Annotated in this window: 54 protein-coding genes, 8 pseudogenes and 1 other annotated feature (2 of these 63 running past the window's edge); of the genes and pseudogenes, 26 read left to right on the plus strand and 36 right to left on the minus strand. The window is 57.8% G+C overall.

Annotation, left to right across the window (positions count from 1 at the left end; genetic code table 11):
• Together E9677_RS17995 and E9677_RS18005 are read right to left on the minus strand one after the other, a co-directional pair.
• Window positions 1–1082, minus strand: the 5' portion of a protein-coding gene (locus E9677_RS17995) for a D-alanyl-D-alanine carboxypeptidase (RefSeq protein ID WP_136559415.1). Its footprint begins 256 nt before the window's first position; the window shows 1082 of its 1338 coding nt (coding positions 1–1082); its start codon is at window positions 1080–1082; the stop codon falls past the left edge of the window.
• Window positions 1083–1750: 668 nt separating this feature from the next.
• On the minus strand, window positions 1751–2473 hold the full coding sequence (locus E9677_RS18005; RefSeq protein ID WP_235883024.1) for a L,D-transpeptidase: 723 nt from the start codon (window positions 2471–2473) through the stop codon (window positions 1751–1753).
• 231 nt (window positions 2474–2704) lie between these two features.
• Between E9677_RS18005 and E9677_RS25625 the strand changes: the two are divergent.
• A pseudogene (locus tag E9677_RS25625) lies at window positions 2705–2874 on the plus strand (sigma-54-dependent Fis family transcriptional regulator); the annotation flags it as partial.
• Between the two features lie 52 nt (window positions 2875–2926).
• On the opposite strand, the gene E9677_RS18015 reads toward E9677_RS25625, so the two are convergent.
• Window positions 2927–3208 (minus strand): hypothetical protein, encoded by a 282-nt coding sequence (locus tag E9677_RS18015; RefSeq protein WP_136559418.1) that lies wholly within the window; start codon window positions 3206–3208, stop codon window positions 2927–2929.
• Window positions 3209–3732: 524 nt separating this feature from the next.
• On the opposite strand from E9677_RS18015, the gene E9677_RS18020 reads away from it, so the two are divergent.
• Complete coding sequence (locus tag E9677_RS18020; protein ID WP_136559419.1) at window positions 3733–4416, plus strand: hypothetical protein; 684 nt, start codon at window positions 3733–3735, stop codon at window positions 4414–4416.
• Between the two features lie 157 nt (window positions 4417–4573).
• Here E9677_RS18020 and E9677_RS18025 read toward each other — a convergent pair.
• A pseudogene (locus tag E9677_RS18025) lies at window positions 4574–4997 on the minus strand (PIN domain-containing protein).
• A gap of 231 nt (window positions 4998–5228) precedes the next feature.
• Here E9677_RS18025 and E9677_RS18030 point away from each other — a divergent pair.
• Entirely contained in the window at window positions 5229–6215 is a 987-nt protein-coding gene (locus E9677_RS18030) for a recombinase family protein (protein ID WP_136559420.1), read from the plus strand.
• On the opposite strand, the gene tnpC is transcribed toward E9677_RS18030, so the two are convergent.
• The 16 genes and pseudogenes from tnpC to E9677_RS18110 form a co-directional block, all read right to left on the minus strand.
• Window positions 6154–7719 carry an IS66 family transposase gene (gene tnpC / locus E9677_RS18035; RefSeq protein WP_136559421.1) on the minus strand — a complete coding sequence of 522 codons (1566 nt, stop codon included), beginning with the start codon at window positions 7717–7719 and terminating at the stop codon, window positions 6154–6156. The genes E9677_RS18030 and tnpC overlap by 62 nt on opposite strands.
• A 69-nt stretch (window positions 7720–7788) precedes the next feature.
• On the minus strand, window positions 7789–8142 hold the full coding sequence (tnpB, locus tag E9677_RS18040; RefSeq protein ID WP_024707692.1) for an IS66 family insertion sequence element accessory protein TnpB: 354 nt from the start codon (window positions 8140–8142) through the stop codon (window positions 7789–7791).
• Complete coding sequence (gene tnpA, locus E9677_RS18045) at window positions 8139–8528, minus strand: IS66-like element accessory protein TnpA (protein ID WP_136559422.1); 390 nt, start codon at window positions 8526–8528, stop codon at window positions 8139–8141. Before tnpA ends, tnpB begins: the two co-directional genes overlap by 4 nt.
• An 83-nt stretch (window positions 8529–8611) precedes the next feature.
• A pseudogene (locus E9677_RS18050) lies at window positions 8612–8752 on the minus strand (type II toxin-antitoxin system prevent-host-death family antitoxin); the annotation flags it as partial.
• A gap of 574 nt (window positions 8753–9326) precedes the next feature.
• A complete protein-coding gene (locus E9677_RS18055; protein ID WP_136559424.1) occupies window positions 9327–10682 on the minus strand; it encodes an amidase in 1356 nt (451 codons plus the stop codon).
• 2 nt (window positions 10683–10684) lie between these two features.
• Complete coding sequence (locus E9677_RS18060; protein ID WP_136559425.1) at window positions 10685–11917, minus strand: ABC transporter substrate-binding protein; 1233 nt, start codon at window positions 11915–11917, stop codon at window positions 10685–10687.
• Window positions 11918–11925: 8 nt separating this feature from the next.
• Window positions 11926–12981 carry a CobW family GTP-binding protein gene (locus E9677_RS18065; RefSeq protein ID WP_136559426.1) on the minus strand — a complete coding sequence of 352 codons (1056 nt, stop codon included), beginning with the start codon at window positions 12979–12981 and terminating at the stop codon, window positions 11926–11928.
• Window positions 12974–13306, minus strand: coding sequence for a hypothetical protein (locus tag E9677_RS18070; protein ID WP_136559427.1), 333 nt, complete (start codon window positions 13304–13306; stop codon window positions 12974–12976). Before E9677_RS18070 ends, E9677_RS18065 begins: the two co-directional genes overlap by 8 nt.
• A gap of 56 nt (window positions 13307–13362) precedes the next feature.
• Window positions 13363–14241 (minus strand): polysaccharide deacetylase family protein, encoded by an 879-nt coding sequence (locus tag E9677_RS18075; RefSeq protein WP_136559428.1) that lies wholly within the window; start codon window positions 14239–14241, stop codon window positions 13363–13365.
• Between the two features lie 36 nt (window positions 14242–14277).
• Entirely contained in the window at window positions 14278–15375 is a 1098-nt protein-coding gene (locus E9677_RS18080) for an ABC transporter ATP-binding protein (RefSeq protein WP_136559429.1), read from the minus strand.
• 63 nt (window positions 15376–15438) lie between these two features.
• Window positions 15439–16671, minus strand: coding sequence for an ABC transporter substrate-binding protein (locus E9677_RS18085; protein WP_136559430.1), 1233 nt, complete (start codon window positions 16669–16671; stop codon window positions 15439–15441).
• A 74-nt stretch (window positions 16672–16745) separates the two neighbouring features.
• Window positions 16746–17513 (minus strand): SDR family NAD(P)-dependent oxidoreductase, encoded by a 768-nt coding sequence (locus tag E9677_RS18090; RefSeq protein WP_136559431.1) that lies wholly within the window; start codon window positions 17511–17513, stop codon window positions 16746–16748.
• 14 nt (window positions 17514–17527) lie between these two features.
• Window positions 17528–18262: an SDR family NAD(P)-dependent oxidoreductase gene (locus E9677_RS18095; RefSeq protein ID WP_136559432.1), complete on the minus strand. Its 735-nt coding sequence runs from the start codon at window positions 18260–18262 to the stop codon at window positions 17528–17530.
• Entirely contained in the window at window positions 18262–19107 is an 846-nt protein-coding gene (locus tag E9677_RS18100) for an ABC transporter permease (protein WP_136559433.1), read from the minus strand. The genes E9677_RS18095 and E9677_RS18100 overlap by 1 nt, the downstream gene beginning before the upstream one ends.
• A 3-nt stretch (window positions 19108–19110) precedes the next feature.
• The gene (locus E9677_RS18105; RefSeq protein ID WP_136559434.1) at window positions 19111–20016 is read right to left on the minus strand and encodes an ABC transporter permease; all 906 of its coding nucleotides are present in this window, start codon (window positions 20014–20016) and stop codon (window positions 19111–19113) included.
• A 60-nt stretch (window positions 20017–20076) separates the two neighbouring features.
• Window positions 20077–21150 (minus strand): ABC transporter ATP-binding protein, encoded by a 1074-nt coding sequence (locus E9677_RS18110; protein ID WP_136559435.1) that lies wholly within the window; start codon window positions 21148–21150, stop codon window positions 20077–20079.
• 542 nt (window positions 21151–21692) lie between these two features.
• Between E9677_RS18110 and E9677_RS18115 the strand changes: the two genes are divergently transcribed.
• Window positions 21693–22703 (plus strand): GntR family transcriptional regulator, encoded by a 1011-nt coding sequence (locus E9677_RS18115; RefSeq protein WP_136559436.1) that lies wholly within the window; start codon window positions 21693–21695, stop codon window positions 22701–22703.
• Window positions 22704–22760: 57 nt separating this feature from the next.
• On the opposite strand, the gene E9677_RS18120 is transcribed toward E9677_RS18115, so the two are convergent.
• The 5 genes from E9677_RS18120 to E9677_RS18140 are packed head-to-tail and all read right to left on the minus strand — an operon-like array spanning window position 22761 to window position 27007.
• Window positions 22761–23732, minus strand: coding sequence for a 5-oxoprolinase subunit C family protein (locus E9677_RS18120; RefSeq protein WP_136559437.1), 972 nt, complete (start codon window positions 23730–23732; stop codon window positions 22761–22763).
• On the minus strand, window positions 23722–24597 hold the full coding sequence (locus tag E9677_RS18125; RefSeq protein ID WP_136559438.1) for a 5-oxoprolinase subunit B family protein: 876 nt from the start codon (window positions 24595–24597) through the stop codon (window positions 23722–23724). The genes E9677_RS18120 and E9677_RS18125 overlap by 11 nt, the downstream gene beginning before the upstream one ends.
• Window positions 24597–25979, minus strand: coding sequence for an acetyl-CoA carboxylase biotin carboxylase subunit (locus E9677_RS18130; protein WP_136559439.1), 1383 nt, complete (start codon window positions 25977–25979; stop codon window positions 24597–24599). Before E9677_RS18130 ends, E9677_RS18125 begins: the two co-directional genes overlap by 1 nt.
• The gene (locus E9677_RS18135) at window positions 25976–26218 is read right to left on the minus strand and encodes an acetyl-CoA carboxylase (protein WP_136559440.1); all 243 of its coding nucleotides are present in this window, start codon (window positions 26216–26218) and stop codon (window positions 25976–25978) included. The genes E9677_RS18130 and E9677_RS18135 overlap by 4 nt, the downstream gene beginning before the upstream one ends.
• 12 nt (window positions 26219–26230) lie before the next feature.
• Window positions 26231–27007, minus strand: coding sequence for a 5-oxoprolinase subunit PxpA (locus E9677_RS18140; protein ID WP_136559441.1), 777 nt, complete (start codon window positions 27005–27007; stop codon window positions 26231–26233).
• 281 nt (window positions 27008–27288) lie between these two features.
• On the opposite strand from E9677_RS18140, the gene E9677_RS18145 reads away from it, so the two are divergent.
• A complete protein-coding gene (locus E9677_RS18145) occupies window positions 27289–28188 on the plus strand; it encodes a LysR family transcriptional regulator (RefSeq protein ID WP_136559442.1) in 900 nt (299 codons plus the stop codon).
• A 111-nt stretch (window positions 28189–28299) separates the two neighbouring features.
• On the opposite strand, the pseudogene E9677_RS18150 reads toward E9677_RS18145, so the two are convergent.
• Window positions 28300–28512 (minus strand): annotated as a pseudogene (locus E9677_RS18150) (helix-turn-helix domain-containing protein); the annotation flags it as partial.
• Between the two features lie 440 nt (window positions 28513–28952).
• On the minus strand, window positions 28953–29882 hold the full coding sequence (locus E9677_RS18155; protein WP_136559443.1) for a LysR family transcriptional regulator: 930 nt from the start codon (window positions 29880–29882) through the stop codon (window positions 28953–28955).
• Window positions 29883–30054: 172 nt separating this feature from the next.
• Here E9677_RS18155 and E9677_RS18160 point away from each other — a divergent pair, with 172 nt between their 5' ends.
• The 11 genes and pseudogenes from E9677_RS18160 to E9677_RS18205 all read left to right on the plus strand — a co-directional run bounded on the left by E9677_RS18160 (window position 30055) and on the right by E9677_RS18205 (window position 39976).
• Window positions 30055–31116 carry a C4-dicarboxylate TRAP transporter substrate-binding protein gene (locus E9677_RS18160; RefSeq protein WP_136559444.1) on the plus strand — a complete coding sequence of 354 codons (1062 nt, stop codon included), beginning with the start codon at window positions 30055–30057 and terminating at the stop codon, window positions 31114–31116.
• Window positions 31117–31153: 37 nt separating this feature from the next.
• Window positions 31154–31684, plus strand: a complete 531-nt coding sequence (locus tag E9677_RS18165; protein WP_136559445.1) for a TRAP transporter small permease — start codon at window positions 31154–31156, stop codon at window positions 31682–31684.
• Between the two features lie 49 nt (window positions 31685–31733).
• The gene (locus tag E9677_RS18170; protein WP_136559446.1) at window positions 31734–33065 is read left to right on the plus strand and encodes a TRAP transporter large permease; all 1332 of its coding nucleotides are present in this window, start codon (window positions 31734–31736) and stop codon (window positions 33063–33065) included.
• A gap of 26 nt (window positions 33066–33091) precedes the next feature.
• Window positions 33092–33796, plus strand: a complete 705-nt coding sequence (locus tag E9677_RS18175) for a cyclase family protein (protein WP_136559447.1) — start codon at window positions 33092–33094, stop codon at window positions 33794–33796.
• 53 nt (window positions 33797–33849) lie between these two features.
• Window positions 33850–35244 (plus strand): amidase, encoded by a 1395-nt coding sequence (locus tag E9677_RS18180; protein WP_136559448.1) that lies wholly within the window; start codon window positions 33850–33852, stop codon window positions 35242–35244.
• Between the two features lie 189 nt (window positions 35245–35433).
• A pseudogene (locus tag E9677_RS25925) lies at window positions 35434–35604 on the plus strand (LysR family transcriptional regulator); the annotation flags it as partial.
• Between the two features lie 18 nt (window positions 35605–35622).
• Window positions 35623–36360 (plus strand): LysR substrate-binding domain-containing protein, encoded by a 738-nt coding sequence (locus tag E9677_RS18185; protein WP_235883025.1) that lies wholly within the window; start codon window positions 35623–35625, stop codon window positions 36358–36360.
• Window positions 36361–36515: 155 nt separating this feature from the next.
• Entirely contained in the window at window positions 36516–37505 is a 990-nt protein-coding gene (locus E9677_RS18190) for a TRAP transporter substrate-binding protein (RefSeq protein ID WP_168801264.1), read from the plus strand.
• 19 nt (window positions 37506–37524) lie between these two features.
• Window positions 37525–38064 carry a TRAP transporter small permease gene (locus E9677_RS18195; RefSeq protein WP_168801265.1) on the plus strand — a complete coding sequence of 180 codons (540 nt, stop codon included), beginning with the start codon at window positions 37525–37527 and terminating at the stop codon, window positions 38062–38064.
• 10 nt (window positions 38065–38074) lie between these two features.
• Window positions 38075–39358: a TRAP transporter large permease gene (locus E9677_RS18200; protein WP_136559452.1), complete on the plus strand. Its 1284-nt coding sequence runs from the start codon at window positions 38075–38077 to the stop codon at window positions 39356–39358.
• Between the two features lie 27 nt (window positions 39359–39385).
• Complete coding sequence (locus E9677_RS18205; protein WP_136559453.1) at window positions 39386–39976, plus strand: GAF domain-containing protein; 591 nt, start codon at window positions 39386–39388, stop codon at window positions 39974–39976.
• Window positions 39977–40294: 318 nt separating this feature from the next.
• Here E9677_RS18205 and E9677_RS18210 read toward each other — a convergent pair.
• Together E9677_RS18210 and E9677_RS18215 are read right to left on the minus strand one after the other, a co-directional pair.
• Window positions 40295–40411, minus strand: a pseudogene (locus E9677_RS18210) (helix-turn-helix domain-containing protein); the annotation flags it as partial.
• A 43-nt stretch (window positions 40412–40454) separates the two neighbouring features.
• Complete coding sequence (locus E9677_RS18215) at window positions 40455–41345, minus strand: LysR family transcriptional regulator (protein WP_136559455.1); 891 nt, start codon at window positions 41343–41345, stop codon at window positions 40455–40457.
• 77 nt (window positions 41346–41422) lie between these two features.
• Between E9677_RS18215 and E9677_RS18220 the strand changes: the two genes are divergently transcribed.
• Window positions 41423–41761, plus strand: coding sequence for a helix-turn-helix domain-containing protein (locus E9677_RS18220; protein WP_136559456.1), 339 nt, complete (start codon window positions 41423–41425; stop codon window positions 41759–41761).
• Between the two features lie 230 nt (window positions 41762–41991).
• Here E9677_RS18220 and E9677_RS25930 read toward each other — a convergent pair whose 3' ends face one another.
• Window positions 41992–42288: a GNAT family N-acetyltransferase gene (locus tag E9677_RS25930; RefSeq protein ID WP_136559635.1), complete on the minus strand. Its 297-nt coding sequence runs from the start codon at window positions 42286–42288 to the stop codon at window positions 41992–41994.
• A 370-nt stretch (window positions 42289–42658) separates the two neighbouring features.
• Window positions 42659–42754: pseudogene (locus E9677_RS18230) on the minus strand (basic amino acid ABC transporter substrate-binding protein); the annotation flags it as partial.
• Window positions 42755–43351: 597 nt separating this feature from the next.
• On the opposite strand from E9677_RS18230, the gene E9677_RS18235 reads away from it, so the two are divergent.
• On the plus strand, window positions 43352–44110 hold the full coding sequence (locus E9677_RS18235) for an isochorismatase family protein (protein WP_136559457.1): 759 nt from the start codon (window positions 43352–43354) through the stop codon (window positions 44108–44110).
• A 166-nt stretch (window positions 44111–44276) separates the two neighbouring features.
• Here E9677_RS18235 and E9677_RS18240 read toward each other — a convergent pair whose 3' ends face one another.
• From E9677_RS18240 to E9677_RS18250, 3 genes and pseudogenes are all read right to left on the minus strand, one after another.
• Window positions 44277–44561: a hypothetical protein gene (locus E9677_RS18240; protein ID WP_136559458.1), complete on the minus strand. Its 285-nt coding sequence runs from the start codon at window positions 44559–44561 to the stop codon at window positions 44277–44279.
• A 231-nt stretch (window positions 44562–44792) separates the two neighbouring features.
• Window positions 44793–45249: pseudogene (locus E9677_RS25635) on the minus strand (IS66 family transposase); the annotation flags it as partial.
• A 56-nt stretch (window positions 45250–45305) separates the two neighbouring features.
• A protein-coding gene (locus E9677_RS18250; protein ID WP_136559459.1) for an IS3 family transposase occupies window positions 45306–46534 on the minus strand; the annotation gives its coding sequence in 2 pieces (ribosomal slippage) (window positions 45306–46240 and window positions 46240–46534; 1230 coding nt in all).
• Window positions 46137–46253 (minus strand) — a sequence feature (AL1L pseudoknot). Its footprint overlaps the gene before it by 117 nt.
• Window positions 46535–48482: 1948 nt before the next feature.
• On the opposite strand from E9677_RS18250, the gene E9677_RS18255 reads away from it, so the two are divergent.
• The 8 genes from E9677_RS18255 to E9677_RS18290 all read left to right on the plus strand — a co-directional run bounded on the left by E9677_RS18255 (window position 48483) and on the right by E9677_RS18290 (window position 55053).
• Window positions 48483–49049 carry a helix-turn-helix domain-containing protein gene (locus E9677_RS18255; RefSeq protein ID WP_136559460.1) on the plus strand — a complete coding sequence of 189 codons (567 nt, stop codon included), beginning with the start codon at window positions 48483–48485 and terminating at the stop codon, window positions 49047–49049.
• 326 nt (window positions 49050–49375) lie between these two features.
• Complete coding sequence (locus E9677_RS18260) at window positions 49376–49597, plus strand: hypothetical protein (RefSeq protein ID WP_136559461.1); 222 nt, start codon at window positions 49376–49378, stop codon at window positions 49595–49597.
• 873 nt (window positions 49598–50470) lie between these two features.
• Complete coding sequence (locus tag E9677_RS18265; RefSeq protein ID WP_235883026.1) at window positions 50471–51610, plus strand: hypothetical protein; 1140 nt, start codon at window positions 50471–50473, stop codon at window positions 51608–51610.
• 39 nt (window positions 51611–51649) lie between these two features.
• A complete protein-coding gene (locus tag E9677_RS18270) occupies window positions 51650–52309 on the plus strand; it encodes a MarR family winged helix-turn-helix transcriptional regulator (RefSeq protein WP_235883027.1) in 660 nt (219 codons plus the stop codon).
• 43 nt (window positions 52310–52352) lie between these two features.
• Window positions 52353–53069 carry a hypothetical protein gene (locus E9677_RS18275; protein WP_136559462.1) on the plus strand — a complete coding sequence of 239 codons (717 nt, stop codon included), beginning with the start codon at window positions 52353–52355 and terminating at the stop codon, window positions 53067–53069.
• Window positions 53070–53147: 78 nt separating this feature from the next.
• The gene (locus E9677_RS18280) at window positions 53148–53699 is read left to right on the plus strand and encodes a carboxymuconolactone decarboxylase family protein (protein WP_136559463.1); all 552 of its coding nucleotides are present in this window, start codon (window positions 53148–53150) and stop codon (window positions 53697–53699) included.
• A 60-nt stretch (window positions 53700–53759) separates the two neighbouring features.
• Window positions 53760–54323, plus strand: coding sequence for a TlpA disulfide reductase family protein (locus tag E9677_RS18285; protein ID WP_136559464.1), 564 nt, complete (start codon window positions 53760–53762; stop codon window positions 54321–54323).
• Window positions 54324–54330: 7 nt separating this feature from the next.
• Window positions 54331–55053 carry a glutamine amidotransferase gene (locus tag E9677_RS18290; protein WP_136559465.1) on the plus strand — a complete coding sequence of 241 codons (723 nt, stop codon included), beginning with the start codon at window positions 54331–54333 and terminating at the stop codon, window positions 55051–55053.
• Window positions 55054–55539: 486 nt separating this feature from the next.
• Here the strand turns inward: E9677_RS18290 and E9677_RS18295 are convergent, their stop codons facing one another.
• Window positions 55540–56229 carry an MOSC domain-containing protein gene (locus E9677_RS18295; protein WP_136559466.1) on the minus strand — a complete coding sequence of 230 codons (690 nt, stop codon included), beginning with the start codon at window positions 56227–56229 and terminating at the stop codon, window positions 55540–55542.
• Between the two features lie 83 nt (window positions 56230–56312).
• On the minus strand, window positions 56313–57344 hold the 3' portion of the coding sequence (locus tag E9677_RS18300) for a catalase (RefSeq protein WP_136559467.1). 429 nt of this gene lie beyond the right edge of the window; only the last 1032 of its 1461 coding nucleotides appear in the window; its start codon lies beyond the right edge, outside the window — the gene reads right to left on this strand; it ends in the stop codon at window positions 56313–56315.

The raw sequence follows: 57344 nt of genomic DNA on the forward strand, positions 1-57344 counted from the left end.
CACTGGCTCTCGACTGAACCGGTTGACAGGCGGTCAATCCCAGGCTTCTTCCCTTCGTTGGCAGAGGCGGGACCAGAGGATGTGAGCTCGACCCTGGTTGCTCCAACCAACGGCTTATCGCTGTTGGCGGCAAGCACGCGATTTGGACGTGGCTCTGGCACCGGTGCATCGCCCAAGGTCTTTAATCTTCCGGCAACCAGCAGGTCAGAACCGGGTTTTGAGATTTCAAACTGGTCCGGTCCCGTGGACGCTTTCTGCAAAAAACGGTCAATCAGGTTCATCATATGGGCGTTTCTGCTGCGTCCGCTTCGTCCACCCATAACGACTGCTACGATGCTGCGCCCTTCGCTTTCCAACGAGGTCACGAGATTAAAGCCCGACGCTCGGATGAAGCCCGTCTTGATACCGTCGACGCCTTTCACCTTCCCAAGAAGTCGATTGTGGTTCCGGTAAGTCCGACCATTGTAAGTAAAAGAGCGGGTTCGGAAATAATCATAGTACTCCGGAAAATGATCTCTAAGCGCCATACCCAGCCGTGCCATATCGCGCGCTGTGGTACGTTGCCTCGAATTGGGTAGCCCATGAGCGTTCTTGAAGGTGGTTGATTTCATTCCAAGGCTGCGCGCAGTCGACGTCATCTTGGCAGCGAACGCGGCTTCCGACCCCTCAAGGAACTCACCCAAAACAGTTGCAGCGTCGTTCGCCGAACGGGTCACCAGACCCAGAATTGCCTGCTCCACCGTGATCCTTTGGCCGGCTCTTAATCCGAGTTTGGTGGCCACCTCTGCGGCCGCATTGTGTGAGACGGGCATGCGTGTCCGCTTGGAAATCTGACCGCGCTGGAGCGCATCGAACGTCAGATACAATGTCATCATTTTGGTCAACGAAGCGGGGAACCGTGGCGCATCAGCCTGGTCGGCATAGAGCGTTCTGCCCGTCTTTGCGTCAATCACTATCCCGGCATATTTGACGTTGGCATGCGAATGAACTGGTGTCAGGCCTGTGCTGATGACGCCTGCCATCGCGAGAAACAAGCCGCGACGGGCAACACCACGCCACCGACTCAGGATTTCCGCTATCATGTCGTGCCTCCTGTTTTGAGATCCAAAGCCGCATCTGTGCGGCGTGTCTACGGCCAGGAAGCTATGCGTCGCTGAGTTACGAAATGGTTTACGAATTGTGAATTTTCCGGATCCGCTTGCTTGTACCAAAATGCGGAAATGGCGCCTTGAATCACGTCGCTTCCAGATGCAACGGAGGAGATACTCGTTCATGCCTTCACATCGTCAAACATATCCCCGGTCAAAATTCGCGCGAGAATTGACGAGCTCCGGAGTTCAATCGGTGTGAACGGCGCCACTCAAGGGCGTGTGTGCATCGCTTGTGGTTCTCCCGGGAAAGACAAGCCGCTTCTCTGGATCAGGAAAAAAACGTGGGCCGACTAGCCGGATCCGCCGACCTCGAAGGTCTGTTATAAAGCGATGCTCACGCGTGGACACATGCGGGTCACTTGGTCTCTTCACGTTGATGGATTTTGTCCCGAGGCTCGGGGTTTGGCCCCGGGCGGGGGCATCGATGGCCGCCATTGCAACCACAAAGGGGATCAAGATTCGATAATCGATCATCATGCTCTGGGCTGCCCCATGTTGTGCAAATTGATGTCTAACCGCTCGACCGTAACTTCATACCGGCCGCGTTTAAAGGGTTCTTGATTGGTTACTACACACTGAAATTTGCAGCCGTGATCAGATCAGACCGTGCGGGTCGACGAGTAAGTCCCGGGATCGTTTGATAGTCCACGAACCATGATCGGCGCACCTGACGGAACTCGATTATAGAGGTCGATGATATCCTGGTTCATCATGCGGACACAGCCCGAGGAAACAGATTTACCGATCGTCCACCACTCGGGGGAACCGTGGACGCGGTAAAGGGTATCGCGCCCACCACGGAAGATATATAGCGCCCTTGCCCCGAGCGGATTTTTCAGCCCCGGCGGCATACCTCCATTGCTTGCGCTGTAAGGTTCAAGTTCAGGCTGCCGCATGATCATCTCCTGGGGAGGCGTCCATGTTGGCCATTCGCGCTTATACTGGATCACGCCGTCGCCTGCCCATTCGAAACCGGCGCGCCCTAATCCGACACCGTATCGAATGGCTTTGCCGCCCTCATATACCAGGTAAAGAAAATGTTGGTTGGTGTCGACGACAAGCGTTCCTGGTCGCTCGCCGGTTGGATCGTCAACCAACTGGCGGAGGTATCTGGAGTCAATTCGCTGATAGGGTATCGCAGGCAGCGGAAATGCCTCATCAGGGACAGCTGCGTACATAGTGTCATAGATATTTGGCGGCCTCACCGGCACCGTGGCTCGGCGTGAGGTTGAAACGGTGGTTGAGCAGCCAGTTGCAGCACTCGCGGCAATCACCGCCCCCCCGAGGACGACGAATCTTCTCTTTAGAACTGTTTCAGACAAAGCTTCCATCCTTCCGTGACGCCCCGGATGCCAGATTGGCGCCACAAAAGAAACACTGTGAGGTTCACGTAAACGTCATCGCGCTCCTGGAAGCAGAAGCGTTGAACAAGGCAGCGGAATGAGTTCAGGACAGGTCTTTCTCGTCGATGACGAGGAGGAGTCGCGCTTCGCCACCAGTCAGGCACACTAACTGCATGGCCTGCAAAAAAAGGCCATACGAGGCTGCATATCGACTTTGTCGAAGCCGTTTGCCAGCCTAGCCTTGCCAACGTTGTCCGCCACGCGCTGGATCGGCGGTCGCTCGCGCCCGAGAACCCGCGTCTAAAGCGGTCGCCGGCAAGCGCGATGATATCGAGTCACGGTTTATCGGACGAACGCCTGTAATGGTCGACCTGCACTATTGGGTTACATGGGCCGTCAGTCCGGCAGTCTGTCTAGGCTATGACGCGGCGCTTATCCCAGAATCTGCGCCAGCTTGATCACTCCACTCAGCGGAGTACCGGCTTTAAAGGCTATATTCGCGACAAGCGACATAGCGGCATAGGCCTTCCATATTCCACCCCACTTAGTCAGGGCATAGATGGCGCAAAAGGCATGGACGCTCCAAGCGTAGAAGCTTACCACATCCAGAGCTTCGCCTCCACCTTCGCTATAGGCGCTGACAACATTAGACAAACCAAGAACGCCGACGAACGCCCAGTGGCGAAATCGTGCTTTTGCGAAAGAGGCGGCCATCGATCTCCTCCTGTTGTTGCGTCGCGCTCGTGATGTATGGGCCCCGAAGGGGGCGTTCAAGAGCGCCTTCGGAGGTTGTGGGAGGATCGTTGGCTGATGAGCAGGACTGTGAAAACCATCTAGTCCTCGAGGCGCCATTGACGCGTAGGTAGGGGCTCGTAATCGAGTTCCGCTTCACTGTTCTGACAGGCGGGGAACTGACGTTCGTTGCGTCGAGGACGAATGACCGCAATAGGTCGTTGTATTAGCGGGGGCTTCGTGGGGTGTTATATAAGTCCAGGAAAGCGGGCACATGCTCAATGAACCACGCTGGTCGAGCAAGCCTCTCACTGAATTTTGATGCCTAAGTAAGGTACTTTCTGGGCAGTCTCCGTCCTTTCGGTTATCATGTACCCGCCAGTACAATGCTCGTTGGCGCTGCATACCGGTCGTTGGTTCGGATGATTTTTGGCGAACCCGAATGATGATGTCGCCCTGCCGGCAACAGTGGACGATTGAGCCACTGCAAACGGAGAAATATCGAAATGATCAAATCAGTCTCGTGTTGGGTCGCATTGGCTGCGGCTTTGTTGCTGACGAGCGCACCAAATGCAACACTTGCCCAAGTTGCGCAGAGCGAACAGCCCTCGGAGGCTCTGCTCACGATCTCAGGTCAGGTCGTAGATGCATATGAAGATTACTACGTCATAAGGTCGGATGGTGGGCGGGTGAACATCCGGTTTAACGGATGGCCCGAAAGTCTCCCGGGCAAACGTCCGGTGCTGGGGATCGGGGATAACATCAGAGCGGTCGGCTCGGTTGGTCCGAATGCGCTAAACGCCGATGGTACTATGGATGTCGTAGCCGTGTACGTAGAGGATCGAAACGCCTACTTCGCTCTCAGCGGCTCTGCAGTCAGCTCATCAGAGATCGGCGCTTTGACATTCCCGCCGCACCTAGGGTTTGGCCCCATCGATGGTCGGGTCAGTCTAACTGGTGTAATCGTCGAAATTGATAAGGGCGTGCTGGTTGTGGGAGCAGGCGGCGTTCGGATGACAGTCGAGACATCGTCGCTCAATTATAACCCCTTCGACACCATCGGCAGTCAGCGCCTGAAGCTCGGTGACAGTGTTACCGTCGGCGGTGTGTTGAAACCGAATGCGGCAGACGAGCCCAGCATTAAGGCAGATAGCATCACCAGCATCTTCATAGTCAGTGCAGCGATATAAGCCGGTTCGTAAGGTCGGAGGCAGTTTGAAAAAATTGCCTTGCCGACGTCTTACGCCTTAATAGGATCTCGATCGCCGACCTACATTTCGAGGTACTCGACTGCGTTTTCCTGCCGAGTTCGCAATGACAATTTCGAGGCACCCTGTGCGCCTTTCCTCAGGCGCCCCATGGATCCACCAGAATAACGCCGGTTCCCTGGAAGGCTTTAATGTTGTGTGTAACGACTACTAGCCCGTGCACGACTGCCGTAGCCGCAATGAGTGCATCAGCTTCATTTCGGCGATCCGGAATATGCAGGTGGGCACATCGCGTCGCAATTGCTTCATCGATAGCGATGATACGTTGAGAGAACGCCGGGCGAACTCGGCTGTCCATCCAGGTTCGCAGGCGAGCGCCCTGCTCAATGTCACGTCGCTGGATGTTGAGTATCCCGAACTCAAGCTCCAGAATTGTTATGGCAGAAATATACAGATCGCGGGAATCCTGCCCCGCTTAACCAAGCCGTCACTTTCAGATCAGCTTTACCGTCACCAACCTTACGAAGCTCTGAGACAACATTCGTATCGAGCAGATATTTCAAGACAGATCAACTTCGCGAGTTGCAATGACCGATCGAGACGGATCGAAATCGATATTCGACAATCCAGGCATTGAAAGCGCATCCACCATATTGTGACGTTCACCTGTCAGACGCTCAAACGTAAGCGCTGTTGTCTCCTCACCTTGACCTCCTTAATGAACTTGTTCTCCGCCGACAACTGAGCGCGCAGGTCGTGATACCTTCTACCTCCATCGTCTTTGGGAGGCCGACATGTGCAAGAGAGTGGTCATCTACGCGCGTTACTCAACAGATCAGCAGAACCCTGCGTCCATTGAAACCCAGATCGATTTGGGAACGTCGTTTGTTTTGGAGCGTGGCTGGACGCTTTGTCAGACATTTGTCGATGCAGGGGTAAGCGGCGCTAGCTTCGATACAAGGCCAGGTCTTCAGGCCGCCTTGAAGGGCGCGCGAGAGGGCGCATTCGACGTCCTTCTCTGCCTGACCCTTGATCGCCTGTCGCGAGACCTTGAGCACAGCGCGAAAGTACTGAAGCTGCTGCACTTTCATGAAATCGAACTCTGGACCGTTCATGGCAGCTCGCAGGTGTCGTCAATGGAGCTTGGCCTTAGGGCCGTCCTCAACAGTGAGATGCTGGAACAGGTCCGATATCGCACGAGAGAAGGAATGAAGACGGTAGCAAAAAAGGGAAGAGTGCCTGGCGGCATTTGCTACGGCTACGCGATCAAAAAGGTCATTGGAGCAGACGGTGAGCCCATCCGAGGCCTGAGGGATATCAATCCCGGCGAAGCCGATGTCATCGTTTGGATATTCGAACAGTATGCAAAGGGCTCTAGTCCGGACGTAATCGCCGACAGGCTTAACAAGAAGGGTATAGTTGGCCCTCGCGGGCAGGCTTGGAGAGGAACGGCGATCCGAGGCCATCGGCGAAGAGGGACCGGAATTCTGAACAACGAGTTGTACATAGGTCGCTTGGTGTTCAATAGGCTCGCATACCGAAAGAACCCGGTGAGCGAACGCCGGGTATCCCGGCTAAACGCGCCAGAGCAGCACATCGTCCAAGAGGTTCCGCAACTGCGTATCATCTCAGATACGTTGTGGAAGAGAGTGAAACGGCGGCAAGCCAGTGGGAAGGGCGCAGACGCCCGTCGGCTTACGGGCAAGTCTAATCAGTCGCCTAAGTCCAAGGCAGGAGGCGCGCGACCTGACGCTGCTTATGACCATTTACAAGCGCGGTGAGCGTGCGGGTAAGGTACGCACTGGGATCGACCGAATTGAGTTTGCACGTCTCGATCAGCGAAGCGATGATTGCCCAGTTCTCTGCTCCGGCATCATGGCCCGCGAAGAGTGCGTTCTTCCGGTTCAGCGCAATCGGCCGGATAGTTCGCTCAACGCTGTTATTGTCGATCTCGACGCGGCCGTCGATCAGGAATAGCTGCAGGCCATCCCAGTATTTGGCAAGGTAGGCCAGTGCCTCGCCGAGCGGCGACTTCGTTGCCACGCGGGCGCGGTGATGGACGAGCCAGCTATGCAGGTTTGCGACCAGTGGCGCTGATCGCTCTTGCCGTCCAGCGAGACGAGCCTCGGGATCAAGGCCGCGCAGTTCGGCTTCAATACGATACAGCTCGCCGATCCGCTTGACGCCATCCTCGGCAATCGGTGCTGACCCGTTGCGGGTGATCTCCACCAGCTTGCGCCGGGCATGCGCCCAGCAATAGGCAAGCTGAATGTCTGGGCCGACACGCTCTGGTGCGATCAGCCTGTTGTATCCCGCATACCCATCCACCTGCAGGACGCCAGAGAAACCCTGCAGTATCCGTTCGGCATGAATGCCTCCCCGACCAGGAGCATAGGTGAAGGCGACACCCGGCGGAGCGCCACCACCCCACGAGCGATCATCCCGCGCCAGCGCCCAGAAGTATCCGGTCTTGGTCTTGCGAGAACCCGGATCCAGGACCGGAGCACGGGTCTCATCCATGAACAGCTTGGTCGAGCGCTTCAGGTCGGCGATCAACGCATCGAAGACGGGCCGCAGTTCATAGGCTGCCCGACCGACCCAATCGGCCAGCGTGGACCGGTCGAGATCGATGCCCTGGCGGCTCATGATCTGCGCCTGCCGACAGAGCGGAAGGTGATCCGCATACTTGGAGACCAGAACATGGGCGATGGTCGCTTCCGTCGGCAGCCCAGCCTGGATCAACCGTGCCGGAGCTGGGGCTTGGACGACCCCGTCGGTGCAGGCACGGCAGGCATACTTAGGGCGGCGGGTGACGATCACGCGGAACTGTGCCGGGATCACGTCCAACCGCTCGGAGACATCCTCGCCAATGCAATGCAGGCAACCGCCGCAGCCACAGATCAGGCTCTCTGGCTCAATAACTTCCTCGATACGCGGGAGATGCTTCGGAAGCGAGCCGCGATTGATCGCACGTGGCTTGCTAATCCTGTTTCCTGCAGCAGTGTCCGCCTCATCCTCGGCATGGATCACGGCCATAGCCGTCTCCAGGTCTTCCAGCGCCAGGTCGAATTGGTCAGGATCGGTCTTCTCGGATTTGCGTCCGAAGGCTGCCTGCTTGAATGCTGCGACCAGCTTCTCAAGCCGCTCGATCCGCTCATCCTTGCGGGCGATGTGCTCATCTTTGCTGGCTATCGCGACGTCCTTGGCCGCCTCGCGTGCCTGTGCCGCAATCAGCATCGCCTTCAGGGCAGCAACATCATCGGGAAGGTCGGCGGCATCAAGCATGGCCGGAAACTACCAAATCCTGAGCTGATTTGCCTCTTGAATTTGCGGTACTGAGTCATCGTGCCGCAGCTATTCGATGGCCTCTGGCGTCCTCGTCTGGACGGCATGAACCCGCCGCCAATCAAGTCCCGCAAACAAGGCTTCGAACTGGGCGTGGGTCAATGTCATCAATCCATCTTTGATGCCGGGCCAAGTGAATGTGTGCTCTTCCAGCCGTTTGTAGGCCATAACGATTCCGGAGCCATCCCAGTAGATCAGCTTCAACCGGTCCGCCTTGCGAGACCGGAACACGAAAACCGTTCCGGTGAACGGGTCCTTGTGCAGTTCGTTCTTCACCAGCGCCGCCAAGCCGTCGTGACCCTTGCGGAAGTCGACGGGTTTGGTCGCCACCATGATCCTGACGCGGTTTGACGGAAAGATCATGTCGCCGCCGCCAGAGCTCGGGCGATGGCAGCAATCCGGGCAGCAGACGCACCTTCCTCAAGACGGATCGTGACGGGACCTACAACAATCTCGGCGCGAGAAGCGACCTTGACGGCCAGCCGCTCCGGCGCTGGAGTATCGACAACGATGGCCGCAAACTCGACCCCGTCTTCGGGCTCTGGCAGCACCAGCTTGCCCTGCCGAGCCAACGTCCGCCACGATGACAGGTGGTTGGCCTTCAGCCCGTAGCGTTCGGCCACTTCATTCACCGTCACGCCTGGTCGCAAGCTCTCCGAAACGATGCGTGCCTTGACCTCGTCAGGCCAATGGCGGTGCGGCTCACGCCTGTCCCGCCGCGTTGTGAGAACCTCCAACGTAGACTCCATGGAGAAACTCCTTGTCGCTCATCCACGGAATGTTCGATCACAGATCAGGCGACGGCGGGCAATGTGGGGGCAGAACACCGGTTACGCTCAAACTCACCGTACGTCATCAACACGTGCGAAGGTCTACCGCGATCAGTGATAACGACAGGTCCAGCCTCAGCAGCTTTTTTTGCTCGGCCGACATCATGATTCAATTCACGGCTGGTCAAGCTGATAGTGGCCACATGCGCCTCCCGTGTAGGAACATACCTACATATGGCGCCTTCAATCTCCCGTTGCAATGCCCTACTGGCACCGCGTAGCTGGCCAGGCTTTAGCCTTGGCGGAGTCGAACCTACGGCTCCGCGAATGTCTCACTTCGATCTCACCCGATGCTACGGAACGTCAGCATCTTGGCTGTCTCAGTCCTAGTCCTCGGTCGCCAGCGCTTTACGAATGACATAGGAGGGCCGTTTCGGGCTGCCGTTAGCTATTGCCCTCGTACATCCTCCTTCGTCTCACAAAAATCTGGATCTACTCCACGGAGGATCATCGAGTCATCGAGTACAAGACAGACAAATCCTACAAACTCTCTGGGGATATTGGATGGAAATGGGTGCAAAATGGAGGTCGATGAACTCCGAGACGACTACCCATAACAGTCAATCGCACTCCAGCGCCCCTCAGAAGAGGCTTGCGAGGTTGCTGTCGGCTACCAGTCGTTACAATTGGCCCCTTAGAGAGAAGCGATCTCATCATGACCGGTTGACAGCGTATTGGAAGCCCGAAGACTTGAGGATTGCCGGGTGCAGTTGGTTATCACGAGCCCAAAAAAACTTGAACTGAATGCGAAACAGCCAGAACGTTTCCGTCACTTCCCCGCGGTCCTGAAATCATCAATCCGGCGGGCATCGCACCAGCTCGAGTACTGCATGGGATGGAGACGCCGCACCAATCAAGAAAATTCCCAATAAGCGTGTTGCGCAGTGTCTTCGCGTTCGTTTGAAAGAAAAGGCCCTCATCGTTGAGCAATGGTTGAAGCGCAGGCGCGACGAGCGGGAGCGTGGGGCTGAGAATGAACGCCCCCGGCTCAAGGCGAGCCTCGAAGCTTGCAATCATCCTCTCGCGTTCGGCCAGCGTCTCCATGTAGTTAGCAAGCGTAATCTTTTCGCCCAATAGCGTTCGCTTGACCACGCGGGGGTCCATATCAGCTGCTGCGGCTCCAAGGATGCGCTCACGATGGAGAATGAAGGCTTCGGCTGTGACCAACGCGCCGTTCTTCGCCATTAGATCGAAGATTGCTGAGAACTCGGGGAACGCTTCGCGGCGGATTTGAGCGCCTGCATTTGCCAAGCCCTCGACTGCCAGCTCGAAGGCCTCGACCACTTCGGATTGCGCGTCATCGAAAAAGACTGTTTCTGGAATGACTAAGGAAAGGTCGCGGATGGCCGGACGCGGCAAGGCCATGCCAGCCGGCATGCCCCGCATGGCAGCATCAACCCACGCGGCGTCGAGCACAGTGCGGCAGAGTGGTCCGAGCGAATCGAGGCTCCGGGCTAGCGGAAAGACACCGTCCATCGAATAGCGGCCACGCGTGGCCTTGTAGCCGACAACACCGTTGAAAGCCGCCGGAATGCGAATAGATCCGCCGGTATCCGTCCCGATAGAGACGGGCACGAGCCCGGCCGCCACCGCCACGCCCGAACCGGATGAAGACCCACCCGGAATGCGGTGCTCGCCCTCTGGCGAGGCCGGGTTGCGCGGCGTGCCGTAATGGGGATTGATGCCGAGGCCGGAAAAGGCGAACTCACTCATGTTGACGCGGCCAACACTGACCATTCCGGCACTGCCAAGCGCGCGCACCACGGAAGCATCCCGGCTTGCTGGCTCGCTGGATTTCAGCACGCAAGAGCCCGCGGTCGTCGGCAAGTTCTCGATGTCGAACAAATCCTTCCAGGCGACCGGAACCCCGTCCAGCGCGCCAAGCGAACGGCCGTCACGAATTCGCCGACGCGAAGCCTCTGCCTCCGAGCGCGCCCGCTCCTTCAAAAGCACCGTGAAAATCGCCTTGTCGGTATGGGCCTCGATCTTTTCGAAGGTTTCCTCGAACAGATCGACCGCGTCGAGGGCTCCGGATTGCAGCAGCGCGGAAAGCTGGGCGATCGAACGTGACATCGTCAAATGTCCTTCTCTGCGCGTCCGACAAGCTGCATCCAGCGGCGGACGAGATAGTTGTGTTCATCCATGGTCGTGTTCCACACGGCGATCCCGTTGGCACGCTGCCAGTAGGAACCGCCACTGCGGACGGAGCCGCGCTTGATACGGATCACGCCGTCAGGTCCTGGAAGGTCCTCCCGGGCAGGAAGGCCTTCATACCAGTAATCCCACTCGGCAGCAGTCATGTAACCGCGCGAGCGTTGAGGGGTGGAAATATAGTAACCCTGGCGGGCGACCACAGCGCCCGGCCAGCCAGAAATCCACCAGTTCAGATAGTCGTAGGCAATGTCGAGCATGCGACCAGAAAGGCTGCGCGAAAGACACAAGCCACCATGCCATGCCCGGTAGCCCTCAACGGGCGCGGCCTGATCCACTGGCAATCCCTTGCTGTTGAGGATACCGATGCCGGTCGACCACATACTCTGGATGTCGGTGTCACCATCGATCATCAGGCGGGCGGCATCCTCGGCGGTACGCCAGAAGCTGCGGAAGAAGCCAGCCTTGCGGCGCGCTTCCAGGATATCCATCAACTGATCGATCTCGGCGACAGTCATGTTGCCAATGTTGCCGAAGTTCATCAAGCCGGCGGCCTGCGCGGCAAGGGCGGCATCGAAAATCCCGATCGCCGGCTCATCAACCAATGCGCATCGCCCCGCCCAGCGCTCGTTTAGGAGTGCAGCCCAACTCGCCACCGACTGCGCCCCATCCACCACATCACTACGATAGGCAAAACTGTCGAAGTTATGCGTCGTTGGCAGCATCGAGATACGGCTCGTCGGCGTGTCACCGAGCGCCAAGTTCGGCTGGACATAGAGCTTGCGGGCCGGCACATCCCCCTGCCCCATGCGTGCGCTCGGGCCAATCTGACCGGTTTTGGTCAGGTCGTTTATCTCGTCCCACAGAGCAATCCGCTCAATCTCGATCGGCTGGACCGCCCGCCAGTACCAGACGATGTCCAGATTATGAAAACACTGGTCATAGATGTCGTAGCTGTCAGGCTCCTGCGCAGCTTTGTGCTGAGTGACCACGAAGTCATTGTTGTCGAAGACGACGTCGATACCGAGATCTGCCTGCGCCTTTACGCGTAGCTCCTCCAGAAGGGATATGGCTGTGCCCAGCACGCGCAACTTCGGCTTGCCAGCCGTATGAACGGCGGGCGCGGCAGCGTTTGGATACGGGGAATGCTTGTTCATCAAGGACTCTAGGCGTTCTGGACCCCAACGGCTGCCTCCTGCGGCAAGCGGCCCTGCGCATTACCCGGCAGGGCGAAGGCAGAGAAGGACCGTTTCAACAGGTTCGTGTCGAGACCGTCAACAATAAAGACGAGGCGCGAGCTTCGATCAGCCGATGGCCAGGCTTCCAGATGCACGGGCGGGTGAACGAGATGCTGCACGCCGTGAACAGCGACCGGGCGCTCTTCCCCTGCAAGATTGAGGATCCCCTTGACCCTGAGGACGCGCTCGCCGTGGCGGTTAAGCAGCATGGTGAGCCAGACCCCGAACCCTGTCCAGTCGATCGGATTATGGACAGTGATCACGAAAGAGGAGATGGCAGTCGCATGCGCAACGCCCTCGGCTGTCTGGAGGGTTGCCGGTGCGTCGCAGTAAAACCCTGAGGCAGACTGCAGCTTCGCGCCGCGATGGTCCTCCGCGAACAAGGTTTCTGCATCCGGTCCCTCATCGCCCGCGATATGCGTGGAGGCATCAGGGTTAAGCTCGGCAAGCCGCGAAAGCAAAGCCGCAGTCGCGGTCCCAGAAAGATCCGTCTTCGTTACAACGATCCGGTCGGCGATGGCCACTTGACGGTTCGATTCCACGTAGGTGTTGAGCTGCCTGAGGCCGTTGACGGCATCGACGGTGGTAACGACGCTCCCGGCGCGAAAATGATGCCGTAGGACCGGATCGGATCTCAGGGTGGACAGAACTGGGAAAGGATCGGCAAGCCCCGTGCTCTCGATCACCACGCGGGTGAAGGGCGGCACCAAGCCACGGTCTCGCTTGGAATGCAGGTCCTTTAGCGCATCGGCAAGCTCGCCGCGAACAGTGCAGCAGACGCAGCCGGATTGCAGCAACACCATTGTGTCATCGATCCGCTCAACAAGATGATGGTCGAGCCCGACCTCGCCAAACTCGTTGATCAATACGGCTGTATCTGCCAGTGCCGGGTCCGCCAGCAGGCGTTTCAGCAGCGTCGTCTTACCAGAGCCGAGAAATCCGGTCAGCAGGTGAACGGGCGTAAACGCAGGAAGATCATCCATGGCGGCCTTCCTCCAGGCGGGCAATCAGAACCGGATCCAGCGGGTCGCAGGCCCGGCCAGACAGCCTTTCCGCGGCAGGCCACAGATGGCCGAGGTCCTCGATGATCTCGTTCTTGCCGGTGCGGGTGGCAAGCAGGAAGGAAGAACCCTGCCAATCGGATAGGCTCATGCCGAAGGCGGACAGGACACGGTTTGCGGCAGACACACGGCGTGCCCGCTCACGCCGACGGTCGAACCTTTCGACATTCCGGGTATAGACGCCCGGCCGTGCCACGGCATCCGTCCAGTGTTCGTTGCCACCAATGACACCACAAAGAGAACACATGGCGTTCCTGCCTCATGTATTGCGAGGGAGCGGGCGACCCCGCTCCCTCTTCGGGTTTATTTGCGTGGGAAACGCTTGGCGAAGTCGTCGGCGATCTCGTTCATCGTGACGAACTTAACACCCGGATGCTTGATCATATAGGCGTAGAGACGTTCCAGCATCATCAGGACCTGGGGGCGGCCGGCAACATCGGGATGGATGGTGATCGGGAAGACGGCATAATCCATCTCGCGATAGACCCAGTCGAACTGGTCACGCCACATCTGCTCGATGTCATGCGGGTTGACGAAGCCATGGCTGTTCGGCGACTTCTTGATGAACATCATCGGCGGCAGGTCATCGAGATACCACGAAGCCGGGATCTCGATGAGATCGGTTTCCTCGCCGCGGGTCAGTGGTACCATCCACTCCGACGGCTTCTTGGAATAGTCGATCTTTGTCCACTTATCACCAACACGCACGCGATAGGGTGTGAAGTCGTTGTGCATCAGCGAGTGATCGTACTTGATGCCACGCTCAAGCAACAACTCGTTTGTGACATTTGAGAATTCCCACCACGGCGCGACATAGCCAGTCGGGCGCTTGCCGGAGAGCTTGGCGACAAGGTCGATGCACTTGTCGAGGACCTCGGTTTCCTGCTCCCGCGTCATGGCGATCGGGTTTTCATGGGTATAGCCATGAATGCCGATTTCATGGCCGGCTTCAGCCACCGCCTTCATCTGCTCCGGGAAGGTCTCGATCGAATGACCCGGGATGAACCAGGTGGTCTTGATGCCGAAACGTTCGAACAGCTTCAGGAGGCGCGGGCTGCCCACTTCGCCAGCAAAAAGGCCACGTGAGATGTCATCCGGCGAATCCTCGCCGCCGTAGGAACCGAGCCAGCCGGCGACCGCATCGACGTCGACGCCGAAGCTGCAAAAAATCTCCTTAGCCATGGGTATTTCTCCTTTTCCTTGAATGTTTTTGGATCGTTATTGAGCCGGGATGACGGTGGCTTCGGCGGGATTCCAGCTCAGGCATACGTCGCTGCCGGCCGGGAATTCCCCCGGACGATATTTGTCGACATGGGCTTCGAGCGAAACGGCCTGGCCATCGCCGAGCCGCGCGATGAGGTGGGCGATATGCCCGACCACCTCTGAACGCTCGATGCGGGCATCGACCAGATTGCGAGTGCCGGCCAGCGCCTCGCGCCGTGTGGCGCAATGCAGCTCGACGGCTTCGGCGGGAATGACGAGGTTGACGCGGCCCTTGCCGGCAATCGTTCCGTTGGCTTGACCCGCCAGGGTGCCGATGCCGGTAGAAACGATGATGTCGTCGCCTTCCTGCCCGGCAACCTCCCCCGACAGGACCGTATTGCGGCCAATGAACTGGGCGACGAAGGAGGTGTTCGGTCGGGTATAGAGCTGGTGCGGCGGGCTCACCTGCTCCACCCGTCCCTGGTTCATCACCACGATGCGGTCGGACAGGGCCAAGGCTTCCGACTGTGCATGGGTTACGAAGATGAAGGTGACACCAAGGCTCTTCTGAAGGAGCTTCAGTTCGTTCTGGATCGCCTTGCGCAGGTTGGCGTCGAGCGCGCCAAGCGGCTCGTCGAGCAACAGGATGTCCGGCTCGACGACGAGACCACGGGCAAGCGCGATACGCTGGCGCTGGCCACCAGAGAGCCGATCGGGCTTGCGCTCGGCAATGTCTTCGAGACCGAGCGTTGCAAGAATGCGGTCGACCTTCGCCTCGCGCTCGGCTTTGGCCATGCCCTTGACCTCCAGCCCGTAGCCGACATTGCGGCGCACGGTCAATTGCGGAAAGAGGGCGTAGTTCTGGAAGATCATAGAGGTCGGGCGGCGCTGTGGCGGCACGTCGTTCATGCGCTCGCCACGGATCATCATATCGCCGGAGGAGATGGTCTCGAAGCCCGCAATCATGCGCAGCGTAGTCGTCTTGCCGCAGCCGGATGGACCGAGGAAGGCGATGAACTCACCCTTGTTCACCGACAGGTTGAAGTCGATGACAGCCGGCGTGCCATTATCATAAACCTTGCCGACTTTGTTGAGTTCCAGGTCGAAAATCATGGGGGTCTCCCGAAGTGAAGGCCAGGGACCGGGGCAACTTGCCCCGGTCCACACGTCTTGGGATTATGCGTTGAGGAATTCGTCCCACTTCTGGATGAGGTGGTCATATTCTTCCGGCCACTGGTGCCAGTAAGCCACGTTTTTCGAACGCTCTTCCAGCGAGCCGCCGTCGCGCAGGTCGCCTTCCTTGATGCCGCGCTCTTCCGCTCCGACCCAGGGCTTGCCTTCGTACCAGAAGGCGTATTTTTCCGGCGCCATCACATCCTTGATGTTGGTGGACGGCGAGTAGTAGCCTTGTTCGGAAACGGTGATGCCCGGTTCGCCCGAGAGCCAGTAGTCGGCATAGGCGATGACGGCTTCCCTGTTGACGGTGCCCGCGATCATCGACGGACCGATGGCCCAGCCACGATAGCCTTCCTTCGGCACGGCATACTTGGCTGGCTTGCCCTGTGCCTTGACGGCCATGACGGCCGGTTGCCAGGCGTCGGAGACGACCATTTCGCCCGAGGCCATAAGGTTGACGAGTTCGCCGAAATCACCCCACAGCGCACGGAACTGGCCATCCTTCTTTTTCGAAATGAGGAAAGCTGCAGCTTCGTCAATTTCGGCTGTGGTCGGATTGCCAGGGTTCTTGACATCGGAAAGGCCAAGCGAATTCATCGCCATGATAGCCTGTCCAAACGCGATGAGCGGGTCAGTGTTGAGGCCCGACTTGCCCTTCCACTTGGGATCGAAGATGCAGGCCCAGGTATTGGCCTCTTCTGCCGAGACAATGTCGGGATTGTAGCCGATCGAGTCATAGTTATAGACGGCCGGAACCATATTGAGCACGGTCTGCGCCTCATCGGCCCAGATCTGGCCGATAATCTGCGCGGAGCGATCCCACTTGTCGCTGGGCGTGGTGAAAGTATCTCGGATGTTGGCCCAGTTCTTGAGCGATGCGGCAGGGATCGGCTCGACATTATCGGTCATGGTGATAGACGGCAGACGCTCAGCGATGATTTCCCAGCAATCGTAATCCTTGGAACCAGAGAGGATCTTGGTCTGCGCGTCTGGGAAAGTCGCGGCGGTGCCGGAGGTCGTGCCGACGCCGGACGCCTTCTTGAATTCTTCGAGAATGCGCTCCTGTACCGTTACCGAAAGGCCGATGGTGCGGAGTTGCTGGCCCGCAAGGTCAGCGGCCTGCGCAAAGGCCATGCGAGAGGACAGGAAGGGCGTACCCGCACCCATGGCGAGTGCCATGGCGCCAGCCGAGCGCTTCAGGAGCGAGCGGCGATTTATTTCCGACTTGAACATGTCTCTTCTCCAGTTTGTTTATCGTTCCCGGGGACGCTCCACGCCCCCCTTATTTGCCCCGAAACCGGAGCCGTTCAGTAACGGCCGACAAGTAGGCCGCCATCCACGACCAGCACCTGGCCAGTCATGTATCTCGCATTGTCAGAAGCCAGGAACGCGACGACATCAGCGATGTCCTCGGGTGTTCCAAGCCGCCCCATCGGAATGAATTCGGCGGCTTTTTCTGCACCAGCCGGGCCGAGCGAGTTCTCTTCCGAAAGCAGCTGGGCGGTGCGGATGTAGCCGGGTGCGATGCCGTTCACCCGTACGCCGTCGCGTGCCATCTCGACCGCGAGGCCCCGCACGAGGCCCACGACGCCGGACTTGGCCGCGGAATAGTGCACATGCTCGTCCCAGCCATAGGCAACGCCCATGATCGAGGAGAGCGCAATGATCGAGCCGGAACGGCGTGCACGCATGCCGGGGGCCGCCGCCCGCACGAGCCGGAAGATGCCCTTGAGGTCGATGTCGAAGGTGAGATCCCACTTCTCATCGGTGAGAGCCGCCAACGGCGTGCGGTGGGCGATACCGGCATTGGCAACAATCACATCGATCCGGCCATGCCGCGCCTCTACATCCGCAACGAGCCTGTCAGTCGCCTCGGTCGAGCGCACATCGTAGAGGTGAAACTCGGCGGAGCCTCCAGCGGCCGTAATCGCTTCTACCGTATCCTGCCCTTGGCTTTCGAGGATATCGGTGACTACGACATGGTCGCCAAGCGCTGCAAACGCCCTGGCGGCAGCGTTGCCGATCCCGATCCCGGCCCCTGTGACGATCACGATGCGATTTTTCTGTTCAGTCATTTCAGTCTCCGAAATCAAAGCATGACGTCGCCGGAATTGGGCCCCAGAGTCTGTCCGACAAACAGGCTGGCCGCCGGCGAGGCGAGAAACGCGACCACCTCGGCCACCTCTTCCGGTTCACCGAACCGACCCAGCGGCAGGCTTGCACGTTTGGCAGCGCGCCATTCTTCCGAGAGCTCCATGACGAGTGGCGTGTTGATCGGTCCGGGTGCAACCGCGTTGACGCGCACGCCGCGGCTCGATACTTCGCGGGCCAGCGCTTTGGTCATGCCGATGATCGCGGCCTTGGCGCTGGAATAGTGGACCAGTTCGATGCCGCCAATCTGGCCGAGCTGGGATGCGATGTTGACGATGACACCCGCGCCGGAGCCCAGCATGCTCGGCAATACGGCTCTGGTCATGAGGAAAGTTCCACGTACGTGAACAGCAAACATCCGGTCGAAATCGGCAACCTCTAGGTGCTCGAACAATGACTGGTGGGCGATGCCGGCATTGTTGACCAGCAGCGTAACCTCGCCATGGCCAGCGATGGCGGCTGCGTGGATCGCCGAGACATCAGCCTCCTTGGAGACATCGCCGGGGACCGCAATCGCTTGTCCGCCTTTCGTCTTGATGTCCGCGGCAACAGCCTCTGCCCGCGAAAGCGAGAGGTCATTGACCGTGACGGCGTAGCCATCGGCTGCGAGCTTGAGGGCTATAGCCCGGCCGATACCGGAACCCGCACCGGTGACGAGTGCGCAATCGGCCATCACACCTCCTCCTGGAGTGCCATGCGACGCGCCCGGCGAACAGAGAGCCCCATCAGCAGGGCATAGGTGCCGAGCAGCGCAAAGGAAAACAGTGTCGTCAGCACGCCGAAGGCAAAGACGTTGGGATGCACTTCCACCGAGAAGGTCCCATAGATCGCCAAGGGCAGCGTCAGATCACGGCCTGAGGCAAAAAGGGTACGCGAGAACTCGTCATAGGAGAGCGTGAAGGCAAACAGCATCGCCGAGAGCACACCAGGAAAGATCAACGGAAAGGTGATCTTCCGGAAGGTGCGCGCCGGAGTGACGCCGAGCGACCAGGCAGCTTCTTCGACACTCGGATCGAACCGGTTGAAGATCGCCAGCATGACCAGGAAGGCGAAGGGGAAGGTGTAGACGACGTGCAGAACGAAGGCCGTGCCCCACCAATGCCGGTCGATGCCGAGAGTATTGGCGACGAGGGCCATGCCAAGGCCAACGAGGACGCCAGGCACCATCATGCCGAGTACGATGAGATAGAAGACGATTCCGGAGCCACGGAACTTCTTGCGGAAGGCCTGGGCGGCGGCGACGCCGAGCACTGTCGATACGACCATGGTCATGGCCGCAAGCGCCAGCGAGCGGACCAGTGCCTGTTCGATCGGAAGCGGCGCGATGCGCGACGGTGGCGTCAGACCGAAGAGATGCTTGTACCAGTATGTCGACCATTCGATGATCGGGAACTGCGGTCCGCCTTCCGGTCCTGTCTGGAACGACAGGATGGCGAGCACGACGAGCGGACCATAGAGGAAGACGATGAACATCGCGGTGTAGACGCCGAGACCAAGCTTGATGCCGGATGCGTTCATGGCTCAGAGCTCCTTCCTGAGATCGACGACCCTCAACAGGGCGGCAACGACCGCGCCCATGAGAACGGTCAACACCACGCCTGCGACAGCGGCAAAGGCCCATTTCAGCGATCCGACCTGGGTGACGATGATATTGCCGAGGAGATTGACCTTGCGCCCGGAAAGCGCGGCGGACGTGGCGAATTCACCGAGAACCATGACCGAGACGAAGATGGCGCCGACCACCACGCCGGGCATGGAGAGCGGCAGGATAATGGTGCGGAAGATGCGCCAGAAGCTGGCACCAAGATCTTGCGCGGCCTCGATGACCGAGGGATCGATGCGACCGAGCATGAAGGCGATTGGCCCGACCATGAACACGCAGTAGATCTGCGTCATGCCGATGATGACTGAGAGCTCGGAAAACAACAGGACTTCGATCGGCTGTGTGATCACACCGATCTTCATCAAGATCATATTGATTGCCCCTTCCTTGCCGAGCATCGGCCGCCAGGCCAGCACGCGAATAAGGAAAGAGGTCCAGAACGGAATGACGCATAGGACCAAAAGTGCCGTGGACAGCGTCTTGTTCTTGACGAAAAGCCCGACGAAGAGCGCCGCCGGATAGCCCACGAGTAGCGTGCAGGCGAGCACGATCAGCCAGATGCGGATGGTGGTCCAGAGTGCGCCGAGATAGGTCTCGGACGAGAAGAAGGTGACCCAGCTCTTCAGCGTCAGCGTCGGCTCGATCTTAAAGGTGGTCTGGGTCCAGAAGGAAACATAGACCATCATCAGGATTGGCGCGACAAGGAAGAACAGCATCCAGAGGACGCCGGGCGCCAATAACCAAACGCTGTGGTTCTTTTGCTTGCGGGCGGGGTTTTCCGTCGTTTCGACGGGTATGTCATGGCTGGTAGCGGCCATCGTCATCTCTCATTCTCCGATGGGGCAAGGACGGGTGCGAGGCACAGGTTTCCACGCATAGGCATCTCAGGTGAAAACAAGGGCGTCCTCCCGTTTCCAGGCGAGCGCATAGCGCCCCTTCTCCTTGTAGGCCTCCGGCGTCGAATGGCTGAGATGCGTCTCCACTTCGAAGACGCGACCATCATCGAGCGCGAAAAAGGAATTGATTGCGGCCCCGGAATACTCGCTGGCAACGAAACTGCCCTCGATCGAAACCTCGTCGCCTGCTGGAGACATGCCCTGAGGACGGATCGAGACACGGTCATAGCGTATGGCGTAGGCTGGCTGGCCAGATGACTGGCGCTGACCACCGAGCGGCAGGTTGCCTACGGAGCTGCGGAAGGTTTCGCCTGCAACTTCACCGGCAAAGATGTTGTAGCAGTTAAGGAAGCGAGCGACATCGGCGGAGACTGGTCGGCTATAGAGCGTGCCGGCATCTGCCGACTGGGCGATGCGACCACGGTCGAGCACCAGCACGGTATCTCCCATGGCGAGCGCCTCGGTCTCAGATCCCGTGACATGCAAGAAGGTTACGCCGCAGCGTTCGCGGATCGCTTTGAGCTCGCCGCGCATGCGGGTGCGCAGGTTGGCATCAAGTGCGCCAAGCGGCTCGTCGAGCAGCACCATGCTGGGCTCGGTCACCAGCGTGCGGGCAAGCGCTACACGCTGCTTCTGGCCACCGGAGATCTGCGTGGTTGCACGATCCTCAAGCCCCGAGAGACCAACGAGAGCGATCATGTCACGTACCCTGGCCGCAACGACCTTCTGTTCGGTGACCGGATCGATGGCACGGTTTTCGAGGCCAAAGGCAATGTTCTGGGCAACGCTCAGATGCGGAAAGAGCGCGAAGTTCTGAAAGACAAAGCCGATGCCGCGTTCGTGCGGCGGCACGCCGTCGATGCGTTTGCCGGCGAAGAGGATCTCGCCGCGATCAGGCTGTTCGAAGCCCGCAATGATGCGCAACAGCGTGGTCTTGCCCGAACCACTCGGTCCAAGGAGCGAGATGTAGGCGTTCTCGGCAAGTGCAGCATCAACGCCGACCAGCGCCGGTACGTTGGCAAAGGCCTTGCGCACGTTCTTGAGTTGGAGGACGGATGACACGTCTGTTCCCACCAGTTTCTGGCCGGAACATCATCTGAGCATGGCTCCGCACCTCACCGAACGCCACATGACGTGCGATGAACACAAGAGCTCTCGTTCACGCATCGTCAGATGCGCGGCGCAGCGATGTTCCTGAGCATTTTCGTTTCGTTCCACACTCGACGCCTCTTCCGGGCGCCTTGACTTTCAAAACCATGCCACGAATGATTTTTGTATTCAATAGACTTCTTTAAATAATTCAAAAATGGATTTTCAGCCGTCGAAATCGACAACCCCCACTCGATGCGGGCAGGCGCTTAAGGGCCTCGCTGCCGCCATCGCAGCCAGCCGATCGCCTTTAGGCCCGCAAACCAGCACAGCTTGCTCAAGCCTCGTCTATTCCCATGTCGATTAACGTCCCGCCACAAAGGAAAGAGACGCTACGCATCCAACTTCCGATTTAGCAGCTTTTGTATTCAATATTCATTTGTGGCATTCTTTCTTTATGCGACAGAATACGGCAGAGTGCGGCTCACCATCGAAGGCGATAGACGACGGAGCAAATGAAGGAAGATCAGGCAGCCAGCAGCACGCAGCGGCGCTACGAGATCGCCGAGGACGTGCTTCGCAGCAACATCGAAACGGGCACGCTGCCACCAGGGCTCGTCCTGCTGGAGGGGCCGATTGCAGATATTCTGCAGACCTCGCGCGCGCCGGTGCAACGCGCCCTGCAGACGCTGGAAGCGGAAGGGCTGGTACACCGCTTTTCCGGTCGGGGTTTCCTTGTGGGGCCTCCAGGCACGGAACGCGAGCCAAACCGGACCGATATCAAGTCGCTCGGCCTCGTGGTTCCGCGCCACGCGGACGAGGCGCTCCAAAGCCGCTCCTCCTGGGAGCGCATCTACAATACCGTTGAGGCGGATGTTGCCGGCTGCGTCGTGTTCGGCCGCTATCGCATTATCGAGATCGAACTCGCCAACCATTTCAATGTCAGTCGCACAGTGGTCCGCGATGTGCTGACGCGCCTGCGCGAACGCGGGCTTGTGCGGAAGAACCAGAGCTCGCATTGGATTGCAGGCCCGCTGACGGCGCAAACGGTCAAGGATCACTTCGTGCTGCGCAAGATGCTGGAGCCGCCGGCGATCCGCCTTGGCGCAGGCACTATCAACCCCAGACGTCTCGAAACCCTTCTTCACCGGTTGCGCGCCACAGAGGCGACGAGCAATGCGGGTTCGCTCAGCGAGATCGAGACCATTCAGTCCGAGTTCATCGAGTGCTGCGTCCTCACGGCTCCGAACGACCGGCTGAAGGACCTGGTGCGCAACAACCTCATGCCGGTCATTGCCACTGACCGCCTGCTGCGCCGTCTTGGCTTGCCTGGCGACCCCGCAATCATCACGGAACTGCGGCTGATCACGGAACTGCTTCTGCGTGGCGCTACAGAAGCTGCTGTATCGATGATGGAAACGCATCTCGAAGCTTCGCTGAACCGCACGATCGCCCAGATGAAGATCGTCGCCATCGTGCCCGGCCCCAGCGTCACGGCCGCCTATCTGACACCGGTTCTCGATTGATCCATCCGGTGGATCGCGTGGTGAACACTGTAGACCGACCGATGCCATCGGAGCCTCCTACGCCATCGCTTCACGCAGGCGGGCAAGTGCAGCATGCCGCGCCTTGCGCGCTGCCAATGCCTCCTCCATCGTCACCTGCACGAACCGCGTTGGTGTATGTGGCTGCAACTGGCCGATGAGATCCATGTCAGCGGAAATCACTGTGCCGAGCATGAAATAACCACCTCCGGAAACAGCATCGCGGTGCAGGATGATAGGTTCGGTTCCACCAGGAACCTGGATAGAGCCATAGGGGTAGCAGCTGTCGACGATGTTCGATGGATCGGAGCCTGCCCCGAAGGGTGGTATGCGTTCGACGAAATCGAGCTTGCGGCCACCCCGGAAGCGGTAACCCATGCGGTCGGCCTCAGGGGCCACTTTCCAGGTGTCCTCAAAGAAATTCCGGCCCGCTTCTTCCGTGATGCGATGCCAGTAGAGACCCGGGAGGACACGAAGTTCAGCCGGCATTCCGGGCTTTCGGCGCAGGGCTTCGGGAATGGACTTTCCTTCGATGCCACCCCTCGCTTCTCCGATGGGCAGTGCATCACCGTCAGCGAGCGGCCGACCGTTCAGACCGCCGAGTGCGCCGATGGCATAGGTCGAGCGGGAACCGAGTGCGAGCGGCACATCGATGCCACCGGAGATGGCAATATAGACGCGAGCGCCGGTCTTCAGATAATCGAAGGTCAGTACTTGGCCTGCCTTGACCCTGAAGGCAGTCCAGCCGGGCTTTTCCTCGCCATCGACCTTGATCGGCATTTCGGCGCCGGTGACGGCGACCATGGCATCCGTTTCAAACTCGAGTTTCGGTCCGATGAAAACGGCTTCGAGGCCGGCGGCCCCCTCGTCATTGCCGACAAGCAGGTTGGCAGCCTTCAGTGCCAGCCGATCCATGGCACCGCCGAGCGGGATACCCAGATGAAAATAACCCGGGCGACCGAGATCCTGGATGGAGGTGGCAAGACCCGGATGGAGAACCTTAATGGCCATGGAGAGCGCCCTCCAGCTTTGCGTTGTAGCCGTCGATGTCCTTGCTGAATTCGGTCAGGTCGAATTTCACCTCGCGGATTGGCGGGGAGAAACGGCCCTTGTCGACGTCTTCCACGGCCTGATCATAACCGTCGCGATCAACGGGCTTGAACTTGACGATGTCGCCGGGGCGGAAGAAGACCATGAAGTCCTTCAGGTAGGACGTCGTCTGGGTGGGGTCGTAGATCGGCATCGGCGTGATGCCGAACATCTGGTAGCCGCCAGCGCCACGTACGGAATAGATGCAGCCAAAACAGCCGCCATGGCCGACGGTCAGGCGTGGCGTATCTGTGCGCGGGCGCAGGTATTTCGGTACTTCGATCTGTCTCTGGCGCTCGACCATCTGGTACATGAAAGGCAGTCCGGAAACGAAGCCGACCATCGAGACGAACCAGGGCGAACCGGCATGGGCCTTAATGAAATCGTCAACCGAGCCGTAATTGTTGATCCTCGCTGCATAATCGAGATCCGTCCCTGAAGGGTCCTGGTGACGTTCACGAAAACGCATCAGCGTTTCATGGGTCCAGGGATCGTTGTAGAAGACGGGGATTTCGACGATGCGGGTGGAGATGACCGGCTCGGCCTTGGAAGCCGCCTGCTCGATCGCCTGCACTTCCTTCAGAATGTCCTTGGGATGAATGACGTCGGGATCGAACTTGATTTGGAAGGAGGCATTGGCCGGGCAGATTTCGGTAATACCCTTGATACCGGCCTGCCGGATGCCACTGGTCATCGACATCGAATTGAAGAATGCATCAAGGGACATTTCATCAGAGCATTCGACGAACAGGTGTTCGTCGCCGCCGAATGTATATCGCATGGGCATCACGCAACCTCCTTGGGTGGAACAGCTTTCTGGAATGCGGTATCCAGCCATGGTTCGAGGAACCGGGTGTGGACATCGCCAGAAGCGACGGCGGGGTGCGCGGCCAGCGCCTGGTGCAACGGGATGGTCGTTGCGAGCCCCTTGATCTCCAAAGTTTGAAGGGCCTCGCTCAGGCGGGTAAGGCAGCTTTCGCGCGTCTCGCCCCAGACAATCAGCTTGCCGAGCAGCGAGTCATAGAAGGGCGGCACCTGATAGCCGGCATAAAGCATGGTGTCGAAACGTATACCCTCGCCTTCCGGAACTTTAAGGGCCTCGATCGTGCCAGGTGCCGGCAGGAAGCCACGCGCAGGGTCCTCGGCATTGATGCGGCACTCGATGGCATGTCCATGAACATTGATCTCGTCTTGGCGGACAGAAAGCCGGGCGCCGCCTGCAATGCGGATCATTTCCTGCACGAGATCGATGCCCGTCACCATCTCGGTCACCGGATGCTCGACCTGGATGCGGGTGTTGACCTCGATGAAATAGAACTCGCCGCTCGCCTCGTCATAGAGATACTCGACCGTGCCGGCGCCGCGATATTTGACTTCGCGGGCAAGCGCCACCGCGCTGGCACACAGCTTCGCGCGGACGGCATCAGGCAGGCGCAAGGCGGGTGCCTCCTCCCACACCTTCTGCCGGCGACGCTGCAATGAGCACTCGCGCTCGAAGCAGTGCACCGCATCAATGCCGTCACCAAGTATCTGGACCTCGACATGTCGGGCGCGCGTGATGACCTTTTCGACGTAAAGTCCGCCGTCGCCAAAGGCAGCGAGCGCCTCGGCTGAAGCTTGCGGGAAATGGCGTTCAAACTCTTCCATGGTCTCGGCGATGCGGATGCCGCGACCACCACCACCGGCGGCCGCCTTGATCATGACCGGAAACCCGATCACGGCGACAACAGCGCGGGCAGCGTCGAGATCGTCGATGCGCCCATCCGATCCGGGGACGGTTGGCACACCGGCCGCCTTGGCAACCTTGCGGGCCTCGACCTTGTCGCCTAGCAGCCGGATTGCATCCGCACTCGGCCCGATGAAAACGAGGCCTGCATCCACAACCGCCTTAGCAAATGCTGCGTTTTCCGAGAGGAAGCCGTAACCTGGATGAATTGCATCGACGCCCGTATCCACTGCGGCCTTCAACACGGCTCCTATATTGAGATAGGATTTGGCGGCAGACGGCGGCCCGATCTCGACCGAGGCATCGGCCATTTTCACCGCCAGCATGTCCCGGTCGGCGGCGGAATAGACCTGCACGGTGCGGATGCCGAGGGCCTTTGCGGCCCGGATGATCCTGACCGCGATTTCACCTCTGTTGGCGACAAGGATCGAGCGGATGGTCATGCCTTGACCTCGGCAATCACCTGGCCCGCCATGATCGGTTCACTGTCTTCGGCAATGAAGACGACGGCTGAACCCGCGACATCGGCGCGGACTTCATGAAAAGTCTTCATCACCTCGACGAGGCCGATCACATCGCCAACGGCGACGGTTTCGCCATCGGCCTTGAACTCAGCGGCCTCCGGAGCTGGCTTGCGGTAGAAGGTGCCGGGAAGTGGCGATCTGATCTCGAGCTTGCTCATCTTTGTCTCCGGTTACATGATGATTTCGGACAGGGGAGCGATACGAATGCCCTCCGCGACCAGCGCCTCACGCATCTGGCGGACAATATCGAGTGCGCCGAGCGTGTCGGAATGGAAACAGATGCTCTCAAAGGGGATGTCGATGTCCTTGCCAGTCACCGTCGTGACCGTGCCATGCGTACAGGCGCGCACCACCTTGCGGGCAATTGCTGCAGCATCGGGACGTCCGACATCGCGGGTAAAGACAATCGATCCGCTCTCGTCGTAATCCCGGTCGGCATAGAATTCGCGCACGACGGGCTGACCGGCCTCGATCGCTGCCCGTTCTGTGGCAGACCCTGCCATGCACAGCACATAGGAATTGGGTGCGACGGTGCGCATATATTGAACGAAGATCTGCGCCAGATCGGGATTGACCGCCATTTCCATGTAAAGCGCACCATGCGGCTTCACATGCTGGAGCCTCGCGCCGTGGCGACGGGCAAATTCGCGCAAGGCCCCGACCTGATAGACCACGTCATTGACCAGCTCGCGCGCCGTGCCATTGATCTTGCGACGTCCGAAACCCTGCAGATCGTCATAGCCGGGATGGGCACCGATCCCTACGCCATGCTGCACAGCGGTGCGCACGGTATGGTCCATCAGATTGGGGTCGCCGGCGTGAAAGCCCGTTGCGATATTGGCAGAACTGATCAGCCCCATCAGCACATCGTCATCCGTATCCCCAACGCGCCAACGACCGAAGGCTTCGCCCATATCGCAATTGATGTCCACGACTTCGAGTGCCACGTCTTGCCCCTGACTTGCCTGATTTTTGCGCACAAGCTGATGATGCTTTTGTTTTGGTCAGAAAATGGTAGGAAGAATTCAATCATTTGAAAAATACAATTTTCAGAATCAAGATATCGAAAATTCAGATGACGATGTGACCGATCTCCTAAGCAGATTCACTTCTGATAAGAGGCGTTTGACGAGAGTGCGTGTCGGTTGCGCGTCGAAATATTGCAATATTTCGGAATGATCATCTGATTTTCCAATGCGGCATATCCGCGAAACAGAATGGAACCGTGATGTCGCTCAGCCTTCGTCAAATCCGCTATTTCGTTGCCACCGCAGAAGCCGGCCAGGTCTCCCAGGCCGCCATCAACCTGGCAATCTCGCAATCGGCGGTGACGACCGCGATCAAGGATTTGGAGGAAACGATCGGCGGCGCCCTGTTCGAGCGCACGCCACATGGCATGGACCTGACCGGGGCAGGACGACGGTTTCTGTCGCAGGCCTACGAGATCCTGCAGAAAGTGGAGGAGGCGACGCAGCTCAGCCTTGTCTCGGAGCAGGTCACAGGTACCCTTAGCATCGCGGCGACCTATACCGTCATCGGCTACTTCCTGCCCTTTCATATCGAGCGGATGAAACGCCAGTTCCCCGGCCTGTCGATCCAGCTCTTTGAGATGAACCGGGAATCGGTCGAGGAAGGGTTGCTCGCCAATCGCTACGACATCGCCGTTATGCTGACCTCCAACATTCTCAACCCGGAATTGGTTGCCGAAAAGCTCCTGAGTTCGCAGCGACGTCTCTGGGTGCCCGCGCGTCACCGCCTACTGAGCGAAAACCCGATCGGCCTGAAGGACGTCGCAGAGGAAGATTACATCATGCTGACTGTGGACGAAGCCTCACACAGCTCCATGAAGTATTGGAGCCAGACCGCCTATCTGCCGAAAATCACACTTCGCACTTCGTCGGTCGAAGCCGTTCGCTCGCTGGTGGCAAACGGCCAGGGTGTGGCGATCCTCTCCGACATGGTACATCGTCCGTGGTCGCTGGAAGGCCGTCGTATCGAAACGATGACACTGACCGACCCCATCCCGTCGATGGATGTTGGCTTGGCATGGAAACGCAACGCGGAGTTCAGTCCCGCCATGGAGGCTGTGCGAGCCTATTTCCGTCGCTCATTCAACGTGCCTGAGTGAAGGTAAGAGTGATAGGCCGGTTGCACACAAACGCCAACTCAGACCCTTCGCGCACGCCGGCCTTGGTGTCGCGAAAATAGACGTCCAATATGCGGGCCACGATCGCAAACTCTGGCGGCGCCCGACGGACACAGCGAGGCCCAGTCCCGCCAGGACCTGCATTGCACGGCCAATCTGGCAGTTCTCTTTTCCGACCTCGAGTTCACGGAGAAAACGTACGCCCACTCCAATTACCCCTGCGAGCTGTTCCTGCGTTAAACCTTGCTGTTTACGCTCTTGGTGGATCAGCATTCCGAGACTTTTCGTATCGTTGATTTTTTCCATAATCACCCCCCCTCGGGACGATTACAGCAGGGAAAGGTGCGAAAAGAAGATAAAGGCACCGATCGGGGTGTTTTATAGGTTCACTTGCGTCAAAAGGGTGTCCATCGCTTCGCGCCCGCCGGGTCCGGTCAAGGTTACGATCGCCACATCGCGGCGTTCCAGCGGCGTTTGTTACTGTAGCTGAACGCCCCTGCATCGCCTTCAGCGCATGTGATACACTGGTAGCCCGTTCCAAGGACTGAGGCTCAGGACCATCAGCGGCCATTTTCAGATGCCCAGCGGGTGCTGCTGCCGATTGAACCGGCGGCTGCTTCAATGCATCAAGCTCATGCTGCTAAGCCGCAACTGATCAGACCAACCCGCAACGGACATCGAATTCCCTCCATCAAATACCGGAGTGGAGCAACTGTGGTACCAGCTGCTCCACTCCGGTATAGGTTTCAATTATCGCAAATTTCGCCAGGCCAAACGTTTCGCTTGACCATGTCAGCGCAGACTTCGTTCACCAAACGGCTGACTGCTAAACTGGCTCTTGGTCGCGTGGCATCATCTCGTGAAGCCAGATGCAGCGTCCAGCTCAGTTCGGGTCGGGTGATTACGATCGCCGTGATCCGCCTCTCCTCGATGTCGCGACGAAACGAGAAAAGCGGCATCACAGTGCAATAGCCTTGACGCAACAGACTCATGATACCCGGAAGTGAGTCGACGTCAGCCTTGACATCCAGCGCATATCCTTCCGCATGGCAGACGCCATTCACATAGCGGCGGATCGAATTATGATCGCTCGGCATCACCATTCTGAGGCGCGTGATCTCCTCCAGTCGGACCGACCGACGTTGCGCGAGGTGATGATCGGCCGGCACCAGTAGATGCAGCTTCTCTTTCAGGATCGGCTGGCTCCGGAAACCTGTCATCGGTTGCACGTCAAAGAGAACTGCGAGATCGAGGCGACCGAGCTGAAGCATTTCGGCAAGCACCCCACTCATTGCTTCCACGATGTTGAGTTTGATAAGCGGAAAATTGGCTGCAAGCTGGGGAAAGAGTTCTGGAACAAGTCCGCCCGCAACGGTGGTGGGTAGGCCCAAGCGAACGACGCCCATCGGCGCTTCCGCGAAGTTCTGAACGACGGAGTTGATTTCCGCCAGTTCGCGAAAGATCGCGTAGGATTTCTGCAGGACGAACTTGCCCTCCTCGGACAATCTCGCGCCTCTCGAATGCCTCTCCACAAGGTTGACCTTGAGATCAATTTCTAGGCGCTTGATGGCGGCGCTCAGGGCCGGCTGCGTCACATGCAGTTTGCGAGAAGCTGCTGAAAAACTTCCACTTTCAGCAATCGCCGCGAGGCATTTCAGATCCCGAAACTCAAGCATGAAACAATGCCCCTTTATTGTGCTCTGCCGCTTAAATCAAAGCCATAAAAATGATTGATATCTTGCATCATCAATTAGAGCCTAGCCAACAGTTCAGCGCTCAGTATCGTCTTATACACAAGAAGTCGCACAAAAAAGCTACTCAGGTGGAACAGTATTAGGAGCTAAGCCTATGACGAGATCTAAGGTGATTGTATGCGCTGTTGCGGCCCTTCTCGGCTCAACGGCACTCGCTTCCGCAGACGATATAACACTGCGGCTCGGATCGGGACATCCGATCGGTCTTCTCGCATACACCGAGACCGCCCATAAATGGTTCGCGCCGGAGCTAAAGAAGCGCATCGAGGAACGGACCGACCACACAGTCACGATCCAGGAATTCCACGCCGGCCAGGTGGCCAAGGTGACGGAGGTTCTTGAGTCCACCCGCGACGGCATTCTCGACATCGGCTTTGTCAGCATGATCTTCGAGCCATCTAATCTCTCACTTCAGAACTTCACGCTTTATCTGCCCTTCAACTCCGCCGATGTCGCGATGGTGACGGAAGCAGCGCGGGCAACTTACGCCGAATTCCCGGAGCTTACAGCGCCCTTCGAGGCGGACTACAACCAGGTATATCTCGGCGGCGCCTGCCTGGAGAACTACGGGCTCGGCACCAACTTCGCCTGGACAAATTTTGCCGACCTGGAAGGTCACAAGATTGCAGGTGCCGGGGTCAATCTCGACTGGATTTCGGGTGCGACCGCTGTGGCCTCCAATCTGAACGAGGCTTACCAGTCGATTCAGTCCGGCGTGTATGAAGGATACATCAGCGCCGCGTCCTGGTGGCACACCTTCAAGCTGAACGAGGTTGCACCCCATTTCACCAAGACAGATTTCGGCGCTCAGTATCTGAATGCCGTGACGATCAACAAGGCCAAGTACGACAGCCTGCCCGAAGACGTACAGCAGATCCTGCGTGAAATGGGCGACGAATGGGCGGCCGTCACGACGGAAGTCTGCACCCGCAACGATGCCGAAGGCCTGAAGACACTGTCGGAGCTTGGCGTTCAGGTGACCGAAATTTCCCCGGAAGCAAAGAACGACTGGGCGAATGCGCTTGCCGACTTTCCAAATCGAATGGCGCAGAACGTCAATTCGGCTGGGCTGCCAGGCAGCGGCGTCATGAACTTCTACCTGGCTAAGGTCGAAGAGCTCGGACACGAATGGGCGCTTCGCTACAAGATCGATTGAGGAGGGATAGGCGGCCGAGCGGTCAGGAGGAAAACAGATGCATAAGATCGATATTGCGCTTGATGTTGTATCTCAGCTCTTGAAATACATTGCTGCGATCCTTCTCGGCCTCGTGGCAGTCTTAATCGCAGCCGATGTCGCCATGCGTTTCGTCTTCAATGCCCCGATCATCGGGGTTGCGGAGATCGTGGCGAACGGCATCCTGATCATTGCATTCTTGCAGCTGACCTATGCCGTGCGCATCGACGGAATGCTGCGATCGGAATTGCTTATCAGTAAGCTTTCCGGTCGCCCCAAATCCGTCTTCGACGCTGTGACGGCAATCCTCGGTGCTTTGCTCTTTATCCTGATCGCCTGGGCTTCGTGGGACTCCATGGTCAGAGCGATTGCCGTGCAGGAGTTCGAGGGGCACGTCTCGTTCCCAATCCCTACCTGGCCGGTGCGCGTCGCTATCGTCTCGTGCTCTATCCTGGCCGCGATCAACTATGTGATGATCGCGATCAAGTCCCTGCTAGGTCCTGATCACCCGACCGCGGTCGTCGGTGATGCAGCGCCTCCGCGCCTCTGACCCTTCAGCTTAGTTTCCATTGTAAATCCAGCCCAGAGGATGCACCGCCATGGGTGGCCCCGAATTCGCGCTTGCTATCGTGATGATCCTGATTGCGCTGATACTGTTCAGCGTTCCCGTCGTCATTGCGCTCGGTCTTTGCAGTTTTTTCGGCATCGTTTATCTGACCGGAGACTGGAACATTGCGGGCTCGTTGCTGGCGAACACCACTTACGAGTCCGTTCGGGACTATGTGTTCGCGGTTATCCCGCTCTTCGTGCTGATGGGCGAATTCATATCCAAGTCGGGGGCGGCCGGTGACGTCTACTCCATCATCAACAAATCACTGAAGCGATTGCCTGGTCGGCTCGTGCTCGCAACGATTGGCGGCAATGCAGTCTTCGGTGCTGTCACCGGCGTCAGCATAGCGTCTGCCGCAGCCTTCTCCCGCATAGCCTACCCCCAGATGGTCAGACACAACTACGACAAGGCGGTGGCCCTTGGCTCGATCGCCGGCAGTGCATCGCTTGGCATGCTCATTCCACCAAGCATCCTGATGATTGTGTGGGGCGTAATTTCGGAGCAGTCGATTGGCAAGTTGTTCGTCGCCGGCGTTGTCCCGGGCCTTTTGCTGACGATCATGTTCTGCGTTTTCGTCATCGGTTATGCCTGGCTGCGTCCCCATCTGTTCGGCGTTTCGGCTGATAAATCGGCGGGGGGGATTGATGAAGAACTGGATCCGCCGGCGACCCGGGAAGAGACCCTCGGCGCGATCGGTGTCACCGCGCTGATCATCACCGTGCTGGGCGGTATCTGGTTTGGCATTTTCACGCCGACTGAAGCTGCGGGTATCGGCGTTCTTCTGTCGCTTGTTCTTGCCTTGTTAAAAGGCGTCAGCTTTCAGGGCCTGCGTGAAGCGGTGCTCGAAACCGGCCGCATCTCCGCTCCCCTTCTTTTCCTTCTCATCACGGCCCAGATGTATACGCGCCTGCTGGCGCTGGGCGGGATCATCGACAGCGTGCAGGGACTGCTCCTCGGGCTTGGAGACTCGCCGGTTCTTATCCTGGTACTGATGGTGCTCGTCTGGTTCGTGCTTGGCATGTTCATCGACTCCGTCAGCATCATCCTGCTGACCGTGCCGATCTTTGCCCCACTGGCTCTCACCATCGGCTACGACCCGATCGCCTTCGCCATTATCGGGATCGTCGCGATCGAGGCGGGGCTGCTGACCCCACCGCTGGGATTGTGTGTGTACACGGTCAAGGCCTGCGTCACGGACCCGGACGCAACCCTTTCAAGGATTTTCATGGGCTCTATTCCCTACTGGATCATCCTGCTGCTCCTCGTCGCGCTCATTGCAGCCTTCCCGGGTATCGCGACCTGGCTTCCATCGCAAATCTGAAACCACAACAAAGAGGAGACTCCCCCATGGTACGTCGCATTATCGATCTGAGCCTGACGATCGAAGACAACATGCCCGCGCACAAGCTGTTCCAGAGCCCCGTTTACCTGAAGGCTCTATCGCATGAATCGACATCCTCTTTCGGCTTGGGCGTTGAAGGCGACCCGATGACCTTCCAGACCAATTACATCGGAATGCTGGACCATGTCGGCACGCACGTTGACGCGTTTCTTCACGTCAATCCAAAGGGCGCATCCATCGATGAAATGCCGCTGGACCTGTTCATGGGCAAGGCGGTCTGCTTTGATCTGCGCCACATCGGCGATCTCGAGGACATTACCGCTGAACACATGCAGGCCGCCGAAGAGAAAGCTGGCGTCAAGGTTGATGGTCACATCGTCCTGCTTTGCACGGGCTTTCATGAACGCAACAAGGCCGACAAAAAGCAGCTGGTCTGGGGCAATCCGGGGCTGACCGCGGAGGCCACGAAGTGGCTGCACGAACGCGGCTCTCGCATGCATGGTGTCGAGGGTCCATCGACCGACAAGCCCACTGACAACATCTTCGCTCAGCACCGGCTGTGCCGCGACCTCGGCATCTCGCATTTCGAGTGGCTGGTGAACCTTGAGAGCATCGTCGGCAAGGGCGAGTTCGAATTCATCGGGCTCCCGATCAAGTTCAAGGGTGGTTCCGGTTCACCGGTCCGCGCTGTCGCAATCATCGAAGAGTGATAGAGCGCCGGGCGGCTTGACGCCCGGCCCCTTCACGTAGGAATGGGTGGACGATGTCGGACTTTAACTACAAGACGCTCGGCGAGCTGAGCAAGGGGCTTTCGCGCAAGGAGTTCTCATCCGTAGAGCTCCTTGACGATGTGATCGCCCGCTACGAACAGTTGGAGCCTCGGCTGAACATGTTCAGCCACTTCGATGAAGAAGGCGCGCGCACCAGCGCAGAGGCGGCCGACCGCAGGATCAGGCGCGGCGAAAAGCTCGGCGAACTGGATGGTATTCCGACCTCGGTCAAAGATCTAATCGCGGTCAAAGACATGCCGCAGCAGTTTGGATCACGCGCAGTCTCTGCCGCTCCCGTGGCGGCCGATGCACCATCGGCGGAGCGGCTTCGCAACGCCGGCGCGGTCATTCTCGGCAAATCGACCACAAGTGAGTTTGGTTGCAAGGCGGTTGGTGACAGCCCCCTCACCGGCGTGACGCGAAACCCCTGGGATGTAGCCAAGACACCCGGAGGGTCCAGCTGCGGCGCAGCCGCCATGGTCGCCGCTGGCCTGGTGCCTTATTCGATCGGCACGGATGGTGGCGGTTCGATCAGAATACCGGCTGCCTTGTGCGGCCTGTTTGGCATCAAGGCACAGTTCGGCAGGGTTCCGGTCTTTCCGACATCGGCCACGCCGACGCTTGCGCATGTGGGGCCATTGGCGCGTACTGTCGAAGACGCGGCAGCCGTCCTCAATGTGATTGCCGGATACGATCGCCGCGATCCCGCAACTCTGAACGGCCCACTGCCGGATTTCATCGGCGCGGGACGGGGATTTCGGCGAATGCGGATCGCCTGGAGCCCGACGCTTGGTTACGGCCGGGTCGATCCGGAGGTTCGTGACATCACCGCCCGTGCGGTGGAGAAGATTGCAGAATTGGGATTGGACGTCGAATTGGTCGAGAACATCATGGATGATCCGATCGATCTGTGGACGGCAGAGTTTTATGCAGGCGTCGGCACGAAACTGCGACAGGTGGTGCAAGATGAACCCGACCTCCTTGATCCCGCCGTGCTTGGCGTTTTGAAGCTTGCCCTCGCCCAAGGGATGGAACCCTATTACCAGAAGGTCTTTGACCGTTACGCCTTTCGCGAGAAGATGAGACAGTTCTTCGAGCGATATGATCTGCTTTTGACCCCTACGCTGCCGGTTGTCGCCTTCGATACCGGCCTCGATGTCCCGCCTGGCTTTGATGACAAAAGCATCGTCTCCTGGGCGACGTTCACCTATCCCTTCAACCTTACGGGACAACCGGCGGCATCAATCCCTGTCGGCTTTACCGAGGCTGGCTTGCCTGTCGGTCTTCAGGTGGTGGCGTCCAGCCACGACGAAGCGTCCATCCTGTCGCTGGCCTCAGCCTTTCAGCGCGTGAACACGCAAGTGACGGAGAGGCGTCCGCCTTTGTGACGAACGACCTAATCGCGCAGCTGAATAAACCGCGTTGGCTAGCGCATCCGATGTCGTGAAGGGGGTGACCCAGCCGCTGTGCCAGAGGTCGAAAGACGGCCGACCAGAATTGCGTGAGCAAGTTAGACGTTAGGTGGGCGGCTCGACAGGTTGAGATGTCCAGGACGGCTTCAACGAAAGCAGAGCGTCATGGAAATTCGGCATCTACGGACATTCGTGTGCATCGCCCGGAACGGAAGTTTTTCTCGAGCTGCGGAAGTCTTGCACGTTGCACAGCCAGCGCTCAGCCAGCAGATCCGTCAACTCGAGGAGGAAGTCGGGGCGCCGTTATTTCTTCGCCATGCGCGTGGCGTGCGGCTGTCTCGTGTCGGGGCGCACATGCTTGTTGGTGCTGAGGACATTCTCGCGCGCCTTACTGTTCTCAAACAGTCGATGCAGGCTGAAACAGCCATCATATCGGGCGAAGTGCGGCTCGGCTTGCCGACGACCGTCGTCAAACTGCTTGGTCGCTCGATCAAGACCCGCACGGAGGCAGCCTATCCAGGCATCAAGCTGCAACTGATCGAAGCCATGAGCGGCTATCTCTGCGACTGGCTCGGCAAGGGAGAGCTTGATCTTGCGATGCTCTATGATGCTTCGTTCTATTCGGCCTTTCCAAGCAGCATGGTGGTTCGCCCCATCCTGCAGGAGACCTTCCGCTTGATCCTGCCTCCGGCCCTGTCTGTCGGCCCACCACCTCTGACGCTCAGCGACCTGAGGGACATGCATTTTGTCTTCCCAAGGCGGCTACATGCCATTCGTGCACTGATCGATGAGTTTTTGGCAGCAGCGGATGTCGACCTGAAGGTTACCGCCGATGTGGACTCGCTTGCGACGTTGGTCGAGATGGTTCGAGAGGGGCACGCAACGATCCTGCCAGGCGTCGCAATCGCGGCCGAGCTCGAGAGCGGTGTTCTGCATGCGCGCGATCTTGAGCCAGCGCCGTCTAGACAACTCAATCTGGTCTGGACGGAGCAGCAATCCAATCCGAATGCGACGGCTGCGGTCGTCGAAGTTGTCATCGACACCGTTCGCGACATGGTGGCCTCAGGGCGCTGGGCGGCGACCGCACTCTGACCAGCCGGAAGCTGCGCGCTATAAGCAAGCGCTATAGCTCGCATGCCGAATGCGTCTTTGTTCTCGCGCTGCCGATCGGAAACAATCCCTGCATTGGCACATCAAGATGCCGCGCGAAAACGCGATTGGGAACATTTGAAATGAGAGGAAAAACTATGAAAAAGACTGGAAAGACGACGCTTGGCTTCCTGTGCGCGAGCCTGCTTACTTTTTCGTCCGCAAGCGCAGAGACAGTCCTTCGCTACGCTGGCACGCTGCCGGTCACACATCATCTATCCGAAGCGCAAAAGACCTTCGCCGCCCTCGTTGCCGAAAAGACGAATGGCGAGCTCAAGATCGAAGTCTATCCGGCCGGGCAGCTTTACAAGGCGCATGATATTCCAACGGCCGTCGTGACGGGTGCTGTCGACATCGGCTTCAACTTGACCAATGTCTGGACGCGCGACGCGGTGTCCGACATCAACGACATTCCGTTTCTGTATCGCGACGCCAATCATGCAGAACAGGCCTGGGCTCCAGACGGACAGTTGTTCGATCTCTATACAAAGACCCTGGCCGCACGCCAGATGAAACCGCTGGGTGTCATGTTCTTCGGCTCGCTGTTTGATATTTCGAACAACGACAAGCCACTGGTCAAGCCAGAAGATTTCGCCGGCATGAAAATCCGTGCCTATGGCGCATTGTCGTCAGAAGCCGTGCGCGCGCTGGGTGGATCCCCGACGACGATGGATCCTGGCGAGATGTATCTCGGGCTCCAGAACGGGACCATCGACGGTGCGATCACCGGCCTGACGTCAATCGACACGCGCAAATTATGGGAGGCCGGGAGCCATGCGACCATCGCCCAGGCAGCATTCGGCGTCTTCGCGGTCAACATGAACCTCGCTAAGTTCAACGGTCTTACCGAAAATCAGCAAACTGCCCTGATGGAATCAGCGCGCGAGGTGTTTCAGACAACGGCAGATGAATCTGCCCGACAGGATGAACAGAGCCTCGCCTTCCTGCAGGAAAACATCCAGGTCGTCGTTCTCGATGACGAGCAGAAGGCCGCATGGGCAAAGATCCTCGCACCAGTCGTGGAAGGCTGGCAGAGCCGCGCATCGGACGACGAGGCGGCTGTCATTGAGTGGATCCGGGGTCTCTGATCCGGACGGGAGAAGCACAATGACTCTAAGGCAACTTGGTATGCTCGTGGACCGGATGATCGCATTCCTGTCCATGACGGGAGCGGTGGCGGCAGCCGCCGCCCTCGCCATCATAGCCGTTTCCGTGATGATCGAGGTGATTGCACGTTCGGTCTTCAATTCGCCGACACTTTGGGCAGTCGAGATCTCTACTTACGCCATCATCGCCGCCGGTTTTCTGGGGTCAGCCTTCGTCCTCCGGCGCGGGCGACATCTTGAGATCAATCTCCTGACATCGCGTCTGCCACATTCGATGCAGACATGGATGGGCGTCATTACCGATGCATGTGGTGCGGCATTCTGCTTTGTCGTCTGTCTGAGTGGCATGCGGTTCGTCGAACTCTCCCAGATCATGGGAGCCGTGTCCGTCAGCGAACTGCGGGTTCCACTTTGGATACCGCAGCTCACCATTCCCATCGGATTCGCTCTGCTCGGCTTGGAATTCCTGTCGCGGATCATGGTGCGCTTGGGCGTCGTTGCGCGTCGCGAACTTGCCGACGCCGCCAGCTCTCACGCCTGAGGTTCAAGTCATGATCATATTGGCCATCATCATTGCGCTCCTGCTCGTTTTGGCGAGTGGAATTCCGGTCGCCATCGGCCTTGGCATTGTCGGGCTGGGCGCTGCCTGGCTCATGGACGGCTCTTCGGCATTCATGACCATGCCGCAGACCATCTACGCATCGACCAATTCGTTCCTTCTGACTGCAGTGCCACTCTTTATCCTGATGAGCGAGATCCTCAGGCGTGCCGGAGTCACAGAAATTCTCTTCGATACAGTGACCAAATGGCTTGGCCATCTGCCAGGGGGGCTGGGAGTGTCTGCGGTCGTGACAAGCGCCATCGGCGCCAGCATTACGGGCTCTTCGGTTGCCAATGCCGCCTCGATGGCCATCGTCGCTGCTCCACCGATGATCGAGCGTGGCTATGATCGCAAGTTCACCTATGGTCTCATCGCGGCGTCCGGCACGCTCGGCATTCTCATTCCGCCGTCCATCCCGATGTTGCTCTTTGCAGCGATCACGGATGAATCGGTTGGCAAGCTTTTTGCCGCAGGAATGATCCCCGGCATACTTCTAGCGCTGATCCTGTGCGGTTATGTGGTTATTAGTGCCCTCACGGGTCGAAGCGGGGCTGCATTGCCGAAGGCATCCTGGTCTGAGCGCCTCGCCCAGACCCGTAAGGCGGGCTTTGCACTCGTCTTGCCCCCCATCGTTATCGGCGGGATTTACTTTGGCTTCTTCACCGCAACGGAGGCTGCCGGTGTAGGTGTGCTTTATGCACTCATCATCAGCCTTCTGATCTATCGTACGCTGCGTATTGCGGATCTGCTCGGCATCCTCATCGACAGCCTGCAGGCGACTTGCATGATTTTGCTGCTGATCGCCGGATCCATGATCCTCGGTCACGTCGTCACAACGCTCCAGGTCAGCCAGGATCTCATGGTGCTGATACAGGCCTATGACCTGCCCGCCTGGGGGTTCATTCTCGCCATGATGGCCATGCTGTTCATACTCGGCTGTATCCTGGAGGTCATCTCCGTCATCTACATCGTCGTTCCGATCCTTTATCCTGTGTTGATCACGCTCGGTATTGACCCGATTTGGTTCGCCGTACTCTTCATTGTCAACATGGAGATCGCGCTGATCACACCACCGGTCGGCATGGTGCTCTACGTCATCACCGGCATCGTTCAACGGCCCGTCAGCGAGGTGATTGCAGGAGTGCTCCCGTTTGTAGGCCTGCTCTTCATCTTCCTGTTTCTGCTGATCCTGGTGCCATCGCTGACGATGACGCTTCCCACAATTATCAACTGATCCATCTGATCAAATCGGAGTCCATACATGCGTGATCTTGCATCATTCTATCAGCGCGCCACCGAAACACTGGCAACCGTCGCATCTGAAGGCTCGAAGGCGGCTGGCCCGGAAGAAGCGCTCACCATAGTCACGGCGGCGGCTCATACGATCCTTGGAGACCATCTGCGGGCTGCTGAGACAGCCAATTTGAAGGATGGTGAACTCGATCAATATGCCTGTGGCATGTTCTTCATCCTGCCGGGCGGCAATAAGCAGGTGCTGCTTGCTCCTCAGAATTATGGACCAGAACAGAACCACATGGTCATAGGCACCGACATAGGCCACCCGGGTTGGGTTGTTGCTAACCGCAAGCCTCTGATCTTGAAGAACACTGACGACCATGTTTCCTTCGTCAAGATCCTGAAGACATTCCGCGGCGGTTCGGTCGTCTATGCGCCAATAGAGTGGAACGGTGAGTTTCTCGGACAGATCATCTGCGCGGGCCAGGCCCGCAACGTGATGGACGACCCGGATCTCGAAGTCCTGGTCGCGCTCGCCAATCTGGCTGCAGCGCTATGGGTTGCACACCAAGGGCCGACCAAGCTCAGTTCGATCTATGAAACGCAAGTGCCATAAACTTAACTGTAACCAGGGAGCACCGGCTGAGTCCGTCGGTCATGATCGGGCGATTTTCACCCACAGGCTCATAGCCGCTGCGCGCAGTTCGCGACGATGTCTGGGGGATGTCGTGGTCGGGGACGTGGAACGGGTTGGCAATATCCGGCCCACCCCGGTTTGCCCAAGCGGCGTCGAAGCCTTTTCAGTCGAAGGGGCTGACGTATACTGAGATTCGGAGGTATCCCAGCCGAGCAATCAATTTCGGGTTATTGGCCAAAAGCCATGAAGTAAAGCTCTTCAAACGTCCTGGACACAGCCCACGCCGCGTAAGAAGTGTCATACTATCCCCCTGCCCGTCATCTCGCGAAGACCGAGCTCCTGCACAATCCGCCGGGCTCCTTGGGGCGTTACCTCGAGCGTCTTCGCAACCATGCCGGCGGAGATCAGCGGCCGCATGAAAGCACGGCAGTGAGCTCTGTAGGAAACACCGCCACCCTTATCTGCCCGGTCGCCCCAATGTCTTGGCGATGTCGATGATGTCATCGCGAGCCGCCGTCGGATCATCCTTGCTCCAGGCAACACCCAGCCCGATCTTAAGATCGATGCCGGTCACCTTCTTCAATACGACGTCCCTGCCCGGCAGCTCCCCCGTCCATTCCGGAGCGAAGCCAACGCCAAGACCTGAGGATACGAGCGAGATCAGCGAGAAAGTGTCGTCACAGGTATAGGCGACATTGTCATTTAGCCCGTGCTCCGCGAAGGTCTCGGAGAAATAGCGCTCCGTATAGGAGAGGTTCTGCCGCTTGAAGGCGATGATCTTCTCACCGCGCAGATCCTCGATCGTCACCTCTTGTCTCGATGCAAGCGGATTTCCGATCGGCACCGCCAGCAGGTAACGCTCATGGGCAATCGAGAAGAACCGCAGCGACCCGATGTTCTCGACGGGACGGATGAAGCCAAGATTGAGCTTCCCACATTCCAACTGCCGGATGATATCCGACGTCGAGCCATTCGACACATGCAGGCGAATGTCGGGAAACTTCCGGCCGATCCGGGCCAGAAACGCCGGCAGCACACCTGTGGTTGCCGGATAGATCGTCCCAATCCTGATCTCCCGCATAGTCCGCCCCCCTGCTGCGCGCGCCATCTCGGCTGACAGATCCAGCTCCCCCAGCATTCGCACACAGCGATCATAAAACACCTCCCCTGCCCGCGTCAGTTCGACCTTGCGCGTCGAGCGCGTCAAGAGCTGTACACCAAGCCCCTTCTCCAGCGCCTGAACTTGCGTGCTCAATGCCGGCTGAGCGATGTTCACCCGCATGGCCGCACGACCGAAGTGCAGCTCCTCGGCCACGGCGACGAAGTAGGAGAGTTGGCGGAGTTCCATGACCACAACATTTTGTTCTGATTGGCACCGCCGTATCGTACATGGACCCGTTTGGTTTGTCATGAACAAAATGTGGTATGGAACCTTTCGCCACGAATCTAAAACGCCGCGCCGAGCAACTTGGTATATCGAACGCCGAGGTGGCTCGTCGTGCTGGCCTCAGCGATCGTCGCTATGGCAACTATGTCAGCGGGCGACGAGAGCCTGACCTTTCGACTTTGGTCCGCATCGCCGCAGTGCTGGCGATTACGGTTGACGAATTAGTGGGTTCGACTTCCAGCAAAGAGGTCAGAACATCGGAGGAGATATTTCAAGAACGGATCGCGTCTGCGCTCCAGGCTCTCCGCGCCGATGACCTTCAGCGTCTCGCGGTTATGATCGAGGCGTTAGCTTCAACTCCTCCATCGGGCGCCTGAGGAATTATCGCTGACGGATCGGTGCTGGGTGCAACCCCGCCGGTTTCCAAGATAGTTAGAACACTCGCACAACCTTGAACATCACCGAACTTCGCCTCCGTTTTTTGGCCTAAGCCTTTCATCCGCAAGCCTACTGGAGCATTTCGCGCCGTAAGCAGAATTATGGAACTTTTTGTTTTGAACCAACTTGGTCGATTCTACTGAGAATGCAAACTGCTTCGCAAATAACCCTACTCAAGCGAATTGTGCGGACAGAACCTTCGGCTTCTTGCTCGCCCGGTGTACGAGTTGCGGTTTTCGAACAGCCGGATGAGCGCCTCTCCAAACAGCGCGTGTCCAACCGCAGGTTCGTGAATCGCCCGTAGATTCCGATAGAAGTCCTGAGCAGGCTTATTCCATGATTTGGAAAGCTCGCCAACGAAGGCCAATCCAGGGGAAGCCGCCTCGACCGCCACTGCACGCAAGAGCATGCGCCCGAGGCCGCGTCCTTGAGAATCCAGAGCCACAAACTGAGCTGCGACATACAGGCCGCGGGCGGGCGCAGCCTGCTCATACTATAGCATGATCAACGCGTATCCTTGCACAACACCGTTGATTCCGCTCAAAACATACTAATTAGCTCGGTTGAGGCCGAAGCCATCAGCTCGGATCTTATTCGCACCGAGCTTGCATTCATCTCTTGGTGTGCGGCCAACTGGGCAGAGACACGAGAAATGACTTCCGCATCTTCCAACCAAGCTTCGCGCGCCTGCACATACAATCATGTCCATGTTCCGCTCTGTGGGTTCTACTCGTCGATATATATCCATATACACCGTTCAAGCCGGTCACCCTTCTGGTCGCCCTAAGGCAAGGTTTCGAATGCCAACCGCCTTCAGGTCGCGGGACGAAGCCGGCTTATTCGCTCAAGCTGTAGTCGAGGAACCACTTCTTGTTCAGCGCGTCGATCGTGCCATCCACCTTGAGCGCAGTGATGGCGACATTGATGATCGCACCGGACCTGCGCAAAGGGGCGATGCCGAGTAGGTTAACGCTTGCGGGTTCAGCCGAAGGCTACAATCGGGTGTCTTCGACACGGAACAATTCTTTACACCGCTTTACTCGCGCCTATTCGATTTCATTGCCATTTTAATCCGGTCAGAAGCTATTTGGCAATGTAATAGGTAAACGTCACTTCCACTGGGTGCAGAACTGCCGGCGCACGTATTGAGAAGCCAGGGGTAGTGTAATGGGATACTGTGCCGACGCCCCGAAATAGAGATCAAGGACCGATAGCTGTAGAGCCCGAGGTCCACGCTTAAAAGTGGCTGCACCGATTTGCTGCTCGAGCTTACCAGATTCTATCAAGAAAAGTGACACCGAAGACAAGATGATCGCAGCTCTACAAGTGGGCGCTTTGGTAAGGGCCACTTGCCTAATGTTGCTTCTATCCAGACGACGCTCTGTTGTCTCGTCATGCGCCCCACTTAAGAGGTGATCTGGTCACGATCGCGCGGGTACTGCCTGTCAACCATCCTGCTGCGCCAACCAGCGATGTGTAGCAGCGCCAAGACTAGCTGGGAACTAAACAACACTCTTGGAGAACAAATCATGCATCTTTTCCGAAACATTTCGATCGTGATCCTTGCTGGCCTACTTTCGTTTGGGATCAATGCGAACAAGGTCACAGCGCAAGAATCTCAGCTGCCAAAGTCAAGTGTTCTTCCGACTGGCGGCGGTCAGGCGCTTCTAGATCCGAATGACACTGTCATCCTTCTGCTGGATCACCAAACAGGTCTATTCCAGACGGTCAAGGATATCGACATTGCCGAGCTACGGAGGAACGTCACGATGCTTGCCAAACTCGCGGCATTGCTAGACATTCCAGTGATAACAACAGCGTCCGAACCTAACGGCCCCAACGGTCCGCTTATGCCTGAAATTCACGAGCTTGCCCCACATGCGAAATATGTCGGGCGCAAAGGTGAGGTTAACGCGTGGGACAATGCAGACTTCGTCGAAACGGTCCGGGCGACGGGTCGCAAGACACTGATAATGGCAGGCGTATGGACAAGCGTCTGCGTGATGTTTCCCGCCCTTGATGCTAGAGCGGCCGGCTTCCAAGTATACGCGGTCATTGACGCGTCTGGAGATCCCAGCGAGTTAATTTCGAGGACAACCCTGGCCAGGTTCGTTCAGGGTGGCGTTGTCCCAACGACGACCAACGCTGTTCTATCGGAAGTTCATCGCACATGGGCTCGTCCCGAAGCTGCCCAATTGGCCGAACTTTATGGCCTGGTGGCTCCGAACTATGCCGCGGTAATGGAAAGTTACCAGAAAGCCCAGGAAGTTGTCCAAAGCGGGAAATGACAGTCTTGGCGGCCTTGCGCCATGGCAAGGTCGCCGCCCCTGCACTCCCGCGAACTCTGGCAAATCACGTGTGATTTGACGCACCCAGTAGCCCCTTCCCCTCCATGCTTGAGTGCTGCAGCGAAAAAGGCTGATTCGCGTAAGCATCCGTTGATTACTGCAGGGCTCAATCGCTGATCCCTGTGGGTGTGGTGAGGCGGAAGCTATCGAGCGGCGCACGAATTTCACTCATGCAGTCGCTATCGGAGTCCCGAATACAACGGTCGTCCACAGGACCGCATTGTGGAATCGTAGCTATACCTAAAGGGTATGCTCGCAGCACATGAGACACGCTGAAGTTACTCATGAAGACTTCAAATGATAATTCGGCTGCGCAAAAACTTTGCCAAAGCAGCAGCATTGAAGCTGGCTGATACGCAGTCATTGTTGCCTGCAAGCGGTCGGTGCGCATCAGACAAAATACCGCACAACTAATAAGAGAGCCGAAATCGAGATGCTCTACAGATGGCTTGCATCACCCCGGGTACAAGTTCCGACAGAGCGCGCAACAATTGTGATCAGCAAACCACCATAGTACGCAGAACCGCAAATTTTTTACTCAATTGCATTTAGTATCCCGCTGAGACAGCCACACGACTCGCGCGACTCCTAAGGGCATCTTATCCGGTTCTTGAGCCCTGTTAGGCACCTTCCGGTTCCACGACAGCAGTCGGTTCCAGCCTCCCGATCGCCTTGTCGGCACCGTTGGCGAGAACGTCGGCGAGCCAGGCCGTGGGTCGATGTCGGCCATCATGGTCAGCGTCGCCATAGAGGCGGCACCTTCAGCACGCGATCCGCTTTGGCAAAGAGCCACGACTTTTTTCAGGGTGGAAAGACTCTGTGCGCTCGTTCCGCGGCATTCTTCGTAAGACATATCCGGCCATCGTCGAGGGATGACGTAAAGCCATCCCAGCGCTTGAACATGTGGTCGATTGCCTCGACGACGGGAGAACTGCGCGACAATTTGCCCGCTCGGTCCGCTGCAAGCAGTGCAGTCCTTCGACGATTGGCTGGCTGTCTTGGCGGCGGCGCTCAGGGCGCTGCTCGGGCCTAAGACCGATAACCTCCCGTTCTATGTCACGCAGGGCATCGAACCTTTTGGGCTACAATCGGCCGGTGAACCGCACCGGGTTCGCCGGAGGCCGTCTGGTTTAAGTTATGCGGCCATGGCTGGCTCGTCCAGCACGGTGTAGTATCGCTCCTCAGCTTCGGCTGGCGGAATGTTACCAATGGGCTCCAGAAGACGACGGTGGTTGAACCAGTTGACCCTTTCGAGTGTGGCAAATTCAACATCTTCGAAGTTTCGCCAAGGTCCACGCCGATGGATGACCTCGGCCTTGTAAAGACCGTTGATTGTTTCGGCGAGAGCATTGTCATAGCTGTCGCCGACACTCCCGACAGAAGGCTCGATACCTGCCTCCGACAATCGCTCGGAATAGCGAATGGACACGTATTGAACTCCCCTGTCCGAATGATGCACGAGACCGCCGCCATGAACGGGCCGCCGATCATGAAGCGCCTGTTCAAGAGCATCGAGAACGAAAGTCGCATGCGCCGTCCGGCTGACGCGCCAGCCAACGATATGCCGGGCGAATGCATCGATGACGAAAGCGACGTAGACGAAGCCTTGCCAGGTGGCCACGTAGGTGAAATCCGAAACCCAAAGCCTGTTCGGCGCGGGAGCCCTTAACTGGCGATTCACGCGGTCGAGCGGGCTAGGTGCGGATCTATCCGGGAACGTGGTTTTGATCGCCTTGCCACGGATGATCCCCTGAAGCCCCATGGCCTTCATAAGCCTGGCAACGGTGCAGCGGGCAATGTCGAAACCTTCCCTCTGCAATTGCCGCCAGACCTTGCGCACGCCATAAACACGGAAGTTCTCGTCGAAAACACGGCGTATCTCAACCTTCAGAGCGACATCACGGCTGGCGCGGATCGATAGCCGATCCCCGTCCAGGCGCTTGGCGATGTTCTCGTAGTATGTGGACGGGGCAATCGGCAGTAACCTGCAGATCGGCTCGACCCCGAACACTGCTCGGTATTCGTCGATGAAGGAAATCATCGCTTCAATGGGCGGTCGAGCTCCGCCATCGCGAAATATTCAGACGCCTTGCGCAATATCTCATTGGCCTGACGAAGCTCGCGGTTCTCCCGTTCAAGAGCCTTCATCTTCTCGGCCACATCGCTCGGCAGCCCCGCTCGCTTGCCGCTATCGACCTCGGTCTTCTTGACCCATTCATGCAGCGTCGCAGGTGAGCAGCCGATTTTGGCAGCGATAGAAGAAACCGCCGCCCATCGGGATGGATGTTCTGCTTCGTGGTCCACAACCATGCGGATAGCCCGCTGATGCACTTCAGGTGAAAATTTGTTCGTTGTCTTGCTCATATCGGCTCCACTCTCTCAGAAGTTGGAGCCTCCGACAAACGCGGTGCGGTTCACGGTGCATGCGAAGTCGGCAGATGCACAGGCCGTAAGGACTTTGCTCGCTGGCCGTAAAAAGCTGCCATGCAAGCTCATCGACTTCAGAGCTAAGTGCGCAAATCCTTGAAGGGTCTATGGGTCGAAGGTCGGTCAGATCAGCGTGGGGCGTTATGAGGCTCGGATTCTGGCAGGAACCGTGGCCGGGCGCCGCACCTTCCGAGCTCGGCGCGATTGTTGATGCCAACATTTCTCTCAGCAGAGTAGTCGACACCCTGCTGATGGCCCATTCCGCTCCCTGGACGGGATTTGCCGAGCTTCATCGCGAGATGTTGAGGATTGCAGGAACTGACCCTGTCTGCCAACGATTCATGACGTCACCTGGGGTCGGAGCTGCTGTCGCGCTTACCTATTGAGCGGCAATGGATGATCCCGGCAGGCTGCTAAAACCCAACCTTCTGTGCATGTTATGGTCTGACGCCTAGGAAATACCGATTGGGAGAAACCGACACCGACTGCGGTATGAGCAAAGTTCGCGACGGCGCGGCGTCACCGTCCTGTTTGATGCCGCTCATGTTATGTTAACCCGCGACAAATTCTTCCTTTGAAGCGGTTGGCCCTGGATGTCGCAAATAGAAGAGGATTGACGTGCGCGGAGGTGGCCCTGGCGCTTAGACCTGCGATCGTCCTCCACAGGATCCGGGTCGACGCCACTGAATTCCACTGGAGCAATAACCCGGCGCTGCGTAGTTGCCGAATTGTTGACGGCCCGGTAGGACACCGAAACGTCAAGCCAGGTCCCGTCGCCGGGACGAAACCAGCGTACGGGCGAAAGTAACTGTGAACGCTTGCAGCCCACGAGTCACAGATATGTCTGCGAGCTTGAATCGGATGGCAACGAGTGGCGGCCCTCTTGACGACCACGGACAGAAGCATGGTCTGACCAAGAGGTTCTCTCAACAAACGGCTTCACCGACAAAGGCCTTTTACAGAAGGACTATTCCTAGGTTTGCACAAGGACTTCCGATGTTCGCATCAACCTCGCAAGACGGCCTTCACCGGGGCCTCACCCTCAATCGTCTTTCAGAGCCTGAGCAAATAACAGCCATGCGAGCTGGAGCTTCACAGCTGAGCGGCACGCGTACTGGCTATAAGAAGGCGCTCCGCTGTGTTGCTGATCTGGCAGTCCAAGCCATCTTGTTCCGCAGCGATGCGGTAGCCAAAAGCGGTGATTGTCGGGAAGCTTAAAGATGAATTTTCCCGTACCTAACAAAATGGCCACTGCATTGAGCTCAATGATTGAAAGATGGCTGCTCATCTTGTTCAGGGGAAACTTGCCGCTCTCTGCCCCGACCTGGCAGTCAGCAACCACATTATCTGAGGTTCAAGCATTTCACGTCCGCGAATGTTAAATGCCACTCGATGGCGCGAGAGTGATCGGATTTTGCAATCTTCAGCGAGAGATCATCGCTAGTTTAACCCTGTCTTCGGACATGGCCGATCATCCCCTGCCATTCGGCCATTGATGCGCTTTCCCCTCCGGCGCATCACGGGACCTAGCGCCGCCCGCGGTCCCTTGGCCGACTGTCTTCCTCCCGGCAGTCGGCCTTTTTCTGCGCGCTACAAGAGACGCATCTGTCGCCCTAAAAAGGACCTGGGCGAGCTGAAATGTTCTGTCCCTGTAGCCTGGCCCTAGTTATCACTTTTTCACCTTTTTACACCGTCCTTCGACCAGACACCCCCTAAGCGAGGGCATCTTCTGCTTCCCAAAACGACATTGAATTCATTTGGTTAGCCAACCACTGGTCACCCGAGAGGCGCTCCTTTTATTTGCACGCATTAACTAGGTAATTTCCCAAATTGCGATCAGTGTTTTCTTCAGGAAGCAAACCACTTCAGGTCCAGGAGAAATACGATGCTCACTACCACTAAGCCCACCGATACGGAGCGCGGGAAGGCCTTGCACGCCTTCAACCACGACCTCGAGAGCCTCGTTCAATCAGAGATAGACGTCACGACGATGGAAGCGACCTCATCAGAGGTGCTGTCGCTGCTCAACAATTTAGAGCGAACGCTGGGGCCTCAAGCTGGAATTCTTGATGTTGCGAAGCCAAGGTTACTACAAGGAGGCCTCGCACCCTGGCAATTCCGAAACGTAGAGGCCTATGTCGATACACATATTGCTGCGCAGATCCGGATAGAAAATCTCGCGTCAATTTGCCGGCTTAGCGTCAGCCACTTTTCCCGTGCGTTCAAGGTTAGCTTCGGCAAAGCGCCCCATTTTTACATCATGACCAAACGGATCGAACTCGCTCAAACACTGATGATTACAACTCACGAGCCGCTCAGTCAGATTGCTTTGTTCTGCGGTCTCTCCGACCAAGCGCATCTCTCAAACCTTTTCCGCCGCTGCGTCGGTACAACGCCGCAGTCATGGCGTCGGTTAACCCAGCGCCTATCGCACGAACAGACGCTGATGTAGAGCCCGCTCGTCGGACCACCAAACCTGCACGACATAGCCGATCAACCTTCCCGGCACCCAGACGCGTCCTGACCGCCAGCCTTGGCTGGCTTCGGAAGCCACCTCACTGCTGGATCTATGACCACTCATTGAGCAGAGCGTATATCTGTTAGCTGATAACGCGGGACACCACTGAAAATCGCTGAGGCGCCTCTCGCCTGTAGTACGGCCACTGGGACCGCAGGGGCAGCCCTCCGCTATTAACGCGTTTTGACGTTTTCGGGAGCCGTCACTCGCCGTCGATCCAATCAACTAAACCTTTACTTACCGATGAGAGGAACTAGAACGTGCGCAACCATGAGAACGAAACCAAACCTTCAGCCGGGCTTGCCTTGGCAATCGCTGTGTACTGCCTGGCGGTGACGCTGTTTTTCATCTATTTCAGTTTCTTCGCCCCGGAACAGCGGCCTCCCCGCGTCTATGTCCCCCAAGCCCCGATGGAACGAGTTGCAAGCGCCTCGCACCTGCCTCATGCAGCGGAAACGGTTGGTTTGATCAGCGGCACCTAGACGCGACAGGGAAGAACCCTGCATGGCAGTACCCCATCAACTTAATGCCACGCGTTGGTGTCGAGGATTGCACCTTGAGGCGAGTAAAGGCAATTGAGCGGGCTCTGGTAAGCAATGAGAACTATGCTAAGCAAGCTGGGCAATACCGAAGCCGGTGCATTGACCGGAAATCGGTATCGAGGCGGAAACCCCGGCCGATCATTTGCGATTCTTATGATCGCGCTGCGTTCGTTAATGACACGGCGAGCTTTAGGCAAACCCGGTTGCAGCGCCGAGTGTCTTCACCAGCTCTGTCCCGGCGACCATACCATGCGACACGCTTGTGGCTCCTCGTGCAGATGGTCGTGCACACAACCAGACGGAGCATTCAGTATATTTGGATGAAGGGTTCCATGCAGGTTGGCGGGCGTATGTGGCCACGTGCATGCCTTAAACTGCCGCATCGCCCCTCCTTATTCTACACGCGAGGCTGGAACCATCCGTACAGCGAATTCGATAAGTTTATCGTCCCCAGCCCACTCCGTACAAAAAACACTCGTCCTTTAGGTACATATGTATTGCAGATCGACTGAAACTGACGCGATGATCGTTTGCTACAATCAGAGCGCACCACGACTTGATACAGATGTAGCCAGAACAATTTCTCCCGAAGCTTCAACAGCTCGGCCGGAGTACCGGTTTCGGTGGGGCACCGCGAAGAACAATGCTTAAAAGCGGCACGCGGTGCTTTCGCATCTCGGCTCCGAAACGCGTGGCACTTCCCCGTCTCTCCGAAAATAGCCGCTCATTTCCCGGTTCCGAAAGGATCGATGCCACGACACCTCATCTGCCGCATAAATGTGATGTTGAGCGGTACCCGCAAGGAGAAACTTTGTGATCCGGAGAAGAACAAGCTTTTGGTTGGCGGGACTGGTGTTTACCTTGACAACCCCCTTTCCGGCTGAGGCCCATGTAAAATGGTTTGCCCCTTACATAGTCGGCGCGCCACCGCAACCGATATCGACCGTTCTCGCCGATACGTGGTTCTGGACTGGTATCGTTTTCACTGTGGTGTCCTTCATATCAACCCGTCTGGTGGAAACTAGTCCATTCGGAGCGCGCGTCCATCGAGGATTGGACAGGCTCACCGGACTGATTTGGAGGAGACTGGACGACTATATCCGCGTGACAGTCGGTGCCTTCTTCGTGGCGATCTTCTCGGTCGGCGGTGTCTACCTCACCCCCGACCTGAAGACGCCTGCGGAGTGGGTCTCATGGCTCCAGCTCGTGATTGCCGCCTGTATCTTTTCGCGCAAGACAATGCCCCTGGCCGGCGTCGGTATCCTCGCGCTTTGGTTTCTTGCCGTTCGCGACTACGACCTGTTCCACCTCTTCGACTATCTCGCCCTTGGCGCGGGTGTGGCTGCCTACCTCATCCTCGAGCCCTCGAAAAACGAGACTTGGCGGTCGCATCGCTACGAAGTCCTCCGGTGGGGTCTGGCGATCGCTCTGATGTGGTCGAGCCTCGAAAAATTTGCTTACCCGGACTGGTTCTATCCGCTTGTCGCCGAGAAGCCGTTTCTGACCTTCGGCATGCCGCGTGACGTGTTCATCCCCATGGCGGGCGTTGCCGAATTTACTATGGGCTTTGGTCTCCTTCGGACCCCGCTGATTCGTCGGCTTTCAGCGATCGCTCTCATCATCATCTTCATGGCAGCGGTATGGCCCTTCGGGCGCATCGACCTCATTGGCCATGGTCTGATCATGGCTATCCTTGTCGCTGTCGCATGCGATCAGTGCCGGGTCACAAGGTTCCTGCCATCGCTGAAGGTTCATCTCCCTGCAATACCAGGAGGGATCGCCGGCGCCTTTGTCATATTCGCTACTGCATATTGGGGGTTGCATCTCGCCTTCTACGGAGCCGAAGGATTCACAGGCCCCGCAACCACCGAGCGGGCGACCCACTCTCACAACGCCGAGCAACCACACGGGCCGATTTCAGACTCGGGTAATGGAGCGCCACCGACCAAATGACATTTTTTCGACGGCCCTATTGATTAATATAGGACTCCTATGCATATTCGCTTCATGGAGACGCCAAAGAACCCTACGTCGATTAATCACCGCATCCGCGAGGGTCTGTCGCGGCTGGCCATGGCGATGCGGGCCGATGATTGGAACCGGGCCAAGACCAGCGGGCTCAACCCGACGCAGCTCGCCATTTTGGAATTGCTGGAGGGACGCAAGGACGGTCTGGGCGTCAAGGAAATCGCTGCTAATCTTGGCGTTGCGCAGCCGACCGCGACCGACTCCATCGCTGCGCTCGAGCGTAAGGGTCTGGTTGAGAAGCAGAGCGCGGCCACAGATAAGAGAGGTGTAACTGTTGGTATCAACTCTGAAGGTTTGTCGATGCTTGAGGCTGGCCGGTCACAGCCTAGCATCGCCGAGCAAACAGTCGGTGCGCTAGCCGACCGGGAGCAGGAAGACCTGCTGATCACACTTGTCAAGATGATCAGGCATCTGCAGGAAAACGACGCGATCCCGATCCAGCGCATGTGCGCAAGCTGTCGGTACTTTGCGCCGTTCGCCCATTCTGATGCGGCACAACCGCATCATTGTAATTTCGTCGACGCGGCTTTTGGACAGCGGGATATCCGCATCGACTGCCGCGAACACGAACCAGCCGATCCCGCGTCACGGGCAGCCACCTGGGACGCTTTTCAACAGGGATAAGTTCGCAACCCTCCAGGCTATGGAGACAAAGGAGAACATAGACATGATCACGAGATTTGCAGCCGGTGCGATTGCCACCGGAACGGCCTTGCTATGGCTGTCGACTGCGAACGCGCACTCGATCAAGACTGAACCTGCGGAAGCTGTTCAAGCTTCGTTCGACATCATCGAAACGACCATCGTCACGACGGGGCACTCAGCAGTCTTCACCACCCGCGTTCGCGGAGAAGCTGGATCAGAGAAGCCCGCAGCCACGGGCAAGTTCGAGAGCTCGGACGTTTATGCTTACGTCTGGCCAACTTCGCTCAACAGCAGCGAGATTGGTTTTGATAAAGATCAGGGTATCGTGGCACTGGCTGTCACGTTCCATCCGGACTTCGATGACGCGGCCAATGGCGGCAAAAACCGCGATATCTGGCATCCTCACTGGGTCGTTCTGGCCGAAGACGCGGCTTGTGGTGGCGGACTGAAAGTGATCGACTTCCCGGAAGGCGCCAAGCCGAAGGTTCCAGAAACCTGGCCAGGCGTGCCGCTGCTGATCGACAGCCCTGAATATCCAACGACCTTCAAGGGCGATGTCGTGGATGTCACCATTCCGCTTTCCCTGATCGGAGGGATCGCCAACGCAAACTACGACGGAGTGACTGCCGGCCTTAAGGTCAACGGCAACCTGCATGCCCCGCTTCTATGCGTCGACAACGTCTTCAAGGTCGCTTCCGGCAACCTCAGCCTCCCCGGCAAGGTCACGCCCTCAAAGTGACGGAAAGCTGCGCGGGTCCACCGACAGCCATCGACGGACCCGCATATTCCTCCCTCCAGGCTAGTAGAGAGAAAGAACATGTCCAGAATTACACTTATCGACCCGGCCAAGGCAACAGGCCGCACATCGGAACAGCTTGCCCAAATCAAGGGTGCGTTCGGAATGGTGCCGAACATGTTCAAGGCCGCAGCAAACTCTGAAGCTGCCCTGACCAGCATGTGGGGCGCTTTTGGCGCACTCGGCGCCGGTCGTCTCGGCGCAAAGCTTGGCGAGCAGATCGCCGTCGCAATCGCCGACCGCAACAACTGCAACTATTGCCTTGCCGCTCACACAGGCCTCGGCCGCAAAGCTGGTGCCACGGCAAACGAGATGTCCGAAGCCCAGGCTGGCCGCTCAGCCGATCCCCGGACAGCAGCCGCCCTTACCTTTGTTCTTGCCGTCATCGACGCACGGGCTGGGATCGAAACGGCTGATGTCGAGGCTTTGCGTGCTGCCGGTTTCGACGACGAGGAAGTCGTAGAGATCGTCGCACACATTGCCCTGAACCTGTTCACCAACTACCTGAACGTCGCTCTCGACGTCCCTGTAGATTTCCCAGGTGTGAGGCTCACGCGAGCAGCAGCCGCCTGAGCCAGGTTGGGCGGATAGAGCGCTTCTCTGATCCGCCCTAACAACACAAGGATAGAGATCATGCCTAAGACAATTTCCACGCTCGCCCCCGAATGGGCGGTGAGCGAATGGTTCAATACGCCTTCACCGCTGACGCTCGCCGCCCTGCGCGGTCGCCCGGTCCTCATTCACAGTTTCCAGCTGCTCTGCCCCGGTTGTGTTGCGGAATCCATTCCGCAGGTCCAGCGCATCGAACGCGTTTTCGGTCATACAGATCTGCAGGTCATCGGCATTCATACGGTGTTCGAACATCACGCAGCCATGTCTCCCCTGACCCTGAAGGCCTTCCTGCACGAGTATCGGATCAAGCATCCTGTAGGCGTCGATCAGGCGGATGGGCAAACCGACACGCCCATCACCATGCGGCGCTTTGCCTTGCGTGGTACCCCCTCTTCAATCCTGATTGGCCGTGATGGCTCGATTATCCATCAGACATTTGGGGTCGAGGAAGACATGATGGTCGGAGCGCGCATTGCCATGGCTCTGTCTGCCCCCGTGGCCGATGAGATCGCAACGACGACACAGCAGAACGATGCGGGATGTGCCGACGGCCGTTGCGAACTTCCATCTCATAGCGCCGTATGAGGGTGTCATGGCAAAGACTGCCCTCGTGCTGCGGCACGTGCATTTCGAGGACCTGGGCTCCTTCTTGGGCCCGTTAGAAAGCGCTGGATACCGCATTCGCTATTCTGACCTCGCGGACAACGACTTCTGCCGCGGTGACCCCTTAGAACCCGATTTGTTGATCATTCTCGGCGGGCCAATTGGAGTTTATGAAGATTCCGCCTATCAGTTCATTTCTGGTGAGCGCGCATTCATCAAAACTCGTGTGGCAGCGGAGCGACCAACGCTTGGTGTATGTCTGGGCGCTCAACTCATTGCCTCCGCCCTCGGCGGAGAAGTGTTTTCCTCCGGTGTGAAGGAGATTGGCTTTTCAACCCTGCAACTCACCGAAGTAGGGCGAGCGAGCCCCCTACGTCATGTCGAAGGCGTTGCAGCCCTTCATTGGCACGGAGACACTTACTCCCTGCCCCCGGGTGCAGCGAATTTAGCGTCATCTCAGCTTGTGTCCCAACAGGCGTTTTCGGTAGGGCCTAACATTCTCGGCCTGCAATTCCATCTGGAGGCCGAAACAACGTACACCTTTGAGCGCTGGCTAGTTGGTCACGCAGCTGAGCTAGCTCAAGCGGGAATAGATGTTCCCGCACTGAGACGTGAGGGACAGGAGCATGGCCCGCACCTGCGAAGGGCGGCTTTGCTCGTGCTGAAGGATTGGCTGGATCAAGTATTTGTTGACGGCACGCGCGTCCGGTGATTTTGGAGATCTCGTATCAGGAACGTAGCACCTGCGGTCAAAGGCGGTGGTGACGACTAGGTAATCGCGACGCCGCAGGTTACCGTGTCACCACCTTAGTCCCCAAGATGGTTGTCCATCATAAGTGATCCTATGAAGACCCATCACCTATGCCTTTGGCCGACTTGAGCACCTCTGTCGACCCGTAGCCCTTAGAGGCCAAGGGCGTGGTGCGGGAAGGAATATCTCCTGAATTTGCACATCATCTAGGCAGACCAACCCTAGCGGATATGGTGTGAACCATCCCGCCGACCGAATATAGCTAAGACTGTGAGCTGGTCCGGGCGCATCAGGTTCAGTCGCCTGAATGTGGTCAGCATACGTTGGACTGAAACCGGTTTGATGCAGTGAGCGGTCGGCGGCATTTTGCAGCTGCGGCATCCCACATTATCGCTGTTGCGCACTTTGCACTTGCCGACGTGTTCATGAACCGCGAGGTTTAACGAATTACTTACGCCCGTCTAGCCGCTCTGACCAACTCTCTATCTTCCCAGATGACAATCGTTTGGCTGCGTGAAGGCGCCACCCTTCAGCAAGAGAGGGCAAGGCGGCAATAGCCTGAAGCTCATCGCGGTTTAGCGGATCGATATAGAACGTTCTCCATATTCGCCGGATCGTCCATTCTTTCCATGGTCGATCAATCAGCATCAGCTCATCATCGGGTGACACCATCCCCGGCTCCAAGACGCGGTAATACCAGCCAGTCATGCCGGTGTCTTGTACTTGCTTTGCCATGCCATTCATCGCGAAGCGTTCGTTTAGCTTCCAGCAGGGTTGCCGACCTTGACTGACCTGAAGCGTTGCAGAACCAAGGCGAAATACGTCCCCAACGGCCACGTCATTTTCAATCGCGCCTATGGTGGAGAGATTCTCCCCAAAGGCGCCAGGTCTAAGAAGTAACGGGTGTGCTCCAATCGCGGCAGACCAAGTCTTGTAGTGCTCAACCGGATATTGGTGAACCGCTTTCTCTGGTCCCCCATGGCGCTGAACATCACCCTGTGCATCACCCACAAATCCAGTCTTCGTCAGCATTAGAGAATGCCGAACTGGTGATTTCGCAATGCCACTGGGCACGGATTTCGGACCTAGTCCAGCAACTGTGCCGACGAGCAGTCCGATGAGTTTCAGCTGCATCATTTTGATTTACTCGTTTGAGCTAAGAGCTCTTCCCACGTTAGCTCCAACTGCGAAAACGTGTCTGAGCGAACAAACCGGATCTATCAAGTTACCAGCGCGTGTGACGGAGCCGAGTGGGAGGCTAGTGCCTGAACAATACCGTCTCCATAAGAACGATCGGCGCGCCTGCAATTCTCAATATGCCGCTGCTGAACTTCCAATCCAGCCTCTCTGATAGCTCTTGCTGTGTTTTCACAAAGCATTTTTTGCTGGTGGTGCGACATCAGCCGAAACAGATTTCCAGGCTGTTCATAGTGGTCTTCGATCATCCGGTTGTCATAGTGATCAGCATGTCCCGTCAATTGAAGCGCGAAGTCTTTCTCGCAGCCGCTTTTCCATTCCCCGATCGAATTCGGGTAGTAAGCGATCGCTGCGCCGTAGTTCCCATCCACCCGCATTAGACCGTCGCGGTGAAACGAATGATAGGGGCATTTTGGCGCGTTGATCGGGATACTCATGTGGTTCACTCCGAGCCGATAGCGCTGTGCGTCACCATAAGAGAACAACCGAGCTTGCAACATACGGTCGGGTGAGAAGCCGATACCGGGCACCACGTTCGCTGGCGTAAAAGCTGCCTGCTCCACCTCGGCGAAAACGTTGCTAGGATTCCGGTTTAGTTCCAGCACGCCGACCTCTATCAGCGGATAATCCGCCTTCGGCCAGACCTTCGTAACATCGAAGGGGTCGTGTCGGTGAGAACTTGCTTCATGTTCGGTCATGACCTGGATCGCCAGCGTCCAGCGCGGAAAGTTTCCTCTCTCCAGGGCCTCGTATAGATCGCGCTGATGGCTTTCACGATCATGACCTATCACGCGCTCAGCCTCTTCGTCGGTGAGATTGTGAACTCCCTGCTGACTACGCCAGTGAAATTTGACCCACACATGCTCGCCTATGTTGTTAGTAAAGCTAAACGTATGGGAGCCAAAGCCATGCATGGTCCGATAGGACCGCGGTATCCCACGGTCGCTCATAACGATCGTCACCTGGTGGAGCGCCTCCGGCAGCAGCGTCCAGAAATCCCAGTTGCTGTGCGCATTTCGCATTCCCGTGCGCGGATCACGTTTGACTGCATGGTT

The sequence above is a fragment of the Peteryoungia rhizophila genome, assembly GCF_004912145.1.
In the GTDB taxonomy this organism is placed as follows: domain Bacteria; phylum Pseudomonadota; class Alphaproteobacteria; order Rhizobiales; family Rhizobiaceae; genus Allorhizobium; species Allorhizobium rhizophilum.

Coding starts and splice junctions, on each gene's coding strand:
- E9677_RS18275 (WP_136559462.1), top strand. CDS start 52,353: ATGATCACGAGATTTGCAGCCGGTGCGATTGCCACCGGAACGGCCTTG.
- E9677_RS18060 (WP_136559425.1), bottom strand. CDS start 11,917: ATGAACAAGCATTCCCCGTATCCAAACGCTGCCGCGCCCGCCGTTCAT.
- E9677_RS18205 (WP_136559453.1), top strand. CDS start 39,386: ATGCGTGATCTTGCATCATTCTATCAGCGCGCCACCGAAACACTGGCA.
- E9677_RS18055 (WP_136559424.1), bottom strand. CDS start 10,682: ATGTCACGTTCGATCGCCCAGCTTTCCGCGCTGCTGCAATCCGGAGCC.
- E9677_RS18215 (WP_136559455.1), bottom strand. CDS start 41,345: ATGGAACTCCGCCAACTCTCCTACTTCGTCGCCGTGGCCGAGGAGCTG.
- E9677_RS18125 (WP_136559438.1), bottom strand. CDS start 24,597: ATGCCCATGCGATATACATTCGGCGGCGACGAACACCTGTTCGTCGAA.
- E9677_RS18120 (WP_136559437.1), bottom strand. CDS start 23,732: ATGGCCATTAAGGTTCTCCATCCGGGTCTTGCCACCTCCATCCAGGAT.
- E9677_RS18145 (WP_136559442.1), top strand. CDS start 27,289: ATGTCGCTCAGCCTTCGTCAAATCCGCTATTTCGTTGCCACCGCAGAA.
- E9677_RS18020 (WP_136559419.1), top strand. CDS start 3,733: ATGATCAAATCAGTCTCGTGTTGGGTCGCATTGGCTGCGGCTTTGTTG.
- tnpA (WP_136559422.1), bottom strand. CDS start 8,528: ATGGAGTCTACGTTGGAGGTTCTCACAACGCGGCGGGACAGGCGTGAG.
- E9677_RS18085 (WP_136559430.1), bottom strand. CDS start 16,671: ATGTTCAAGTCGGAAATAAATCGCCGCTCGCTCCTGAAGCGCTCGGCT.
- E9677_RS18285 (WP_136559464.1), top strand. CDS start 53,760: ATGCCTAAGACAATTTCCACGCTCGCCCCCGAATGGGCGGTGAGCGAA.
- E9677_RS18270 (WP_235883027.1), top strand. CDS start 51,650: ATGCATATTCGCTTCATGGAGACGCCAAAGAACCCTACGTCGATTAAT.
- E9677_RS18115 (WP_136559436.1), top strand. CDS start 21,693: ATGAAGGAAGATCAGGCAGCCAGCAGCACGCAGCGGCGCTACGAGATC.
- E9677_RS18080 (WP_136559429.1), bottom strand. CDS start 15,375: ATGATTTTCGACCTGGAACTCAACAAAGTCGGCAAGGTTTATGATAAT.
- E9677_RS18100 (WP_136559433.1), bottom strand. CDS start 19,107: ATGAACGCATCCGGCATCAAGCTTGGTCTCGGCGTCTACACCGCGATG.
- E9677_RS18170 (WP_136559446.1), top strand. CDS start 31,734: ATGGGTGGCCCCGAATTCGCGCTTGCTATCGTGATGATCCTGATTGCG.
- E9677_RS18130 (WP_136559439.1), bottom strand. CDS start 25,979: ATGACCATCCGCTCGATCCTTGTCGCCAACAGAGGTGAAATCGCGGTC.
- E9677_RS18135 (WP_136559440.1), bottom strand. CDS start 26,218: ATGAGCAAGCTCGAGATCAGATCGCCACTTCCCGGCACCTTCTACCGC.
- E9677_RS18155 (WP_136559443.1), bottom strand. CDS start 29,882: ATGCTTGAGTTTCGGGATCTGAAATGCCTCGCGGCGATTGCTGAAAGT.
- E9677_RS18180 (WP_136559448.1), top strand. CDS start 33,850: ATGTCGGACTTTAACTACAAGACGCTCGGCGAGCTGAGCAAGGGGCTT.
- E9677_RS18290 (WP_136559465.1), top strand. CDS start 54,331: ATGGCAAAGACTGCCCTCGTGCTGCGGCACGTGCATTTCGAGGACCTG.
- E9677_RS18280 (WP_136559463.1), top strand. CDS start 53,148: ATGTCCAGAATTACACTTATCGACCCGGCCAAGGCAACAGGCCGCACA.
- E9677_RS18185 (WP_235883025.1), top strand. CDS start 35,623: ATGCTTGTTGGTGCTGAGGACATTCTCGCGCGCCTTACTGTTCTCAAA.
- E9677_RS18240 (WP_136559458.1), bottom strand. CDS start 44,561: ATGCGCACCGACCGCTTGCAGGCAACAATGACTGCGTATCAGCCAGCT.
- E9677_RS18220 (WP_136559456.1), top strand. CDS start 41,423: ATGGAACCTTTCGCCACGAATCTAAAACGCCGCGCCGAGCAACTTGGT.
- E9677_RS18070 (WP_136559427.1), bottom strand. CDS start 13,306: ATGTGTTCTCTTTGTGGTGTCATTGGTGGCAACGAACACTGGACGGAT.
- E9677_RS18030 (WP_136559420.1), top strand. CDS start 5,229: ATGTGCAAGAGAGTGGTCATCTACGCGCGTTACTCAACAGATCAGCAG.
- E9677_RS18190 (WP_168801264.1), top strand. CDS start 36,516: ATGAAAAAGACTGGAAAGACGACGCTTGGCTTCCTGTGCGCGAGCCTG.
- E9677_RS18175 (WP_136559447.1), top strand. CDS start 33,092: ATGGTACGTCGCATTATCGATCTGAGCCTGACGATCGAAGACAACATG.
- E9677_RS18200 (WP_136559452.1), top strand. CDS start 38,075: ATGATCATATTGGCCATCATCATTGCGCTCCTGCTCGTTTTGGCGAGT.
- E9677_RS18075 (WP_136559428.1), bottom strand. CDS start 14,241: ATGGCTAAGGAGATTTTTTGCAGCTTCGGCGTCGACGTCGATGCGGTC.
- E9677_RS18160 (WP_136559444.1), top strand. CDS start 30,055: ATGACGAGATCTAAGGTGATTGTATGCGCTGTTGCGGCCCTTCTCGGC.
- E9677_RS18255 (WP_136559460.1), top strand. CDS start 48,483: ATGCTCACTACCACTAAGCCCACCGATACGGAGCGCGGGAAGGCCTTG.
- E9677_RS18090 (WP_136559431.1), bottom strand. CDS start 17,513: ATGACTGAACAGAAAAATCGCATCGTGATCGTCACAGGGGCCGGGATC.
- tnpC (WP_136559421.1), bottom strand. CDS start 7,719: ATGCTTGATGCCGCCGACCTTCCCGATGATGTTGCTGCCCTGAAGGCG.
- E9677_RS18295 (WP_136559466.1), bottom strand. CDS start 56,229: ATGATGCAGCTGAAACTCATCGGACTGCTCGTCGGCACAGTTGCTGGA.
- E9677_RS18095 (WP_136559432.1), bottom strand. CDS start 18,262: ATGGCCGATTGCGCACTCGTCACCGGTGCGGGTTCCGGTATCGGCCGG.
- E9677_RS18195 (WP_168801265.1), top strand. CDS start 37,525: ATGACTCTAAGGCAACTTGGTATGCTCGTGGACCGGATGATCGCATTC.
- tnpB (WP_024707692.1), bottom strand. CDS start 8,142: ATGATCTTTCCGTCAAACCGCGTCAGGATCATGGTGGCGACCAAACCC.
- E9677_RS18235 (WP_136559457.1), top strand. CDS start 43,352: ATGCATCTTTTCCGAAACATTTCGATCGTGATCCTTGCTGGCCTACTT.
- E9677_RS18065 (WP_136559426.1), bottom strand. CDS start 12,981: ATGGATGATCTTCCTGCGTTTACGCCCGTTCACCTGCTGACCGGATTT.
- E9677_RS18105 (WP_136559434.1), bottom strand. CDS start 20,016: ATGACGATGGCCGCTACCAGCCATGACATACCCGTCGAAACGACGGAA.
- E9677_RS18165 (WP_136559445.1), top strand. CDS start 31,154: ATGCATAAGATCGATATTGCGCTTGATGTTGTATCTCAGCTCTTGAAA.
- E9677_RS18015 (WP_136559418.1), bottom strand. CDS start 3,208: ATGGCCGCCTCTTTCGCAAAAGCACGATTTCGCCACTGGGCGTTCGTC.